Raw genomic sequence first — 57,671 nt, 5'->3', positions numbered from 1 at the left:
ATGAATATTGACGGACCAATCATTGTTATTGAAGATGATTTGGAAGATCAGTTTTTGATTGAGGAAACTTTTAAAAATCTTCCATACAATAATGAGGTTTTGTTTTTTGATGATGGTATAAAAGCGATGGAATATTTGGGTACAACAGATTCCAGGCCATTACTTATTTTATCCGATATCAATATGCCTAAAATGAACGGCTTTGAAATCAGGAACAGCGTGCAAAATCATGAACAGGAAAGTGTAAAATGTATTCCATATTTATTTTTTACAACGGGTGCCAACCATGAACTGGTAATGGATGCGTACTCAAATTCGATTCAGGGCTTTTTCAAAAAACCTGCGTCATTTGATGACTTTAAAAGAACAATCCAGACGATTGTGGACTATTGGAGAGAATGCATTTCACCTGCTGAATTTTTATAATCACAACTTTGATAAAATCGAAATTTTAACAGGATATAACTTTTTTTGGAAATGGCTATGAATAAATCTACATCCAGAATTGAACTTATTAAAGGTGATATAACGAAACTTTCTGTGGACGCGATAGTTAATGCGGCAAATTCTTCCTTACTGGGTGGCGGAGGTGTGGATGGAGCAATTCATCGGGCTGGCGGGCCTGAAATTTTGGAAGAATGCAGGGAAATTATTGCCCGCCAAGGTGGCTGTAAAACTGGTGAGGCCGTAATTACCACAGCGGGAAAACTACCATCAAAGTTCGTAATCCATACCGTTGGACCGGTTTGGAATGGCGGCGGGGAAGATAAAACTGAAAAGCTTTCTAATTGTTACATCAATTCCATGCAACTGGCAGTAATGAATGGTTGTCAATCCATTGCTTTTCCAAATATCAGTACAGGCGTTTATGGTTACCCAAAATTTGACGCTGCACAAGTAGCTGTTCAAACGGTTTCGAAGTTTCTTTCTAAAAATGATAAAATTGAAAAAGTGATTTTCGTGTGTTTTGATGAAGAGAATTATTTGTTTATGGAGAAGGAACTGGCGGGAGTCGGGGTTTAGTTTTGAATGATAGAATGATAGAATGATAGAATGATAGAATGGGCAATAGTACAATTTGGTCTAGAATTAAAATTTAATGAATATAGATATTGGGAGCAATATTTTTTTGAAAAGTTATATTAAAACCTAGAACTCAGATTGTGATTTATTGTTAATTAAGTAAGAGCCTAACCAATCTTATTCAGGGTTGGTTTTCTTTAACTAATTATTACAATAAGTTGAATACACCAGTCAAACACGACGCTTACTCCGCACTTCGCTACTCCGAATTTCGCTATTTTCTCGCCAACAGCTTTTTGTATCGATGCGCGCTTCTGATTCAGGAAGTGATCATTGGCTATGAACTTTATAGGCTCACGCATGACCCTCTGGCTTTGGGAATGATCGGCCTGGCCGAAGTGGTTCCGTTCATTGCCGTTTCTCTTTTCGGCGGACACGTCGCAGACCGTAACGATAGAAGGATTATTCTTCGCGTTAGTTTGTCGGTGATCATTGCCGGATCTGCGATTTTGTATTTTCTTTTTCAGCCGCAATGGATTGCTGCTTTAACTACAAATCAGCATTTGTGGTCTGTTTATGCAGTTTTCTTCCTGATAGGACTTGCAAAAGGATTTTATTCTCCAGCGTCCTCTTCGCTGAAACCATTTCTTGTTCCCAGAGAAATTTATTCTAATTCCTCCACATGGAGCAGTACCTTTTCACAAGCGGGTGCGGTGATCGGGCCCGGGATTGCGGGTTTTCTTTATGTATATATGGGGCTGACGCATACCTTGCTTGCGATTATGATCACGATGGTGGTTTGTCTGGTTTTGATCACGTTGATTAAAACAAATCCGGTGAATAACCGGTTGTCGACCATTTCAATCTGGCAAAGTCTCCGGGATGGTTTGCGGTTTGTGTTCAGTACTAAAATTATTTTATACGCACTTTCACTGGATATGTTTTCAGTTTTGTTCGGAGGTGTAATTGCTATTTTACCTGTTTTTGCAGAAGATATTTTGCACGTTGGGCCGGAAGGTTTGGGATTGTTAAGAGCGGCACCATCCGTTGGTGCGTTGATCACGATGTTTGCGATGGCGCATTTTCCACCGACACATCAGGCCTGGAGAAATATGTTAATTTCCGTAGCTGGTTTCGGAGTTTTTACAATCATATTTTCGCTTTCAACCAATTTCTGGCTCTCTTGCGCAGCTTTATTTGTGACCGGAATTTGTGATAGTATCAGCGTCGTAATCCGCCAGACCATTATGCAGATTTTTCCTCCCGATGAAATGCGTGGCCGTGTCGCCTCCGTGAGCGGTATTTTTGTAAGTTCTTCCAATGAACTCGGCGCTTTTGAATCCGGATTGGCAACCCGTTTAGCCGGACCAATTCCAACGGTTTTGGTAGGTGGCGCCATTACACTTTTGGTCGTTACCTATGTATACAGCAAGTCAAAAGATCTTTTTGATATGAGACTGACTTAATTGTGTAATACATAAAAAAGCGGTGTACGTTTTCTGACAGACAGAAAACGTACACCGCTTTTTTGTTACCAATTATGCTGCGGTTTTGAAAAATTTAGAGAAAAACAAAACCTGATAACTTATTGCATTCGACCAGTATTCCCAATTATGTGCACCTTTTCGGGTAATGAAATCGTGTGGAATATTATTGTCCAGCAGTTTCTGATGCAGTTTTACATTGACAGGAAAAAAGAAATCTTCCGTTCCGCAATCGATGATCAGTGGAAGTGTTTTTGATGTTAAAAGATGAGTCATGTTAATAACGCTATGACTATCCCATCTTTCCGGAAATTCGGCATAAGACCCAAGCCTTTTCGCCATATCCCAGTTTAAAGGAAATGGCCGTAAATCCACTCCACCGCTCATACTGCCAGCTGCTCCGAAAACATCCTGATGTTTGAGCGCCAGGAATAAAGCACCGTGTCCACCCATACTCAAACCTGTAATGGCTCTTCCGGATTTGTTGTTGATAGTTTTGTAATGCGTATCAATCCAGGATACCAGCTCGGAACTTACATAAGTTTCGTATTTAAATGTAGTATCAACCGGGCTGTCGAAATACCAGCTTGAAAAATTTCCGTCCGGACATACGATAATTAATTTATACTGATCGGCATACTCTGACACCGATTTCACCTTACTGATCCAGTCGGCCTGGTTACCGCTATAACCGTGTAGTAAATATAAAACAGGCAGCTTTTCGCTTGATTTAATAGCATCGGGAGTAATGACGACAGCCTTAATATTTTTCCGCATCGATGGACTATATGTCGAAACGGTATCAACTTTTGATGCTTTAAGTGCTGTATGGCAAAGCAGAAAAACCAGTGGAATTAATAGATATTTCATTTTCAGTTTTACAGAGTTTTTAGTTAAAAGATTTAAAGCACCGCGGGTTACTGGTTTTTTCTAATCAGGATTTGGATTTCATGACAACACCAATTTTAACATTAGTAAAAACAGATTTTATATTATTTATCTTATATTTAGCACCTCATACTCTCAATTTTAAAAATGGAAGAAAAAGATCAACACCAGGTTACTTTTCATGGAGAAGGCAGCAAACTTTTTGGTATTTACATCGTCAATTTATTGCTTACCCTTGTTACGCTGGGCATGTATTATCCGTGGGCAAAGGCCGCGGTCCTGCAATATATTTATCAGGAAACAGAATTTGAAGGTAGCCGTTTCACTTTTCACGGAACTGGTAAAGAAATGTTTATTGGCTTTATCAAAGCGATCGGAATTTTTGTTGTCATTTATGCATTTTTGATACTTTGTGTTTTGTCAAAAAAGCCATTGATCATGAGCATTGGCTTCTTTGTTACTTATGCTTCTTTTATTTTACTGATTCCAATCGCTATTCATGGTTCTACCAAGTACAGAGCGTCACGTTCATCCTGGCGCGGAATTCATTTTGGCTATCGCGGCGACCAGAAAGAATTTTTGCAGGAATTTATTATCGGGGCGTTGCTAACGATTTCGACAATAGGGATTTACTATTTCTGGTTCATTATTAAAATCAGGAAGTACATATTTAGTCATCTGCGTTTCGGAAGCATTTCATTTTCGTATCACGGTAACGGTACGGATTATTTCAAACTTCATTTAAAAGGTTACTTTCTGACTTTAATCACGCTCGGCGTTTATTCTTTCTGGTATGTAAAAGACCTTTTCCGTTATTTTGTTGATAATATCCAAATGGAGCAGGACGGAGAAATCATTCAATTTCGCTCCACGGCAACAGCTGGCGGCTATTTCAAACTCATTATTGGCAATCTTTTCATCATTATATTAACCCTTGGTTTCGGAACTCCGTGGGCGACAGTTCGCACACTCAATTTTATTTTCTCAAACATTCTGATTGAAGGAAATCTGGACGTCAATGCAATTCAGCAAACGGAAATGGATTATCGGGATGCAACCGGTGAAGATATTTCCGACATGATCGATATTGGACTGGTATAAATAAAAGCTATTTTATGTACCGTTTTGATATTTTATATTTTGATGGAAAATTTTCAGTAACACATCAGGCAACGTTAGATTTAGAACAAGATCACTGGCTTATTCAATATGTTGATCAGGATAAAAATCAACAAATCGTTCGTTGGGAAATCAATGTAATTGAGCGGGATTTAGGTTTTAATTCACTGTATATTTTTAGATATGGTGATTTTCCCAAACAAACGATCGAAAGTAAAGATGAAAATCTTCTTGTTTCGTTAAAAAAACAATATCCTGAAAAGCCATTTTTTACCAAAAGGATTGATCTTTTAGTAAATCAAAATGGCATTGTCATAGCCGGACTTGCCTCGGCGTTACTAGGATTTCTGGTCGTAGCTTATTTTTATATTCTTCCTTGGTTCGCTGAAACGGTTGCGGATAAAATTCCGATAAGTATGGAAACGCAACTGGGAGAAACCATGTATGAAAGTATGATTTCCCAGTACAAAAAGGATGATAGCCTGACACGTAATGTTAATGATTTTGTAAAGGAAATCGATTTCGAAACGGATTATCCTGTTAAGGTTACCGTTGTCAAAGAAGATCAAATGAATGCATTTCCCTTGCCTGGCGGACATATCATTGTTTTTGACAAGATAATTTCAAAGATGAAAACCAAAGAAGAACTTGCGGCGCTTCTGGCACATGAAGTTGCACATGTGCATTACCGGCATTCTCTGAAAAGTATTTTCCGCAGTTTGTCCGGTTATTTACTGATTTCCCTAATCTTCAATGATATCAACGGAATCACAGCCGTTCTGGCTGATAATTCCAATATGTTGTTGAATTTAAATTATTCCCGAAATCTTGAAAAAGATGCTGATGAAAAGGCAGTTGGAATTTTGCAGTCAAATGGTTTGGATTTAAAGGGTTTGACTGACCTGTTTACTCTGTTGAAATCAGGATCAAATGATTCCGGAACTTTGAAGCTGCTAAGTACGCATCCGCTTACCGACGAAAGAATTGAGTATGCAAAAGATGCTTCCCTTCATCAGAAAGGAATTCGGGATAATGAAAAACTGGAAAAAAGATGGAGGTTAATTGTAGAACAGTCCAAATGAAAAAGCAGCGTATGGCACCATTTTTGTTATATTGAGTTGAAATATAATGTCTTGGTACAAAAAAGAAGTCATATGAAAACGCTCACGAAAGAAGGTCAGAAAAAAATTGAAGATATAGCATCACGATATGAATTAAGTAAAGACAGTGTTTTGGCTATGCTGAAAGCTGTTATTAATGGAAATGCCACGATGGCGCAATTTAACATTCCTGAACTTGGTGGCAGTGGTCAGTGGATGAAAGGCGGAATGACGATGGTTGGTGACATGTTCAACCGGACTATTAAAATTACTGTCGACCAGCTTTGTAACGAACTTGCTCAGCTTGTTTCAACAGAAATTATTTTTGAAGAGCATGCAGAACAGACCATTGAGAATAAAAATGGGGTCTCCGATACACCCTGGCCAGCCGTTTTTGGTAATCCAACGGCAAGTGGTTCTCAAAATAATTTCAAGTATGCTTATTTTGCTCCTGTGCATCGTTTAGTAATCGAACAAAATGGAAACCGTACCATTTACGATACCAAACACCACCACATTTCGGGAGTTTCGCAGCAGCAAGGCTCGGGCCAGTCTTATTTACTAACAAGTCAGGATGGTCCGGTTGATATTTCTTCGTTACCATTGATTTCAGAACCTGGAAATCTGACTCAGGAAACGCCCGGACTAGCTTATGATGTGGTAAAATCCAAGGGATGGAACGAGAATGAAAACTCTTCGAAACCAACATTGGCACCCATGTCTGAGGATGCAGTTTTTTCAACGATTGAAAAACTTTCTGGTTTGTTTGAAAAAGGACATATTACCGAGGAGGAGTATAAAGCGAAAAAGGCAGAGCTATTGGCAAGACTTTAATAATGGTTAATTGTTAATGATTAAGGGTTAATTATGGTTCTGGATATAGTAGATTATTTTTCGGTATTGAAGAGCAATCATCGCGTGAGGATCAGCAATTAATAGGGTTGGAATTATTAAACGTGATATAATTTTTACTTTCATACAATAAAAAAGACCTGATTGAGAATTTTCTCAACCAGGTCTTTTTTTATTAAACTTGATGATTATTACAAGCTATTTACAGCTTGATGTGCATCACGATATTTTTTGATCAAATCGTGTGATGTTTTCAAAGAAGATTTTTGATCTGTGATCAATTGTCTTACATCAGCAGGGATTTCAGCGTCAGATGCTAATGCATCTGCATATGCTTCTTGTGCTGCATCCTCTCCACCTTCACAGCTTTCAAGCGCTGCTTGTCTGCTATGGCCTGTGAATGTTGATTTTACATCCATCCAGATACGGTATATTTTACCAGAATTTGTAGTGCCTGTTTCTACCTCACCACCAAGAGAAATAACTTGTGATGATAATTCAGATACGTAACCTCTGCTATCATCTGCCATTTTCTGAAACAAAGCTTGCAGGTCTACATCAATATCGTCTGTTTCCTTAATCGCTTTTTCGTATCCTTCAATACGGTCGTTATTAATTTGGATCAGATCATTTAATACTTCTATAAGATTTTCGTTCGTTGACATATCAGTGTAATTTTAAATGGATAATGTTGGAACATTTAAAAACTTTGTGCCATTATAAGATTTGTACGTGAAGGCGTTTTTATATTGTAAAACAGGGGTTAAGTGTTGCCGTTTTTGCCCGGGAGTGCGTAATTTAAGTACTTTTACGTATGGTGATATAGGTAAATTTTATATTTAAATACTTGATAATGTGATTGTTGTTTATAATTAAAACGCAAATCCAATTTTGAGGCCTCCCCATTTATGCGTTCTGCCTGTTTCAAATTCCTTACTCAGATATGTCCGGTAATATTCAACATAAAGATTCCTTAAACTTAATATCACGCCATATGAATTCTGGAAAGTGAAACGGTTAATTTGTCCCGAAGTCAATGTATAAGGACTGCTTCTGTTGATAATTCCGCCCTGCATGGTAGCGTCATATCCAACCAGACTAACCAACGGTTGTGTGTAGAAATAAAGCTGATAATTGTTTTTGATTCTTTTTTCGCGGCTTTGAAATGGGGAATCAAATCTACCGATTGTTAGCGTAGCGCCGCCCTGGATTTTATCCGAGAGTGTTCCCAGCCGAATACCTGAATTTGTATTTAGAGAAACAATATTGGGAACATTGAAAATCTCCTTTTCGTAGCTCAATTCATAATTAACAACTACCTCATTCCTAATCTGATATTGCCAGCCCATAGGTTCCTGATCACCCGTCCAGCTGTGAATTTTCTTCTGCATTTTGCCCGCAAAAGCCGCCGGGCCAAGCATACCGGTACTTAGTGTCGATGACAATCGTGATTTGTGTAAAGTATCAACTGAAACCGCAAAACTTTTAAGCATAATCACCCCAGCGAACGGACGGTCGTTTCTCAGAATTTCATTGCTTTTGATACTGGTAGGAGTGAAGCCGTAATGTTCGAAGGAAATACCGTATTTGGTACGACTGTTTTTTAACCGGAGTAATGTGTGGGACAACGGATTTTTTTTCAGTCCTGGATTTACAAATTCAAGATTATAACCCTGAGTGTAATAATAATCTGTTTTGCCGTAAAAATCATTGTCGTAATGAATCCTGAAATATTTTTCGCCTGTCACATTTCTGAACGAAGCAAGATTATCAATCCTCTGGCCGTAAGAAACCAGAGGGATTAAGAATATCGATATTAAAAGTAGTTTTCGCATAGTATGAGATATACGATCTCAAACTTGCGACGGATTATGCCGGGTGCGCCAAGAGTGCTTTTACATGCAATTCGTTATCCGTAAGATATTTGGCGTGCGCTACTTCTTTATGCAATATGCGCTGGATTTTACCTTTTTCATAAGCCAGAAAAACAGCAGGGTGCACATAATATTTTCTGCAAACGGTACGCGTATTTCCCAAATGCGCAGCCACAGCATCCAGGCACGTATTTACAGTTTTTGTAAATTCCCTTTTGGTTTTATATTCAGATTGTCCACTCAAAAACTCAAATGCCGTAACAGTTCCCATCCATGTGCGGAAATCTTTTGCAGAAAAACTTGCACCGGTATGAATCCTTATATATTCATTCACATGGCTCGCTGACAAAGCACATTTTTCCCCTTTTTCATTGATATATTGAAAAAGTCTGCGTCCTGGCATTTCTTTGCACTGTTTTACCAATCTGGCCAATTGTATATCCCTCAATGTGATATCCTGTTTCACCCCTTTTTTACCTTTAAACATAAAACGGATGGTTTTTCCTTTCACAGTAGCATGTCTGGCGTCCAGTGTGGTAATGCCGGAAGAGCCGTGTTTTATTTTATAACGCTGATTTCCAACACGGATACAGGTTTTATCCATGAGTTTTATTACCAATGCGATAGCTTTGTCGAGATCAAAGGTTCGTCTGCGTAAATCACTTTCTACCTTTTCGCGCAGGAGGGGCAACGAGTCAGAAAATGTGAGCAGACGGTAATATTTTGTCTGGTTCCGGATAAGATTCCAGTGCGGGTGATAGCGGTATTGTTTGCGTCCGGCTTCGTCAATACCGGTCGCCTGAAGATGGCCTTCGGGATCTTTACTAATCCATACTTCCTGCCAGGCAGGTGGTAAAACCAGGGATTTTATTCTCGATATAGCCTCTTTATCTTTACATCTTTCACCAGATTTTTCCACGTAATAGAACCGTGGAGATTTACCCTTTCGAATATATCCCGGCGCTTCACTTCCTGAAATGTAATGAAGCCCCGCAGCAGCGGCTGTTAATGCAGGATCCTTTTTAAGTTTCTTTATTTGTTTAGCGGAAATTACAGGCAATTCTGTAAGTGTACCAACGGCTACGGCTACCGACATAATTTTGTACTGTTAAATGAATTATTCGCGATTATTTAATAATTCAGTACCAGTACAAAAAAATACGGTTTTATAGTATTGTAAATTGGTATAAGTATTTGATTTATAGAAGATTAATTACAAGTAAGCTTATGAGATTACATTCGGGCTAAATTATAATTGCGGAAGTATCTACTCAGTTTATAAAGTTGGGGAGATCCGAAATTAATAAATAATTCAGAGAAAATTAATTGTTGTTAACAACAAGAAAATCATTTATATCCGGCTGAGAAGCAAGATCACTTTTCGAAAATAAACATTTTTCAAGGATTCGGATCAGGCTTGAAAAACTTGTAGGTTTTTGAACATATAAATTAGCTCCTGCATTGTAAGCCGATTCCAGAAGATAACCCGCTACGGAAGTTGAAAGAATAATAACTGGTGTTTTCCGAAAATGAACAGTTGACCTCAGCTCTGAAAGGCATTCAAGCCCGTTTTTAACCGGCATGTTCATATCCAGAAATATCATGTCAGGAATGACTTCGCTTGAATTTAATTTTTTCATCAATTCTAAGCCATTTTCTGCTGTAATCAGGCTTGATGATACGGAAAGTTGTTCTAATGCTTCCTGAAAAAGGAAGGTGTCATCTTCGTCATCATCTGCTAAAAAAATAGTGTAGAATTTTTCCGGATTCATATTGTATTATTCAAAAGTTGCGTTGCGTCCTGATGTCTGTAATTTACATCTGATAAAGTCTGATTTACAACATCTTACAAAACAAGCATTTTGTATTGGTTAATTAAAACATGAAATTAATACAAGTTTACTCAAAAAACATTTTTGTCGTAGTACTTTACCAAGAGTTGATCAAATTTTTTTGATCAGATACTCCATGTTGAATATAATCGCCAGTCTGAGATATGGGATTTTGAGATATATTTCGCTGAAATGGTTTTTAAGGTGAATTGCCAAACAAAATTTTGATGGCATAATTTTTTGTTTTCAGCTGCCAATATCACATAAAATGTAAGAAATTATGAAAAAGATCACATTGAGCGCGCTGTTTCTGGCCAGTATATTAACATTCTCGGCTTGTAACTCTTCAAAAAAAGAAGATAGCAAAGAAATGGCTGAGGATGCCAACGAGAAAAAATTCGAAGACACTAAAATTGAAGACGACACAGAATTTGCGGTTGCAGCAGCGGATGGTGGAATGTTGGAAGTACAATTGGGCGAGCTGGCTGAAAAAAATGCAGCGTCTCCGGGTGTAAAAGATTTTGGTAAAATGATGGTAAAAGATCATTCAAAAGCGAACGATGAATTGAAAGCTTTGGCTGAAAAAAAGAACATTACACTGCCAACTGCACTCAGCGAAAAATGCCAGAAAATGTACAATGATCTTTCTGAAAAAACCGGAAAAGATTTTGACAAAGCGTATGTTTCGGCCATGGTTGACGACCATAAGGAGGACGTAAAGAAATTTGAAGAGGCTTCCAAAGATGGTAAAGATGCTGATATAAAAACATGGGCGGCAGAAAAACTGCCAACTTTAAATCATCATCTTGAGACAGTGCAAGCTTTGAAGGAGACGCTAAAATAATTAGCAAGACCCTTTTTTTTAAGCGGAATAACCTTGGTTGTTCCGCTTTTTTTGTGAGTATTATTGTCACGAAAATCGCTTATTTTAATTAATTCTTGTTTTTTGGAGGTATATAAAGTTATTTTGTCTATCAGTTTTATAGAGTAATTGAAAAGTTTAGGGGTCGGTGCTGTAGGAATCTAACGGCCTGGATAAAAAAGTGGAATTAAAATCGCTTGAAATGCGGAGCAAGTATACTTGTGCACTGGAAATTTTAAGCTGGCTAAATAAAAGTGATTGTGCAAAAAACAGAATATGATGCCGTTGTTGTAGGTTCAGGTCCTAATGGATTTGCTGCGGCCATTACGTTACAGCAGCAGGGACTTTCTGTTTTATTGGTAGAAGGCAAAAAGGAAATCGGTGGAGGAATGAGAACGCAGGCCTTAACATTGCCGGGTTTTCTACATGATGTTTGTTCAGCAGTTCACCCAATGGCAGTCATTTCCCCATTTTTTCAAAATTTGTCTCTTGGTGATTATGGACTGGAATTAATCCAACCCCAACATGCCGCTGCTCACCCTTTTGATGATGGAACTGCTGGAGTTTTGGACCGTTCTGTGGAAGATACTGCCAATGGTTTGGGAAAAGATAAAGAAGCTTATCTGAAATTTATGAGTCCTGTTGTAAGGGATTTACCAAAATTATTGCCCGATTTGTTAGGCCCGTTTCCGAAACCAAAATATCCTCTGGCATTGGCGGAATTTGGATTAAAGGCAATTCCATCCGCTGTTTTTATGGCGAATAAATTTAAGACCAAACAGGCACGCGGGCTTTGGGCAGGTATGGCTGCTCACGCAATTCAGCCACTCGAAAACCTGACAACTTCTGCAATCGGATTAATGTTAATGGCGGCAGGGCATGTAGCAGGCTGGCCCATTCCAAAAGGTGGTTCTCAGTCCATTGCCAATGCTTTGGCTACAAAATTTCTGGCTTTGGGAGGAGAAATTCAAACTGATTTTCAAATAAAATCATTGAATCAGCTTCCACCTGCAAAAGTTGTTTTGTTTGATGTAACACCAAGACAATTGGTAGAAATTGCTGGTGCTAAACTTAGCGTATCTTACAAAAATCGATTGGCAAAATATCGTTATGGTATGGGCGTTTTTAAAATTGATTGGGCATTAAGCGAACCAATTCCTTTTAAAGCGGCGGCATGCCGAAGTGCCGGGACAGTACATTTGGGCAATACACTGGAAGAAATTGCAGAGGGTGAAAAAATGACTTCGGAAGGGAAACAATCACAAAAGCCTTATGTGCTTTTATCTCAGCCAAGTGTATTTGATACCACCCGCGCCCCGGCGGGAAAACATACTGCCTGGGCTTATTGCCACGTTCCAAACGGCTCAAAAGAAGATATGACGCAAGCAATTGAAAATCAGGTGGAACGTTTTGCACCAGGTTTTAAGGATTTGATCATTGCCCGCAGTACAATGAATACGGAACAAATGGAAGCCTATAATCCGAATTATATCGGTGGCGATATTAACGGCGGAGTCCAGGATGTTTTTCAATTGTATACACGCCCGGTTCTGAGTTTATCGCCTTACCGGACTTCTAATGAAGGAATATACCTTTGTTCTTCGTCTACGCCACCCGGCGGAGGTGTTCATGGAATGTGTGGATACCATGCAGCAAAAACTGCTTTAAAAGATATTTTCAGAATTTCAATTGGTTGATTGAGAGTGGTTTATATAAGGTGTTTATAGTGAATAAATAGGTTTTGAGATGAAATTTTTTGGAAAATTATTTTTATTGATGTCGCTGGCAGTCATCGGTTTAAGCTGCCAGACGAAACAAACGGCGGAAGAAAAAACAAAGGATAGTCTGGCTAAATGTATCGCAGACGGAATGCCGACGCGTGCCTCCGCAATTTTGGCAAGTCAGGAAAAAATCGTGGAAAGTAAAGGAAGCAAAGATGGAATGGTGCTGATCAAGGGAGGAGAATTTTTGATGGGTGCTGACGAATTTCCTGATTCCAGACCGATGCATAAAGTAAGAGTCGATCCTTTTTATATGGATGAACATGAGGTTACGAACGGAGAATTTGCCCGTTTTGTAAAAGCTACAAATTATAAAACTGTTGCTGAACGTCCATTAAATCCAGCTGATTATCCGGGAGTACCAGCAGATAAACTTGTTCCTGGATCGGCAGTTTTTACGCCCACAGCACAAAAAGTTTCTTTGGAAAATCCTCTGCAATGGTGGAATTATATACCCGGAGCCAGTTGGTCAGAGCCAGAGGGGAAAGGTAGCTCGATCAAGGGCCGCGAAAATTTTCCGGTCGTTCATGTTTCCTATGAAGATGCAACAGCTTATGCCAAATGGGCTGGAAAACGTTTGCCGACAGAAGCGGAGTGGGAATTTGCCGCGCAGGGAGGAAAAGGAAACCATACCTATTACTGGGGCGATCAGCTGAAACCTGCCAACAAATGGGTTGCCAACATATATCAGGGAAGTTTTCCTGACAATAATTTAAAAGAAGACGGTTATGCAGGCGCCGCACCTGTAAAAACATTTCCTGCCAATCCTTACGGTTTGTTTGATATGGATGGCAATGTATGGGAATGGTGCGAAGATTTATACCGTCCGGATTATTATCAGAAAAGTCCGTCTGGTAATCCACAAGGGCCAAAAGACAGCTACGATCCCGATGAACCGGGTGCTGTAAAACGAGTTCAGCGTGGTGGGTCATTTTTGTGCAGTGACGAATATTGTATTCGCTACAAGGCTGGAAGTCGTGGAAAAGGCGAAGTTACAAGTGGAAGTAATAATTTAGGCTTTCGTTGTGTAATGGCTGCAAAATAATTTAGCAGTTATAATTTACTCGTTAATAAGTAGTTATATTAATAAAAATTTAAAGAAGTATTTCTTTTGAAAATAATTTGCTATATAAAAACAATAGACTAAATATTCTATTGTTTTTATATAGAATAAGACATTACTTTGTAATATAAAATTTAATTTCGGGATCGAAAATTAAATCATGGCAAACGGATTGGCTTAGCATATGAGTACTCGTTTTTTGACAGTTCCAGGCCTGGCAGGTTCAGGACCGCAGCATTGGCAAACCCTTTGGGAAGTTCAGCAACCCGATGTTTTCAACAGGATCGAACAGGACAACTGGGATTGGCCGAACCGTGAAGATTGGGTAGAAAGATTGCAGGAGTATATCAGTAAATTGACATCTCCGACGGTTTTGGTTGCACATAGTCTGGGATGTATAACGGTAGTTCACTGGGCTGCAAAATATTCATCACCCTGGATTGAAGGTGCTTTGCTGGTTGCGCCGGCGGATGCTGAACTATCAAAAAGACTAAATTTTGTGGAAGGTTTTGTTCCAATTCCTTTTCGACCATTACCTTTTAAGAGTATCGTTGTAGCAAGTACGAATGACATTTACGCTTCTATCAAACGTTCGCAATTTTTTGCCGATGCCTGGGGAAGTACGTTTATAAATCTTGGGAAAAAAGGGCATATCAATGCCGTTTCAAAACTGGAAGACTGGCCGGAGGGAAAGGAAATTCTGAAACAACTGGCAAGTTCCGGGTTTGTTGACATAAAATAAAATTACTTTAAATCTTTAATCCATTTAATTTCAAGAAAACGATGAAAAAAATCTTTGTATTTGCTTTGGTAGGTCTTATGGTAAATGCGGCTGCGATAGCAGGTGGTCCGGCTAAGTCAAAAGCTGCGGACAAAACTTTGACTATTGATCCAAAGGCCAGCAAAGTGGTTTGGGTTGGCAAAAAAGTGACAGGAGAGCACACAGGCATAGTACCGATCAGCAGCGGAACGTTGATTCTGGATAAGGATAAATTGAAAGGCGGAAGTTTTGTTTTGGATACAAAATCGTTAACAGTAACCGATTTGACTGATAATGATTCCAACGGAAAATTAACCGGACACTTGAAAGGAAATGACTTTTTTGCGGTTGAAAAATTTCCTCAGTCCAAACTTGATATTACCTCGGTAACTGCAAAAGGGGCGAACGTATATGACGTAACAGGTAAGTTGACAATTAAAGGAATTACAAACGATATCACTTTTCCTGCCACTTTAAAAGCAGACGGTAAATCAGTAGCAGCAACTGCAAAATTAACTGTTGACCGTACAAAATACGACATCAAATTCCGCTCGACCAACTTCTTCGAGAATCTTGGTGACAAAGCGATTTCAAATGATTTTGTTCTTGATGTAAATCTAATAGCTAAATAGCTGTTGGCTATTAGCCGTTAGCTATTAGCATTTAGTAATTAGCTTTTTGCTCTAACATGATTTATTGAAACTACCTGCTGATTTATTTCGGCGGGTAGTTTTTTTGTTTTTAGGTAAAATTAAATGGGAAAATTAAATTTCTTATTAAGCTTAAATCCTACTTCGAGCCATCCTAACCGCAAAAAGCTAATAGCTAACCGCTAAAAAGAAGTAGGCGAAAGGCCTTTTCCTCTTTCCTAATTAATTCGTCATCATAAACTATCCTAAATGAGAAGATTTACGAAAGGGTTACTTCCTGCAATTTTATTGATTTCTATGCAGGTTCATGCGCAAACAAAAAATAATCTTCCTGATTGGGCTTTTGGTGGTTTTGTAAGACCTGCAAATGTCAATCCGGTCATCTCACCCGATACGAGTACGCGCTTTTTAGATCCGATGACCGGCAAAAAAGTTGCCTGGGAGTCGAATGATACTTTCAATCCGGCAGCAACAATGAAAGACGGGAAAATTGTGGTAATCTACCGTGCTGAGGATAAATTAGGTCGGGAAATCGGGATGAGGACTTCGCGGCTGGGTTATGCGGAAAGTACGGATGGAATTACATTTAAAAGAAAAAAGACACCGGTTTTTTTTCCTGGTGATGATAGCCAGAAAGCAATGGAATGGCCGGGAGGCTGTGAAGATCCCCGAATTGCGGTTACAGAGGATGGAACTTATGTTTTGATTTATACCCAGTGGAATCGTGATAAAGCCAGACTGGGAATTGCAACATCAAAAGATCTGGTCAAATGGGAAAAACATGGTCCTGCTTTTGTAAAAGCCTATAATGGAAAATTCAATAATATCTGGTCGAAATCCGGTTCTATTGTTACAAAACTTGTAAATGACAAACAGGTTATTGCCAAAATAAACGGGAAATACTGGCTTTATTTTGGAGAAGCAAATGTGAATGTCGCCACTTCAACGGATCTGATAAACTGGACGCCATTGGTAGACGATAAAGAAAATCTGATCAATCTTATATCACCAAGAAAAGGCTTTTTTGACAGTAACCTGACGGAATGCGGCCCGCCGGCAATTGTTACGGATAAAGGAATCGTGTTGTTATATAACGGAAAAAACGATGCCGGAGCGAATGGTGATTTAAGATTTACGCCAAATAGCTATTGCGCCGGGCAGGTTTTATTTGACAAAAATGATCCTTCCAAATTAATAAGCCGAATGGATGTTCCCTTTTTCAGACCTATGGAACCATTTGAAAAAAGCGGACAATATGTTGCCGGGACCGTATTCATTGAAGGTATGGTTTACTTTAAGAAAAAGTGGCTTTTATATTATGGCTGCGCAGATTCGCGGGTAGGCGTTGCTATTTTTGATCCAAAAATTAAAGGGCCGGGAGATCCTGTACCAACAAAATAGCAGTTAGTTTTTTATAAAAAAAACGCTTCTAACTTTCAGTAAATCAGGATTTTTATTCTGAAAACTGATAGTCAGAAGCGTTTTTGATTTGTTAGTTAATATTAAATCTTTCTATAAATCAATCGAAAATAATTTTGTTGCCGTATATACCATCAAACAAATAAACTAAATCGAATTTATGAAAACGCTTAAACTAAAATTTGCAGGATTATTGGCAGTCGCTTTGTTATCAACATTCGGCGCATTTGCACAAAAAGAAAAAACAGTAATGGTAGGTGGTGCAGAAATGTACCCTTCTAAAAACATTATTGAAAATGCTGTTAATTCAAAAGAACATACTACACTTGTAGCAGCTGTAAAAGCGGCAGGTTTGGTAGAAACATTATCAGGAACGGGTCCATTCACCGTTTTTGCGCCTGTAAATTCAGCTTTCGCAGCTTTGCCAGCTGGTACGGTTGACAACTTATTGAAACCGGAAAACAAAGATATGCTAACTTCTATCCTTACATATCACGTAATTCCTGGCAAAGTGGATTCTAAAGCTGTGGCGATGATGATCAAAGATGGCGGTGGAAAAGCAATGGCTAAAACTGTTCAGGGTGAAGAATTGACTTTCACAATGAAAGGAAAAAATCTGATGATCACTGATTCAAAAGGTAATATGGCAAAAGTTACAACGGCTGACGTGTATCAGTCCAACGGTGTAATTCATGTAATTGATAAGGTTTTGATGCCTTAAAATCGTGTTGTTGAAAAGTGAAGTTGGTAGTGGTTGATGAGTCCTTTCTTTTTCCCGGATTCAGATTTATTTCTGTCCGGGAAAAACGAGAGGATTGAAGTTTAAGGAGGAAAATAGTTACGAACATCTGGAAGTAATTCCAGGTGTTTTTTGTTTTAAAAGAAGTATTTAAAAATTAAATTGAAGGTTAGGTTTTATTGAAATAGTGAATCAGATTTAACAGTTTTAAAAAGTATAAATTAATTTATCCTTTGATATATTAAATTGAGAGAATTTTAAGTTAAATAGCTATCTGTATGCAAGATTTAAACCTTTCCGTCAAAACGGTGTCAGATATATCGTAAACTAAAATAAATCCAACTGTATGAAAAGGATAGTGAAAGTGACAAAATCCATCGCAATGATGGTTGTGGCGGGTACCTTAATGCTTGCTTGTAGTCAGGCACTTCAAACGAGTTATGACTATGATTCGTCTGTAAATCTTAAACAATTCAAGACTTTCAACGTAGCGCCGGAGCGTAATAATGACCAGGATCCGTTGCTGGGAAGCGAGCTGAATAAAAGAAGATTGAGAGATGCTGTGATTGAAGTAATGCAGGGCAAAGGATATAAACTGGATCCGAATCCGGAAATTCTGGTTCGTTTTATGACGGACGTTAAGGAGCGCCAGCAGGTACGTTCCAACAATTCATATTCACCTTACATGTGGTGGTATGGTGGTGGAAATAACATTTCAACGTATAATTATCAGGAAAGCCGTTTTATCCTGAATATTTATCAGAAGAATAGTGATAAGATGATCTGGCAGGGTTGGGCATCCGGAAAAGTGAAACCACCAACTAAAAAAGATGATCGTGAAATGATGGTGAAAAATACTATGGCTGATATTTTGAGAACATTTCCTCAGGCAACTTCTGATACTTATAGTTCAAAATAAAGGTTTTTGACTAAATAAAAAGGGAGGCAACGTTTTAGGTTGTCTCCCTTTTTATTTAATTTATAATTTGGCCTAATTCACATGTTTGGAAAATGGATTTTGGAATAATACATCAAAGGATAGGTATGAAACCGGGTCTGTGAACTCGCCTGATTTAAACTGTTCCATTAGTCCCAGATCAAGAATGATATCAGATTTTTTAAAAATGTGCCGAAAGTAAATTGAAAACCTGTCTTCTGTGAAATGATAATTGGACCAGGTATGGTGGTGATCAGCCGGTATAGTAGACTGATATTCATCCACCGCTGTCAGGAATTCATTACCACTGACAATAATGTTGGTCTTATCCTCATTAATGGGCAGGCTGGCAGTTGCCTTTAACCGGAAACGAAGTTCAAGTGGGCGTGCTGATGCCCTCCAATCCGGGGAGTAAAATGTGCGTGCCTCAGGCCTGAATGCATAATTGACAGAAACCTTATTAAACTGCTGACGGTAATAAAGTCGACCGTAATATCTCAGTTCATAGCGATAGGAGGGATCTTCTGATTCGTAAGGGTTTTCTTCTGAATACAGGTTTTGCACCCTAAAGCTATTTGCTAGTGAGGCTTGCCATCTCGGACTAAATTTGTATAAAAACTCGTGATTGTAAACAGCAATACCCTGCTTGTGTAATAATCCCCAGCTTTTAGGATCGCTCATTCTGGAAGCACCTCCATACACTGTCAAAGTCAGTCGCTTATTTAGTGCCTGACTAAAACCAACAACGCCCCAGGAAACCGTTTTGGTGCCGTCCAGTCCGGGCGGTGATATCTGAGCAGAAATGGGCTGAATTGTCAGTATAAAGAAAAAAAATGTAATAAATGTTGAAAATTTCATTTGTTAGTATTTAACAATGTATTAAACCGGATGATTTTCGTTTTAATGTTTAATGAGGTCCTATGGCTCGTTTTGATTACCTTATTGATTAAATAATTTGCCGGAACAAATAAAAAAAATAATAGTAGCCAGGAATTTTTAACGAAGCTAATTGGCAATTCTGGAAATAATTGGGAATTGCAAAGAAGTAATCTATCAGTTGTGCAGCAAAAACTATTTCCTAAATATTTCCAAAATCAGGTTATAGTTTTGTCTGATAATCACTAAATTCTTACATGAAAATACTAGTTGTCGAAGACGAAAAAGGTTTGGCGGAAAGCATTGTGGATTATCTGACAAAAGAAGGATTTATCTGCGAGGTTGCTAATACTTTCTGGCAGGCAGATGAAAAGGTCAGTTTATATCAATATGACTGTACGATTGTGGACCTGACACTTCCTGACGGTGATGGCTTTGGTATTATTCAAACTCTAAAAAAGATTGCGTCCACAACAGGAATTATTATAATTTCGGCCAGAAATACACTTGAAGATAAGATTAAAGGACTGGAAATTGGTTCGGATGACTATATGACCAAACCTTTTCACCTTTCCGAGCTGAACGCCCGGGTTAAATCCCTGATTCGCCGCCGGAATTTTGGAGGAAATAATGATATGATATGGCGGGAAATCCGCGTCCAGTTACAAGCAAGAAATGTTTTTGTTTCAGAAAAGGAAACACTTTTATCGAGAAAAGAATACGATCTGCTTTTATATTTCCTTTCCAATATTGATGTCGTATTGACCAAAGAATCAATAGCAGAACATCTTTGGGGTGATCATATGGATTCGGCGGATTCTCTGGATATGGTTTATTCACACATAAAGAATCTGCGCCGTAAAATTCTTGAAAAGGGCGGAAAAGACTACATTCAGTCTATCTATGGTATTGGCTATAAATTCACAGCTGCTTGAAACTACTTGAAAAAACAAGCCGTATCTACCTGATGGCTTCGCTGGTCATATATCTGGCTGTTGGGATTGCCTTTTACTGGATTATTAAATATATGATTTATGACGAGATAGAAACCCGTTTAAAAGTAGAAATGCAGGATTTCGAATCCTTTATCCGTTCACATGATACCTGGAATAATAATTCCTATTTTGTAGAGAATAAAATTGAAGTCATGCCAGTTAGCGGGGAGTACAATCATGCCGTTGTATTTAAAGATACATTGCTTCAAAATCGTTATGATGAGGGAATAGGGCCATTTCGCCAGCTTACTTTTTACACAATTATAGGAGGCGTTCCGCACCGGGTTTCGATACGGAAATCGATGATTGAATCCTATAAACTGATCGAGGCGATATCTGCGGCAATGGTTACTTTTCTATGTCTGCTCATGATCAGTATGTTTATGTTTCAGCGACGGCTTTCCGGGAAATTATGGAAACCTTTTTACGATACCCTGAGCATAATTAAAGAGTTTGATTTGACAAAAAAAGAGAAATTGCAGCTTCCGCAAAGTGAAGTAACGGAGTTCAGCGAACTGGATGATGTATTGAAAAAAATGGCTGACAAAATGCAGCATGATTATAAAAGTCTGAAAGAATTCACTGAAAACGCTTCCCACGAAATCCAGACGCCGCTTGCATTAATAAATGCCCGTGTAGAACAATTTATTCAATCCAGAGATTTGAGTGAAAGTCATACCTACTGGATTGAGGAGATTTATCATGCTTCCAGAAGAATGTCACGGTTAAACCAGGGATTGTTACTTCTGGCTAAGATTGAAAATCAGCAGTTTACGGATACCGAAGATCTGGATCTTGTTGATTTATTGAAAAACAAACTTTCCGATTTTGAAGATATTTTAACGCATAAGCAAATTGATGTCAAGATGGATTTGAGAAGCAGTTTTCAGATCGATATGTCGCCTTCACTTGCCGATATTTTGCTAAATAATATTTTGAGTAATGCCATTCGCCATAATTATGCAAACGGTCAGCTTTTTCTGGAATCAGATGAAAACTTTTTGAAGATCGGTAATACCGGAAATGAATTAAAAGCTGATCCGGAAAGATTATTCGAGCGGTTTAAAAAAGAATCCGCCGGTGCAGAATCCGTTGGGTTAGGACTGGCCATTGTGAAGCAGATTTGTGATAATTACGCATTGGAAATTGAGTATACTTATCACGAGACGATTCACTCGATTGGTATTCGACAAGAAGTTAAAGGGTTGACTGGTTGATATTTGCAAACCTAAGTAACTGAAATTTCTTCGATTTAAATTTCAATATATTCTATCGGATCCGGTTCGTCGATAGGATAATTTTTATTCTTCATATTTAGGTTTGCCTCGGAAAATCTGCGCATTCCAACTTGGTACCATCTGGTAAAATAGCCAGGACTAGCAGTCTAGCCGCAACGATGCTATTATAACTGAAAAGACCATCTACAAAGGATTATTTTTTTGTGAAACAAGGCTGTTTTGAATTCGTGATAATCATAGCGGAGAGAATTTTGATCAACAGCTATTGCTGTTTTTGTGATCAAGTAAAATCCTCCACCCACCTGGTAGGATTTCAATAAGATCAATATTGCAAAGATTTGCAATACGATCATAAAAGTCAACTGGAATTTTATTTTTTCCACTAAGCCAGTTGTGGACGCTGGTTTGGCTTACTTCCAGCGCGAGTGCTATTTCTGGTTGGGAGATTTCCCTTTGTTTGTAATAGGTTTGTAATGCTTCCTCGGCTGTCATGCTACAACAATTTTGATTACTGAATATCATTTCTACAAATAGCTTTGTAATAAATTCCTATTTCAAAATTGAAGCTTTTAATATCGTTGTGTCATAAAGATAGTGTTAACGGAGATGTTCGCAAAATCTTTTCATAAATCTATTCAATTCGGTTTTAAATTACTTATTATATAATAAATTGATTATTAGATACTTATGTTTTTTATTGGAACTTTAAACTATTACCTCGGTAATAATATCAGCTGTTCTCATTGATTTATTATTAAAGTAATAGTTGAAATAAATATCGTTTTACAGTTTTGTAGCACAATCCGAAACAATATCTGGCCAGAAGGTGGGGAGGTTGGTTTTTACTTATTATAAAATTCTATTCAAAATGAAAAGACTATCATTAGAAGAGTTGAAGGCTCAGAAGGCAGAGCAGGTTAAGGAAAATTTGGAGGCTATAAACGGTGGGAGCGCAGCAGATTGTCATTGTCAAATATGTTATGACGTGATAAATTTTTTTATGAGTTTCAACGCAAGTACTTGGTAACTAATAATTAAGTATAATGGTGTTTGACAATACCAGCAAGTGGAGAAAGTTAGGCACCATTATACATTTCGATTGAAAATGTGAAAAGACAATTTCGGGAGATTTATCTTATTATAAGACGTGGCATTTTGCCTAAGCATCAGGACGAATTGCGCCTATTTAGTAGCATAGCTACTTCGTTTATTTTATTGACTATTATGTCTTTTCTCTGTGTTGTCTCTTCATATATTATATTTAAATGTATTCACACTGAATTGCCAAAAAATTTGACTCAGGAATATTTGAGACGAAGAGGATTTCTGTACGCAATGGTTATTGTCAATATTATCGCACCAATTTTTGAAGAAATTGGATTTAGGTTATGTCTAAAATACACTCCATTTAATTTTTCCATTATGGCCGGTTATTTTGGAATGGCTATAGTGAAAATTTATTTTTCAATAAACTGGTTTGATATAGGGAAATCCCAATTTGTTTTCCTCGCGTCAATCTTTCTACTCTTTTCGATTTTCACATACAATATGTTGAGTTTGATATTTTCATTAAATATTTTTTTTTCCTTTGTCTGGCGAGAATATTACAATGTTGTTTTTATTTCTTCGGCAACTCTTTTTGGGTTTTGCCACATATTGAACTTTGATATTAAATCGGATCTGCATCTGTACTTTCTTGTTTTGCTACTTGTTTTTCCACAAATAATATGTGGAGTATGGTTTGGTTATGTCAGGTTAAAACATGGGATTGAATATGCAATTCTGCTACATTCTCTCTATAACTTGATACCTAATTTGATATATTTCATTACCTATTATATCGTTTAATTGAGAATGATAAATTTTAAAAATTCTGCAATTAACATAGCGCAGACATCGATTTCCGACACTATTCGTATGGCATTCTTTCAAGAGGATTCTGCACTTTTTTATTTATTGGATTACGAAGATGATTTTATATTTTTAGAGCCTTCATTATTTTGTTATTTCCTATCGGATATCAACAAAACGAATAAAATTCCCTTGCTTCAGTCGGTAGTGGGTTATATTCGTGCTGAAAAAAGGCTAGCCATGATTTCTCTTACAGCTGATCGATTCGGAATAGTCAACTTGCCAAATCTGGGATATATCCGTACTGAGCCATATAATATCGTTCCGGTAGATTTAATTACACTGACTGGACTGATACCTGATAAGTTTGTTAAAAACAGTAAAATTCGTTTGTGCTTGCATCCTACTGATTTATTGGCTTATGGCCAAGGATGTAAGTTTTCATGAACCTGTGGAAGACACACTCTATAAAAATGAAGATGCTTTATCCGTAGCAACAACTTTCTTGCAGGAACAATTACCCGATTTTTGGAGTTTGATAACATCCGTTACAAGAGAATTTGTAGTATTCAGCAGTCCTAATCACAATTCTTTTGCGGGAATAATGCATCACGGTACGGCATATTTTAATACAGAAAACAAGATACAAACGCCGGTCTTTTTTATTGATGATATCTCTCACCAATGTGGCCATGTTATCTTTAATGTACTTACGCTGGATACTCCTAAATATCTGAAAGTCCCAAAAGATCATCCGTTAAAAAATTATTCAACCAATCCGGGTGAAATGAGAGGAGCTTACGGAGCGTTTCATGGCTTGTTTACGTATACATGCATATTACATGCGTTAGACGAAGTTCTTCAAAGCCAATATTTTACTGATGAGAATTTGCGTTTTGAGGCATTAGGTAGAATTGGCTTCTATTTGCACAAGTTTTATTTAGACCTTAAACTCATGAACAATCCAGAGATACTTACGGATGCGGGCCTTGATTTTCATCGCCAATTCAATGAAGGTTTTCAGGAAATCTTGATTAGGTATAAGAAAGAAATACAAGGCTTTGATTATAGCAACCAGCCTTATACCTTTCAATATGATCGTTTTAAGGAATCAAATCTATTGTCAAAAAATATGTGAACGGGAAATTAAATCTCTTAATGAATGAAAGCTAAAATATACACACTCATCATTTTTTTCATACCCTTTATTTCTTTTGCCCAAACTACGGCTAATTATCAAAGGGCATTACAAATATTGGAAAAATCAATAAGCGCTACCAGTACACATATTCCTGACAGCCTGTTCATAAAATCCAAGGGCGTCATACATAATCTGGGACATTATGAAGTGCCAGGGAAAACAAAAGACATTCCTTATGAGGAAACAGATGTATTTTTTGCAAAACAACAATCCGGCTACATGCGCAGTACGATAGTAAACAACGGGTATACATTTGTTGAATTGGCTGTCAGCAAGCAGGATTCTGTTTACAAAAAGGGATTTTATCAAAACAAATTGTTGAAAGACAAAAATACGGACTTTGCATTTGAACTTGCCCGGAAGGTTCCGGCCAAGTTGCTTCATCTAGCCTGGCTGTCAAGAATTTCGCTGCGCTATTTGGGAGAAGATAAATCATACGCATGGATTTCATTTGGTTCAAAACAAGTCACCTTATTTATCAACAAAAAAACTAAACTTTTGGATAGAACTGAATATTTAGGCTATGACAATACGTATGGAGATGTAGTTTTCGCAACTGAATATAAAGCGTATTCTGATCAAAATGGTATTAAAATGCCAGCTTCCCGCATGGATTATGAATATGGAAAAGCGGAAAGAGAAGTTACTTATGAAGCTTTCCGTTCCAATATAAAACCGGATACTGCTGACTTGAAAATGACTCTGGTCCCCGAGTATTTCAAAAGAAAGATGGCTGAACGTATAGAGACAAGAGACAGCCTGGTTTTTGAAAAGGTTGCTGTTAATATCAATCTTATAAAAATAGTGTCACAAAACAATAAGATGCTTGTGGCAGAATTTCCCGATAATATTGCTTTGTTTGAGACTCCTTCCGGGATTGAGCTCAATGAAAATATTATCGCGCAATTGAAAAAGAGATTTCCTGGTAAACCTCTAAAGTATTTATTTGTGACGCACCATCATCCTGATCACGCTGGCGGTCTCAGGGCTTATGCTGCTCTGCCCCTAACTGTTGTTACCACTGCCGGGAATCAGGCGTATTTTGAGGCTAATATGAAAAAGTCCCATACGATGAGCAATGGTCTTATCAACAACAATGCACAAAATTCCCGGTTCGACTTTGTGCCATTGAATGGAGAGAAAATGTTTATGGGTAAAGTTGTTGCCTATGAAATTGGTAAAAGTACGGAGCATACCTATGAGCATTTGGTTTATTATTTTCCTGACAGCAAAATTTTGTGGACTGGCGATTTACTAAATTTCCGATCGGGGGGAAGGGTTTCATCGGCGGGCCAGAGAGGAAAAGCGGTGTACGATCTGATCACTTCAAAAAACCTAACCATAGACAGAATTTATACCTCCTGGCCCTTGCAGGGACAAAAGGAGTTTGGGACTATGGAAGAGCTACGGAAAATGACAGAAGTTAAATGACAATACTTTGAGTAGAAAATATCCTTTTTACAGACAATATGACAGAATGGACTGCGGCCCGACCTGCATACGAATGATCAGCAAGTTTTATGGCAAATCTTTCGATGGTGCTTATCTGAGAGAGCTTGCCAGTTTGCGAGGGGATGGAGCTACAATGGGAGGTTTGGTAGATGCCGCTGAAAATATTGGGTTCAGTACCTTAGTATTAACTTCGGATTATAAAACACTTGCTGAACAAATTCCATTACCTTGTATTGCGCACTGGCGGCAGCGACATTATGTTGTGGTTTACGAAGCAACAGCTACCAAAGTTGTTGTTGCCGATCCGGGGCATGGACTTATTACGTATTCCCAACAGGATTTTTTGAAAGGTTGGATTCCTGAAAAAAATGTTAATGAGGATTCGGAAGGAATTCTTTTACTGTTTGAAACTACACCTGCTTTCTTTTCTCAGGAGGGTAATCAGGTCTCTCCAAGATCAGTTAAAGGATTTTTAGCGCCGTATTTCAGGCCATACCAGCGACACATCTGGCAATTATTTTTAGGTCTTTTTCTGGCTAGTTTACTTCAGTTGGGATTACCTTTTCTTACGCAGGAGATTGTCGATACAGGTATAAATACCCGGAATCTAAATTTTGTAACACTTGTCCTGGTAGCGCAATTGGTTTTGTTTATATCGCAGTCGGGACTAAGTGTGATCCGGAACTGGATATTATTGCATGTAACAAGCCGGATAAATCTAAGGATGTTGTCTGATTTCCTAATGAAATTGATGAATCTTCCTATTTCATTTTTTGAATCAAAGTCAACCGGTGACATAATGCAGAGGATTCAGGATCATAACCGGGTACAGGCATTTTTGTCTGCAACTACTTTGGATGTTCTCTTTTCAACGGTTACATTAACTATCTTTGGCGCCATTCTTTATTATTTCAATCCTCAACTCTTTCTTGTATTCATTATTGGTTCTGTATTATACATGGGCTGGGTTCTGTTATTTATGAAGAAAAGGGCTAAAATTGATTACCAATATTTTGATCAGTCTTCCGGGAATCAAAGTAGTACGATTCAGTTGATAAACGGTATGCAGGAAATAAAACTGAACGGATCTGAAAAACGCAGACGCTGGGAGTGGGAAGCCATTCAGGCCCGCTTATTCAAGTTAAATATGGCAAGTTTGTCGTTGTCTCAATCGCAGAATGAAGGCGGCAGATTTATCAATGAGGTTAAAAATATTCTGATCAGCTATATCGCTGCCAGATCGGTCATCAATGGAGAGCTAACTTTGGGAGCAATGCTATCTGTACAATATATTATCGGACAAATGAATGTGCCTGTTAACAACTTCATCGCTTTTATCCGTAGCTATCAGGATGCGAAATTAAGTCTGGAACGTCTGGCCGAAATTCATAATAAAACCAATGAAGAAAATGCGGATGAATTGCTGATAAATGAATTGCCAGACGATAAAACAATCAAAGTATCCGGTTTGAATTTTCGTTACGGAAGCAGCACATCTCCACTGGTACTTAGCAATATCAACTTTGAAATTCCCCAGGGAAAGGTTACGGCCATTGTAGGTGCCAGCGGAAGCGGTAAGACTACCCTGCTTAAATTACTTTTGAAATATCACGACCTCGCGGATGGCAAAATTGAAATAGGAAACGGAAATCTTAAAAACCTAAGTTATAATTTCTGGCGGAAGCAGTGTGGCGTTGTGATGCAGGAAGGATATATTTTCGCTGACTCTGTGGGGCGAAACATCAGCGAATCAGACGAAAATGGAGGAATAAATCTTAAAAAACTTACTCATTCTGTTCATGTTGCCAACATTGGAGATTTTGTAGAGGAACTTCCAAACGGATATAATACCAGAATAGGATCCAGTGGAATGGGTATCAGCGGTGGACAGAAACAGCGTATCCTTATTGCAAGAGCCGTTTATAAAGATCCGGAATATATCTTTTTCGACGAGGCTACCAGTGCATTGGATGCTAATAACGAAGCCGTAATTATGCGGAATCTGGAAGAGTTTTTCAAAGGCAAAACGGTTGTAGTTGTTGCTCATAGACTAAGTACTGTAAAAAATGCAGATCAGATCATTGTATTAGATAAAGGAAGTATTATTGAAAAAGGTACGCATGTAGCACTGGTTCAAAGTAAAGGATATTATTATTATTTGGTAAAGAACCAATTAGAATTAGGGAATTAATGGAAGAAATTCAGGATGAAACAGACCTAAGAAGCGAAGCTGTTCGTGATTTTATGGACCGGCCTCCAAAATGGCTTATTCGATGGGGGATACTATCATTATGCCTGGTTCTGATAGTTGCTTTCGCTGTGAGCTGGTCTATTCATTACCCGACGATTGTTCGTGCTGATTTTAGACTTATTTCAAATAACCTGCCAAAGGCAGTAGTACTGAAAACGGATGGTCGTATTGAGGAATTATTTGTAAAAGAAAACCGGAAAGTGCATACAGGTGAAATTCTGGCTTTTGTGGAAAGCACATCCGGACATCATGAAATACTTGATCTCGAACAGGAATTGAATAAAATTAGGGACACGGTGAAAGACCGGAATTTTTCAAATCTTAGCTCCATAAAATTAAACAGGTATGAACATTTGGGAGAAGTTCAAAGTGCTTACCAAAATTTTCAGCAAATTTTCGTGCAGGTCAGGATGCTGTACAGCGACGGATTTTATGGTAAAAAACGCAGGTTGTTATTAAATGATATTCAACGTGCTGAAACAATGGATAAACGTTTGGAAGAGCAGCGTGATATTTATATACGGGATTCAGAATTGGCAGAAAAGGAGTATAAGGTCAATGAAAAACTCTATAAAAGCAAAGTAATAGCGGATCTTGATATATATAAAGAAGAAAGTAAAGCATTAGGCAAACGGCTTCCCATTAAAAATGTAGAGACTTCACGTATCAATAATGATAGTCAAAAGAGTGCCAAACTATCCGAGTTGCTGGAACTTGATCGCACAGTTCAAGAGCAGACTGAGAATTTTGGACAGGCGCTGAACACACTTCGCAGCGCTATTGAGTTGTGGAAATCCCGGTATTTACTGATAGCAGCTGAGGAGGGAAATGTCTTTTTCTCCACCATTTTACAGGAGAAACAATCTCTTAAAACAGGTGTGGAAGTTATGTATATTAGTAGCGGAATAAATCATTACCTTGGAGAAATTCGTATTCCGCAAATTAATTCTGGCAGGGTAAGTATTGGGCAACGCGTACTCATAAAATTCCAGGGTTACCCGTTTGAAGAATATGGTGCGGTGGAGGGAAATGTGACTTCCATAGCAAAGGTTCCGTCTCAGGATAACACCTATTTTTTAGCAACAGTCTCTTTACCTGATGGGCTTAAAACAAACTTTAATAAAACGTTGATTTACAAAACGGGTATGGCTGCGTCCGCAGAAATTGTTACAGAAGATCTACGGCTTAGTGAACGTTTATTTTACCAAATAAGAAAAATACTATTAACACATTAAATCACGGTTCATGAAAATAGTTTTTCTAATTTGTTTAATGCTGTTTGCCGGTAATATTTTGGGGCAGAATTTTATTACTCCCAAAGGAGAATATATGGACACAACACGAACTGTAAGCTCAAACTGTGCTCCGCCTTACGTTATATTTTATTATAATCTAAAAGGAAAATATCCGGTTTCATCTTCTGCCATACTGCGTGAATCCAGAGAATATTTGAAACAGAAAGGCCATACATATTCTGGTGATGGCTATATAACTTTTCGGTTTTTTATTGACTGCGAAGGTATTATGAGTCGTATTCAGGTACTTCAAACGGATGATAATTATAAGTCAACTCATTTTCAAAAAGAATTTGCGGATGATTTATATAGTTATTTGAAAACCATGAAGGAATGGAAGAAAAACCTGGAAATACAAACGCTGAAAAATGCCAATTACATTGCTTTTATCTCTTTCAAAATAAAAAATGGAGAAGTCGTTAATATTATTCCTTAGTATGTTGTTTGTTCCTGATTTAGGCTTTTCTCAATCAAAAATCGATTGCAGCTCAAAAGTTGCTCAGGATAGTTTATTGGAAGTATATTCTAAAAAGGCCTGGAAATTTGGGTATAATCATCCAGATTGGGAAGCAAGTTGGGACAGTCTCATTGCTATTTGTCCGAATATTGCAGAGGCCTATCAGGAAAAGGCCATTCCTTATTTGAAAAGTGGAGATTACGCCAAAACTTTCGAATTGGAAGATAAAGCAGTAGAGCTGGATCCAAAAAGATGGATTGCATACCGCGGCTTTCTTCACTGCATTTTTACAAAAAATTATTCAAAGGCATTAGCCGACTTTCAGCTTGCAGAGCAACTTGTCCCTAATGCAAGTGTGATGGACCATACCTATTCATTTTTTTGCGGTTTGTCTTTTCTGGAAACAGGAGAATTGGAGCAGGCGGAGAAAATGTTTCAGAAAGATATTGAACAACAAAAGAGTAGGGGAAAAGACAACGATATACATTTTAACTCTTTGCTCTATCTAGGTATTGTGCATCTGGAAATGAATGAATATATCGAGGCAGAACGGAATTTCAGGGATTGTTTGAATTATTATTCCCAAATGCCAGAGGCAAATTATTACCTGGCCCGCGTATTAAAGGCTACGGGAAATACAGATTCAGTTTTATATTTTGCTAAGGCAAAAGAATATTATGATCAGGGATATAGAATAAATGAGGATAATGAGGCTTATGTAAACTATCCAAGACAAATTTCCCTGATCGAAATAGAGCAGAAATAAATTCAGTGTCGGTTCAGTTGTTAAGATAAATTTCAGCCCATCTCAAATCCTCCGGTGTTGTGATCTTGATATTTTCATAAGATCCTTCTGTTAAATGAATTGGATAACCTTCAAATTCCAGAACGCTGGCGCAATCAGTAAATAAGGATTGATAAGGATTATTAAATGCTTTTTTCATCCAGTCAATCCGAAAAGTTTGAGGCGTTTGAATTAGCCGGAAAACGGAACGATCCATAGCGGAATTTTTTTCGGAATTTTCCACAATCCTGATGGAATCTTTTAGCGCTACACTTACTACCGCAGTACCAAATTGAGCCGCTTTTTGAAAGCTTTCTAAAATAATTTCTTTGCTGATTACCGGACGTACGCCATCATGAACCGCTACAATAGCATCTTCATTATCCATAATACTATCCAGACCATTTTTAACTGAATGAAATCTTGTTTCTCCACCTGCGATCAGCGAATAGGATTCAGTAAATAAAAACTCGGTACAAAGTTGGTTCCAATACGTAAAATGAGCTTCCGGTAGTACCAAAATTATCTTCAACTTATCAGAATAATTCCTAAATGCTTTCAGTGTATGCATAAGGACCGGTAATCCATTAACAGGAATAAACTGTTTCGGTCTATCACTTTTCATCCGGCTTCCTGAGCCACCCGCTACAATGATTACATATTCCTGCATAACAAAAAAGCTTTGGTATATTCAAAAAAATGTCATTTATCAACACAAAGCTGAGCTCAGATGTTAATAAATGACAAAACTATTTTTATTCATGCAAAGATCAGATGATCAGCATGGCATCTCCGTATGTGAAGAATTTATATTTTTCCTTGATCGCCATTTCATAAGCTTTCATTACCAGATCAAAACCTCCGAAAGCGCAAGCTGACATCAAAAGGATTGATTCAGGAAGCTGGAAGTTCGACAACATTGCGTTAGCAATCTTGAAATCATAAGGAGGAAAAACGAATTTATCCGTCCATCCTTCTACTGCTTTCAAATGTCCGCTTGCAGAAACTGACGATTCAATTGCTTTCAAAGATGTTGTTCCAATTGCGCAAACACGTTTTTTTCCATCCAAAGCAGCATTTACTATATCTGCACTAGATTGTGGAATACGGTAATTTTCAGAATCCGTTTTATGTTTTGTCAAATCCTCAACATCAACAGTACGGAATGTTCCAAGGCCAACGTGCAAAGTAACAGGAGCAAAGTTAATGCCTTTAATTTCAAGACGTTTCATCATTGCTTTTGTAAAGTGCAAACCAGCTGTTGGTGCCGCTACTGCACCGATATGTTCAGCGAAAATAGTTTGAAAACGTTCACGGTCAGCACTTTCTACTTTACGACGGGAAATGATTTCCGGAGGAAGCGGAGTTTCACCCAGCTGATCTACCAGTTTCATGAATTCGTCATTATCGCCGTCATATAAAAAACGGATTGTACGGCCGCGCGATGTAGTATTATCAATAACCTCAGCAACAAGATCACTGTCGCCAAAATATAATTTATTACCAACACGGATTTTACGTGCGGGATCAACCAAAACGTCCCAAAGACGCATTTCACGGTTTAATTCACGTAATAAAAATACTTCGATTTTAGCTCCTGTTTTTTCCTTTTGGCCATACAAACGGGCAGGAAAAACCTTTGTATCATTAATAGCCATTACATCTCCGTCACCAAAATAATTGATTAGATCAGGAAACATTTTGTGCTCTATTTCTCCTGTGGCACGGTTTACAACCATAAGGCGGGATTCGCCGCGGTCGGAAGGGTGAAGTGCAATCAGGCTTTGAGGGAGATCAAATTTAAATTCGGATAACTTCATAGCTTGTTAAATCGGTGAAAGTCGATAAGTCGTGAGACAAAAAGGGGCGGTCGAAAATTTTATTTTATACTGTATGACAATTACTGAGTTAACAATTACGCTGTATATATCTGGTCAATAATGATTTATCGTATAAAGAATAAAATTTTCAGTTGATACTTAAATTTTTTGGTAAAGTATTGGCGAAAATTCTTAATTTTTTATATACTCAAAAATTAAGAGTGCAAAAGTAATAATTTTTTTGCATGAATCCCAATAAAAATCTATTTTTTGCGATCACCCAAGTCGCTGTGTCTTCCATCTGGATTTTATGTTTGGTTTAGAATTGTCCTGAATGGATTCTTTTGGTTTTTCATTTTGAGTTAGATAAGCACTTAGTAAAGCGGCCAATTGTTTGAGATCCTGATTTTGTGGCGCCTGCAGCATTTCCGGACTGAAGTGCAGATTTACAAAATTGGTATCAAAACTGCCCGACCGGAAAACATCGTGGTTCATCACAAAGCGACAGAATGATAAAGTAGTCTGAACACCGGAAATATGATATTCGTCTATAGCGCGTATCATTTTTTCAATCGCCTCTTCACGATTTTGACCATAGGTGATCAATTTTGACAACATCGGATCGTAATAAATAGGAATTTCCATGCCCTGTTCAAAACCATCATCCACACGGACGCCGTTTCCTTGTGGCCGTACATAGGTTGTCAGTGTTCCAACATCAGGAAGAAAATTATTTGCAGGATCTTCCGCATAAACCCGAACCTCAATAGAATGACCTTTTATATGTAAATCTTCCTGATTAATCTTCAGTGCTTTTCCTTCTGCGATATAAATCATTTGTTTTACCAGATCAATTCCTGTTATCAGTTCAGTCACCGGATGTTCTACCTGAAGCCTGGTATTCATTTCCAGAAAATAAAAGTTTTTATTTTCATCCATAATAAATTCCACAGTCCCGGCTCCATAGTAACCGCACGATCTGGCTGCATCCACTGCACAGCGGCCCATTTCTTCCCGTATAGAAGGTGTGATAGAAATTGATGGCGCTTCTTCAATTACTTTCTGATGGCGGCGTTGAATCGAACATTCTCGCTCAAATAAATGAATGATGTTTCCATGCTGATCGCCCAGTACCTGAATTTCAATATGTTTAGGTGAAGTAATGTATTTTTCAATGAATACAGCCCCGTCACCAAAAGAAGAAATCGCTTCACTGACGGCACGGTCCATTTGTTCGTCAAATTCTGCTTCGTTTTCAACTACACGCATACCTTTCCCGCCTCCGCCTGCACTGGCTTTGATTAATACCGGATAGCCAATTTCGGCAGAAATGCGTTTTGCTTCTTCACGGTCCTCTATAGCGGATGCCGTACCCGGAACCATAGGTATATTATAATTTCCGGCGGCCTGTTTCGCTGCAAGTTTACTACCCATCACTTCAATGGATTCGGGAGAAGGTCCAATGAAAATTAGTCCTGCCTCACGGACTTTCTTTGCAAAAACAGCATTTTCGGATAGGAATCCATAACCGGGATGAATGGCGTCAACATTTAATTGGTGGCAAACTTCCAAAATTTTATCAACATTTAAATAAGATTCGGAAGAAGGTGCAGGGCCAATGCAAATTGCCTCATCTGCATAGCGTACATGTGGTGCTTTTCGGTCAGCTTCGCTAAAAACGGCGACGGTTTCAATATTCATTTCCCGCGCCGTACGTAGGATTCTCAGGGCAATTTCTCCCCTGTTGGCGACCAGTATTTTTTTGATTTCAGGCATGTAAACAGATCACAATGAGGACACAAGATATGTGAAATTATTTCAAAATTTAAAAGTACTATTTTTATATTTTGGGTAACTTACAATTCCTTGAATATTAGGTTTGTACTTAATGTATTGTATTTTTTTTTATTTTTGCATTTATCTAACATAAATTACAAGGTTGTTACCCACATAAATTACAAGAGAGTGGACATTTTTGAGAAACTGCACAATAATTCAGGCCCGATCGGAACGCCGGCTAAAATGCTGAATAGCCATCATTATTTTTCATTTCCAATGCTGGAAGGGGATCTGGGACCGAAGATGCGGTTTATGGGACGTGAGGTATTGAACTGGAGTCTGAACAATTATTTGGGACTGGCAAATCATCCGGAAGTACGTAAAGTTGACGCTGAAGCGGCGGCAAAGTGGGGATTGGCCTATCCGATGGGTGCGCGTATGATGTCGGGAAACTCGACGTTACACGAAGTATTTGAAAAAGAACTAGCCGAATTTGTAGGTAAAAAAGATGCTTTTTTATTGAATTACGGATATCAGGGTGTTATGTCAGCTATCGAATGTATCTGCGATCACCGCGATGTAATTGTTTATGATGCTGAATCACATGCCTGCCTGATTGACGGAATTCGTTTGCATAAAGCTAAAATGGGCCAGTATTACAAGTTTAACCATAATGATATGGCTAGTCTTGAAAAAAACCTGGTTCGTGCTACGAAAGCTGCCAATGAAAAAGGTGGTGGTGTTTTGGTGATTACCGAGGGAGTTTTCGGTATGTCCGGTAAGGTTGGAGATTTGAAGTCAATCGTTGCTTTAAAGAAAAAATATGAATTCCGTTTGCTTGTGGATGACGCACACGGATTTGGTACCATGGGTGAAACCGGTGCAGGCGTTGGCGAAATGATGGGCGTGCAGAAAGATGTGGATCTTTACTTCTCTACATTTGCAAAGTCTATGGCAGCTATTGGTGCGTTTATTGCGTCGGATGATCCGGAGATCATTATGTATCTGAAATATAACATGCGTTCCCAGACTTACGCCAAAGCTTTACCAATGCCTTATGTGGAAGGTTGCCGCAAGCGTCTTGAAATGATTAAGACAATGCCGGAGCTTCGTTCCAAATTGTGGGAAAATGTGGAAGCGATGCAAAATGGTTTGAGAAGCCGCGGATTTAATATTGGAGAAACAGAATCTCCTGTCACCCCGATTTTCTTACATAGTGAAGGCGGAGTTCCGGAAGTAACGCGTATGGTTCGTGACCTTCGTGAAAATATGGGTGTGTTTTGCTCGATCGTGGTATACCCGGTTGTACCAAAAGGACAAATTATGCTTCGTATCATTCCGACTGCTGCACATACGTTGGAAGATGTGGAATATACGCTTGATGCATTTACAACTTTGGCAGATAAATTGAAGAACAGAGTTTATCAGATTGAAGATGTTCAGGAGGTTACTGAATAGTTAAAATCGTGTCTCATCGTAGTAAAAGGACGTTTTTTTATTAAAACGTCCTTTTATTTTTAATATGTAACCGAAAAAAGTTATTAAGCGTAAGTAATTGAATTTCAATTGTTTGTATTCATTTTGAAAGTTAAATTGTATTATAGTGTTGTTTTTTTTTGTTTTTTGGGTTGCGGTAATGCTTTTAATTGTTAAATTTCGGGCAAAACATGCGTTTTTAGCGTGTTAGAGGCATTTTAACTAAAAACAACTAAAAAAATGGCAAGATTTGATGAAGTTAAGGATTTGATTATGTCGCTTGAAGGCGATTTTGATAAGTTTTACAATAAAGCAAACCAGGCAGCTGGTACTCGTGTACGTAAAGGTATGCAGGAGCTAAAGACTTTGGCGCAAGAAATTCGTTCAGAAGTACAGAACAAAAAGAACGAAGAAGGAGAATAAGATTTCAAGATAAATAGTAAAAAGAGCCGGGTTTGCAGAAATCCGGCTCTTTTGTGTTAAAATTTTTCCTGGTTAATCATCGTAGCAATTCCTCGGGTCACCACTTTTTTTGTATTGATGTCAACAATTTCGGTAGATATTTCCGCGATGTGTTTAACAGGATCAATTGATTTTATGGTAAACACCGCTTTATAGTCTGTTTCCACAAACATAGGCCTTAAATATTCCACAGTCTGTTTTAGGTAGATCGATCCGAATCCGGGAAATTCAGTTCCTAAAACTTTTGTAAAAACGGTAGTGCCTAACATTCCATGGATGATCGGCCGTTTAAAACTGGTTGTGGCTGCGTAATCTGCGTCCAGATGCAGCGGATTGTTATCGCCGGTCAGTTCTGCAAATTGTATAACCTGCTCCTGAGTGAAACGGAAAGCGTGATCAAAAGCGGAGCCAACAACAGGTTCTATATTCATAAGTTAACATTTAAAGTTTTTCGCAAAAATCGGTTAATTCAACGATTACTACAAATCGGGTCTTAGTAATAATGACGGATAATCACAAAATAAAGAAAGCTACCCTTTTGGAGTAGCTTTCTTTACAAACATATATAATTTTTAATCTTCGATATCTTCCGTTATGACAGCAACTTCGTCTGTCTCTAAAACTCCATCAACCGGTTTTGGAGCCCTTGCCTTGTTCCGCTTGTCTTTAAATTTCTTAACCTGCATTTTCAATGTATCAATCGCTAAATCAGTAGCCTCCTCAAATGTTGTCCCTTGCTCCCTTACGAACATTGTCCCGCCTGGTACATAAATTTTAACTTCAAGAAGTTTGGTATGTAATTTGGCGTTATCACTTTTATCCAATTTAAGAAACACTTCACCACTCGTAATCTTATCGTAAAACGTGTCGAGTTTATCCATTTTTTGTTGAATGAATGTCAACAGTTTAGGGTCAGCGTCGAAGTGAATTGCTTGCATTTGCAGTCTCATAAGCACTTAAAGTTTTATGGTAAAACATTACTTTCCAACCGGCCTTCAAATCATATTATTTATAAAAAACAGTCCGTATGCTATGTAAAATAAATGCGAACCGTTTTTTATTCTTCGTGATTTTGAAGACATACGGTATATTAAATAAAGGGAAAGATTACCGTAATGTCAAGCGAATGTTAAGGTTTTATTTAAAAACTTTTACAGGTACGAAATTAGCTGCTGAGCGTCAGGCTTCCTCCAGAAGTGACCGAAACGACACATATTGACCATTAAATTTTGCATGGTGCTTTTCAATAATTTCAGACTGATATTCCGTTTGGTAAGCAACGAAATCTTCCATAGTCCGGAAAATATACTGGTTCGTGTAGGTTGAACCTTCGTTCTCAATTTCTGTTAAAAGACGCAGTAATTTATTTTCAACAGGCAATCCGCTCGCCATAACGGCAGGGATGTAGTGTTCTTTCATATATTTAAGCCATTCTTTTTCGGCTTGGTGGCTAATATTTACAGTGATGTTAAACAGAATCATTAGGTGATATTTAATTTGAAATTTAAACCTGAACAAATATTATGCATTAAAAATTTACTGTGGACCATAAAGTATATCGATTTCGGTGCTCCTAATTGTTGTGATATGCTTGCCTGGCGACTACCTTTGCAGACTTACGATTTCACCATAACTTGTTTTATAACATATGAACGCTCTTATACGTGCCCATTCTGGCTTACGTTATGTTGTGCTTGGGCTATTAATTGCCGCAGTTGCCATTGCATATTCCAATTGGCAAAATAATAAACAAGGCGACAGCAAAATTTATTTGTTCGCATTAATCGCTACACATACCCAGCTTTTGATTGGGTTGGTACTTTATACTATGAGTCCATATGTGAATTTCGGACAGATCAGCGATAAAGTAATTCGCTTTTATTCTATTGAACACGTTTTCATGATGGTAATCGCGATTATCCTGATAACAGTAGGACGCGTTCGCTCGAAGAAACTTGTTGGGGCAGCTAAACACCGTACCGTTTTGTATTTCTACGGAATGGCGTTGATTATCATTCTGGCCGCTATTCCATGGCCTTTCCGAAATCTGGGTGCAGGCTGGTTCTGATTTGGCTTTTGGCTATTAGCGTTTAGCTGTTGGCTTTTTGGCCCGCAGATAATTGCTAATAGCCAAATTTTTTTGTGGTAATTTCTGGTAGTAAAAAAAGACTCACAAATAGTGAACTCCTATTAAGCAAAAGCGTACTGATGGGCCGCAGCTAAAAGCCAACACCTAATAGCTACTCACCCTCCAAACAAATCGCTTGAAAGATATCTGTCTCCGCGGTCGCAGATTATAGATACAATAATACCTGAATCCAGTGTCTTGGCAAGTTCCACAGCAGCCCAGGCAGCGCCGCCGCTACTCATTCCTGCAAAAACAGCTTCTTCATTGGCAAGACGGCGCGTCATAAGTACGGCATCATGCTGAGTCACTTCAATAACCTGATCAACGCGGTCTTTTTCGAAAATTTTTGGAAGATATTCTACCGGCCATTTTCTGATTCCAGGGATGCTGGATCCATCGGTTGGCTGGCAGCCTACAATTTGTATATTTTTATTTTGTTCCTTCAAATAACGGGAAACACCCATAATAGTACCTGTTGTGCCCATTGAAGAAACAAAATGTGTTATTTGCTGATCTGTATCGCGGAATATTTCTGGCCCGGTTGTGTTATAATGCGCTTTCCAGTTATCAGGATTAGCGAATTGATTGAGCATCAAATATTCCCCTGTTTCGGCTTTTTCCTCGGCATAATCCCTGGAAATTTCCATGGTATCTAGCAGCGTAACTTTTGCACCAAAAGCTTCCATGGTCAAAACGCGCTCACGGGTAGAATTCTGAGGCATTACCAGTTCAATTTCAATATCAAATAATCTGGCAATCATGGCAAGCGCAATACCTGTGTTACCGCTGGTAGCTTCAATTAATTTGGTACCTGGTTTTATTTCGCGCCGGTCCATTGCACCCTTAATCATGCTGTAAGCTGCGCGATCTTTTACGCTCCCTCCGGGATTATTTCCTTCAAGCTTACCGTAAAGTTTTACGTTTGGATTTGGATTAATGCGGTTTAATTCAACTAATGGGGTATTTCCTACTAAATCAAGAAGTGTAGACATGGGAAAATAAAAAAATATGATGTTAAATTACGGTGTCATTTTTTTTAAGAACAACATCGTACATCACTAATCCGGTTCATTAGAGACCGGTTATTAGAAACGAAGGAAAAATAATTATTATCAACAACCATATTTGTCTTATAGACTTGATTGACTGCAAATATAGTATTTTATTGGTATGTAGGGTTTGTAAAAAATCCCAAAGTAGTAATAAGATATTGTGGTATAGAAGAAGAATGTGTACCGCCAGGTACTGGAACAAGTACCACATCTGCGGCACCGAGCTTATTCATTGCAGTTACAGCATTTACTGAATTAAAATAGAAAACTAACGGATCTGCGGTACCATGAATTAATCGGGTTGGAGTTTTAGGTTTCCAGTTATACACATCATTGTCGCCAATAGCTGTAATAAAGCCTGTATCCCTTCCTGTGTTTACCGCTGTTTTGAAAGAATCATTTAGTATCGTGTTGAAGCTGACATTAATCGGATTTGCAATTCCTAGTTGCTCAATTTGTGCTGCATATGGATCTTTAAAATAATATGTTTTTGGCTTGTTAAGTTTATAAATCCTGTCATAGGTAAGCATTACCCATAAGTACAGAGAATTATAGGAAGCAACCGTATTTACGGAACTGTTAATCACATATTTCATAAAAGCAGTTTTGTCATAGGCACCGGCGCCGCAGCTTGATGCTTTCAGATTAAATTCGGAAGAGGCTTCTTCCTCGATTTTTTTCTGCAAACACATCGTCGCATAACCGCCTTCTGAATATCCTGCTATATATAGTTTTTCATTCCATTTTACTTCAGTCTGTTGTTTCAGTAATTCTTTGGCTGCACGTAACATATCTAGTGCCGAAGAGGCCAGGCTGGCGCGATGTTCGTATGGATGAGGTAAATCTTTTGAAGCTCCGTAGCCAATATAATCCGGATAGACTATGATATAACCTATTGATGCGAATAGTGATCCAAATGAATCAGCCTCTGAGCCGGGTTGAAAATTGGAAGGCGCAGCTGCATCAGAAGTTATAGTCCCGTGCTGAACGCTAATCATGGATAGTGATTCAGAAGTAACTGGTATTATTACCGCACCTGATGCAGTAATTTCAGCTCCATCAGTATTTTTTGTTTTGTAAGTTATTTTATATGCTTTGACAGCATTTTTAGCCAATGCACCAACATATAATGATACAGACGCATCTATCGCTGAGGCGGATTTTACAATATCCTCTTTTGAAACGTCCCTAATAAAAGTACTTGATACCAGATATTGGTTTGCTTCAGGCGTAACGTCCTTATCATCATCATTGCTACAAGCAGTGAAAAATAATAAAATCCAAATGAGAAGTAACCAGCTTTTATGGAAATGGATAGTAGAAGTGTTCTTTTGCATATCGTTGAAAGGAATAAGTCAGTGTTTCGTAAGAGATAACGAACACTGACTTATTTTTGATAAATATAATCCGATTTTCTGATAATTATATTTTTGTCATGTACCAACTTATCATACGGGCAGAGGCATCCGGGCGTTCAATCATGCCCATGTGCCCAGCTTCCGCAAGGATAAAGGGATAACTTTGTTTCGGATAATCCGATAAACTGATACAGCTTTCGAATGGGATAAGTTTGTCCTGCATACCTATAATAAACAAAACCGGAAATGGCATGGCAGCCAAAACAGCTGTTCTGTCCTTCCTGTCGCGCATCGCGTTGATTCCGGTAATGAGAGCTTCGGTAGGTATTTTTCCAAAACGGGCGATATGTTCTTTGAGCTTATCCGGATAGAGTTCTTTAAAACGATCACCGTACAAATTGCCAGCCGTATTTTTAACAAACATTTCAGTGCCGTAATTACGGAGTAATTCTATTGTTTGGTTGCGCTGATGTTTTTTTGATTCATCATCCTCGTAAGCAGTAGAATGAAACAGACCAAAACCTTCCAGCATATCCGGATATTTCTCAGCAAAAGCAAGTGCTATATATCCCCCCATAGAATGCCCGATTAAGGTGCATTTTTCTATTACAGCATTGGTTAGGAAGCGGTGAAGCTCGTCAGCGTATTCTTCGACGGTTTTACAAAAAGTGAAGAGAGAAAGATTTGGTCTGACAACGGTGTAATATTCGTTTAATAATGCATCAACACTATCCCAAATGGAGTCGTCTACCCCGTGACCATGCAATAATACCAGTGTTTTTCTGTGTAGATTCATAGTTACTTATATTCAACGTTTGAGTTATTCTTTTGTTAAATATAAGTAATCCATTTCCAAAATTCAGTTTTTGGTGTGAATTGATTGTTAAATGTGAGGGGATAGGGGAGATTAATGAGAATCAGTTACAACGTTTTTTTTATAAAATGAACGCATTTATTCAAGTAAAAATCTTGTTTTACAAAGATTACAATCTGATCAATGCAATTATCTCTTGAACAACCTCTTGATATTTTGTTGTTGAAATTCTACCAACTGAATAGAGAATTAATTTTTTATCTGCTGTAAAAAGTCGATTAGGTCGAACATTTGAAGAAACCTCAAGTGATCCACTTAGCATATCTGAACTTTCCAGAGATTTGGCGTAATCATCCTTAAGAGTTTTACTTGTGATTTGGCAAAGGATAATGTCATCTCCGCGGAGATTAGCTAAAACCAGAGCCGGACGACGTTTTGAGGATGTTAAATCAGAAAATGGGAATGGTATTACGACAATTTCTCCTTTTACAAATGTTGCCATGCTTGATCTTCTTCTTGATTAAGCCAGTCTTGTTCTAGAATCTTTTGACTGGCTAAGTGTGTGTGTGTTGAATCGCAGTCTAGTTCATCTTTGTTTAAAATATCAACTAATATTTTTTTTTCTGACTTTGGTAGTTGTTTCACAATGTTAGCAACCTGTTGAAAAGTCAGGGGTAAATTGAAATTTTGCGCTTCCATGATTTCTGTCAATTAATCCTAATAGTATGATCTTTAATCAATAAAACCAAATGCTAGCCTCATTTGTTCAACTTCGCAATTTCTTCTTCCCTCAAAACTCTTCTCAAAATTTTACCAACATTTGTCTTTGGTAATTCTGTTCTGAATTCAATTTTTTTCGGGCATTTGTAGGCTGTCAGATTTTCTTTACAAAATGCTCTTATCTTTTCTTCTGTAAGTTCGGTGTCTTTTTTTACAACAAATAGTTTTACAAGTTCACCTGATTTTTCATCCGGAATTCCGACACAGGCCACTTCCAAAACTCCCGGACATTGTGAGACTACATCTTCTACTTCATTAGGATAAACGTTAAATCCTGAAACCAGGATCATATCTTTTTTCCGGTCAACAATTTTAAAATATCCGTCGGCATCCTCATAGCCAAGATCACCCGTTCTAAACCACCGTTTTCCATCCTTTTCAAAAATCACCTGAACAGTTTCGTCGGGCCGGTTAAAATACCCCAGCATTACCTGTGGGCCAAAAGCGCAAATTTCACCAACTTCACCCGTATCGGCCCACTCGTCATTTTCCCTGATTATGGCCATGGCTGTACTTGGCCAGGGAATTCCAATTGTGCCGATTCTGTTTTCACCAATTAATAAATTCGATGACAAAACGGGTGATGTTTCCGAAAGGCCGTAACCCTCACATGCCAGACAACCTGTCGCAGCCAGCCATCTTTCTGCAACAATTTTTTGCAAAGCCATTCCACCGGCCGTGGTTGCCTTTAACTGGCTAAAATCAATTTCCGCAAAACGTGGGTTATTCATAAGTCCGTTGAACATGGTATTAACGCCTGTAAATACATTAATTCTGTATTTTTTCAAGTCGTCAATAAAAGCATTCATATCCCGGGGATTGGTGATCAAGATATTTAATGCACCAATTTTAATTCCGGTCAGCGCATTTACGGTCAATGCATAAACGTGGTAAAGTGGGAGTGCTGCAACAAAAATTGGAATTTCCATTTCACCCATCACGGGTGTAAGCCAGGCATTGTTTGCTTCAACATTCGCAATTAAATTCCGGTGTGTCAACATTGCACCCTTTGAAACCCCTGTTGTTCCACCCGTATATTGAATGAAAGCTACATCGATATTTGAAACGGATGGTTTTGTATAAGTAAGTCCGGAACCTAGCGAAAGCGCTTCACTAAAAGAAACGGCACCTTGAATCTTATATGCAGGAACCATTTTCTTTACATATTTCACAACTGCGTTCACGATCAGCTTTTTAGGGAAACCCAGCATATCGCCTATTTCAGTAATGATTACATGTTTGATGTCGGTATTAGCAACAATTTTTTCAAGATGGGCTGCAAAGTTCGCCAGGATAACAATCGCCTTAACACCTGAGTCCTTAAACTGATGCTGCATTTCACGAGGTGTGTACAGAGGATTGGTATTTACGATTATCAAACCTGCCCGTAAGGCACCAAACATCGCCACCGGATATTGTAGCAGATTCGGCATTTGGATTGCAATTCGGTCACCCTTTCTTAATCCCAGATTTTCCAGATATGCCGCGAAATTTCTTGAAAGTTCGTCCAGTTTGCCAAAGGTTAACTCTTTGCCCATATTAGCAAAAGCGGACCTGTCTTTATATAACCGGAAACCAGTATCCATTAATTCGATAAGTGACGAATAGGCATCAGGATTTATCTCGTAAGGAACGCCTTCGGTATAGTATTTCAGCCAGGGATAAGTTTCTTTTGACACGGCAATCATAAGTTCAAATCAAATATGAATTTAATTTCTTTCAGGATTTAAGTTAATCAATTGAGACAAATAATTATTGAAGTAGTCCAATTTAATTTGCCGCATACTTATAACTTCAATTAAGGGATGAAATACTATTCTGAGAATGAATTATTTATCTTTTGGAAAGTTCCCAGCGCCAAAGCAGGCCTTCTTCCGGATCGGTCACATTGTCGTCGGTTCTTTGGAAACCAAGTTTTTCAAGAATATGTACCGATGCATTTTCTTCTGCTATGGTATGTGCCAAAACTTTCAGTACACCACTTTGTTTAAAAGCGTGTTCTACCAGTGCTTTTGCAGTTTCATATCCAAGTCCCATGGATCGGTGTGTGGTCGCTATCTCATAACCGATTTCTACTACCCCGTTTGAATCCGGTTCGCCTTTGTAGCCGCAGGATCCGATCAGCATATTCCCGGGTTTGTAAACTATAAGATAAACCCACCATTCGCGAAGCGGAGGGTGGGCTTTCCAACGATGATAAGACGGTGTAAAAGTGTCACGGAATTCCGTCCACTTTTTTGGTACGTTGACACCCATCACGCGGCCAAGGACATTGTTGCCCATACGGATCGCGTCAAAAAGTGTATCATCACAAACAATAATATCTAAACGGGGACTTTGAAGAATCATCTTTAAGTTAAATAGTCAATCAAAATCCCAATTTACGAAAATCACTCTGAATTGTTTTCATCGAATCGATCCGTGATTGCTTTACGAATAGCCTGATGAGGGCGCATACCAGAATTTTTGGATCGGGTCACAGCGCGGTCGGAGGCATTGGACCGGGCACGTAAGGCCAGATTTGATACGGTCATATGGCCTGTTCGCCAATGTTCATATTCTTCCTCGCTCATGATATCACGCGTAACTTGTCCATGTGCATAACCGTCTCCAAACGACTGGATGCGACTATCGGTTAATGCAAGCTTACGTTCTTCTTCAAGATTTTCAATTTCAATACGGATTGTAGCTTCTTCCTGTTTCAATTCTTCCCAGGTTGGGAGCACCGCAATATCATTTTCAAGAATACTTTTCTGGGCGAGTTGTTCTGAAATTGTGCCTTGCAATTCGTCCAGCTGATTCGCAATTTTTTTCTTACGTCGTCTTAATTTCCACAATTTTGGATCAATTTGAAGCCACCGCATCCAAAATCCTTGTAAAACGGGCAGAGCCATTCCCAGCGAAACCGCACCGGCAATTGCGAACAAAACGCCACTCAAAACAAAAGACATTAATGCCCACGGACTGTTAACCAGATCAAGATTCAGCTGATCAGAATTTTTTAAAGCCTGCTCAATTTTGTTTGTTAACTCCGGACTGTTAATCGGTGCGCCAGTCAAAGGATCAACCGCATTTAACTGCAAACCTTTAACTGATTTATTAATCGCTTCTTTTAATTTATCGGTACGGTAAGCTTCATACCGAAACCAGCCCAAAACGATCAAGGTCACAATGGCGAAAATGGATAAGATCAGTTTGAAACGAGCGTAATTTGATTTTGCTTTTGGCGAATCATCTTTCTGATAAGGTTCTTCCACCAAACGATCATATGCCGGTTTTAGTAAAACGGATAACATCGCTAGACCAATTGCAAAAGCCCATGCTTCATTCGGGTTACGAATGTTCAGTGCGTAGGCAACAATTTCGTGGGAAATAATAAGGTCACCTGCGATGAAAGAAATACCAGCGGCCAGAAATATCAAACCTGCAATCAGAGAATAATACGGAGCGGAACTAACTCTTTTTTCTTTAAGGTTTTCGGATTGGGTATCAATGTCAGAAATAGAGGAATCCAGATCTTTCATCTTTTTGGCAGTCTGGTTTACACCCATTAACTGCTCCTGAAGTTTGTCAAAAGATTGCTTATGTGTTTGAACTGTTTCTTGCCTTTTATTTTTAACAGAATGCAGTTCTGATCTTTTTTGATTCAGACGATCCAGAACCCAGTCGTGACTGACGTTGCTCGACAAGTAGGCTTCATAAACCTGGCGGTCCAATCCTTCAAGGCCACTGCTGTAACCATGCTGGTAATCGCTGTTTTGATTAGGCTGTTGCTCATCCATAACTTTGAATATTTAGTAAGAATTAGAGATTGGTGCGAAAATATCATTCCGCGCCTTTTCTGATGTCTTGTAATTGCTTGTTGGTCAATTGATTTTTCATACGTCGGGCCAAAGAAAACTCACTTTCAAAAAGTTTGATCAGCATGTCACGTTTGGCGTAAATCCGGTCGCGTTCGGTCTCTGACTGACCTTGTTCGCGTAAAATCTGCCATTTTTTTACACGCAATTCATCCACTTCCTGTTGTAAAGACTGGATTTCACTTTCCCAGTTTTGGGTGTTATTTAAAGTTTCCAGGTGGTCACGCCGAATACCGGACAAAGCGTGCAAATCATTTCTCAAAATGGTTACGTTACTAAGAAAAAGTTTTCCGGCAAAAAGGAAAAGAAAGAAGACAAAAACGAAAAGTGCAATACCCTGGAAGATTCCCTGATAAGGTAAAACATTAGCAAAAACGAATAATGCTGCTGCGAACGGTAATCCTGTTTCTTCCAAAAGCGAACGCCATGAAACTTTTGATTCCGTATCGTGAAACATAGAGATACGACCAAAAAGACTAAACATTCCAGCCAGAAAAACGCCAAGTGCAATCCATGAACTTTCTGCAAAAGCAGGTTTCAAAGATTCCTTGATCAGGAAAAAATTCCCGATACACATCGCTACCGAAAGTGTTAAACCTATTAAGGTTCTTGGCAAATGATGCTCGCCTCCGGATTTTGTCACGACCAGATTCTTTAACTTGTTTTCAAGTTCTTCAATCCGGTTGCTCTTCTGTCCGATAAACAGATTTTGCTCCTGAATACGCTCATTATGCTGCTCAATACTGCTCAAATGTGAGGCAGCAAGGTGCGAAAAGTATTTATGGATTATATCCGTTTTTTCGGTTGGATCCGATTCTGACAAGCCGAACAAAATACCTTCATCGCGCAGCGTATCTTCGTCTTCCAGCCAATAGGGAATTACGACTTCTGTTCTGACGGGTGTTACCGGATTTTGTTCAGGTTGAGGAGAATTATTATTTGCTGTCACCTTACTGACAGAAGTATTCAAAGGATTTTGAGGCATGGTATCTTTGAGGCTCAATGGAGCTTCGGTAGGTGATTCGGGTTCGTTATCATAAAAATATTCTTCGTCATCCTTCGAAGAACGGAACCAGTTTGAAATACGCTCAGTGAATTTAGCCATCGTTAGTCATGGTTTAGCTCGCAAGTATCCATCAAAACTGAGAAATCGGCAATATTATTGTGATGACCGGTTGTTTTTATAAGTAAATAGCTCAGAATTAAGTCTTTGGAAACATCTGTTTCAGGGCAGTCCAGAGTTTCTTTTTCAAAGCGACATCCGCTTCAATAACGGCCAGCGGATCGGTCAGGAGAAACCAGATTCCTTCAACCTGTTTGGGCGTATAAGGTGGAAGAAGCAGATCGAGCCGAAGTTTAATGAGCGGAACGCCAAAAGTAATGAAGTAATTAACGCGCTTTTCGGCAAACACATTTCGGGCATCCTGGCCTGGTAAAAAACTGAAATTAAGAATGTCGGCATTTTCGGAAGATTGCCCTACGGCTTTTAAAATATTGTCCAGAAACAGAGCTTCTGAAACCAGCATGTCTTTTTGTTTTGGCTCGTCAATTAATATTAAAACTTTGTGGTTAAGCACTGGAAACTGAACCGTTGGAACAATTGGTCTAACAGGTTCAATAACGGTTTTTACAACAGGTTGAGGTATAACTTCCGGAGCAGGTGGAGCTACCGGCGTTTCAATTTTAGCGGGAATTATTTCGGAGATTATTTCTTTTTCTTGCACTGGAACGATCAACTCTTCCTGTAACTGGAATAGTGTTTCGTTTTGATATAAAATTTGAAAAAGTGCTGCTGAACTCATTTCCTGCTATAATTATTGGATACTCCAGATACCCAGTTTTTTCTTTTGTGCATCTATTTCAAGGTTGGCATATTCAACGCTGTTTGAATATTTTTTGAAGTGAATCGCCAATCCTTTTTTAACTAATTCTTTATTTAATACCGATCCGTTTGGTAAAACAACCTCACCTAAAAGACGGCCGTACCGGTCAAATTCTCCGGTATGTTTTATCGTTACAATCTTACGAAAACAACGTTCGGAAGTATATTGTTTTGCTATTTTATAAAATGGTTTTCCTCTTTCAGGAGAATTGATATGCAAAAAACGAATTCTTATTGGTTTGCCCTGGCGAAAACCTGCTTTCTTTCCATCAAAGATAAATTTCAGTTCAATCGTGTCACCGTCCTGAATTCCTATAACTTCGGCTTTTAATGGATTTGGTAAACTACTGGATTTTGGAATATCCTGTTTTTCTCTTTCTGTCAGATATTCTTTTTTTTGAAAAGATAATAAGCCAGGTAATAAAAGGATGGCAATCAGGTAATGTATTAGTACTCGGGATGTTGTTACTTTAAGGAAGCGCACGCGTAAAAAATAGAATAAGTTGAAAGGTTAAAGGTAAGCAATACTTTGTGATCGGGGAGCTTATGTTATTTGTTTTATATTTGAATAAATCAATTGAAACCTAAACCACACACTTTTATGACAATAGATGATTTGGATCCTGCTGGCACTTATACCTATGAAGATTATCTTCAATGGACTTTTGAGGAGCGTTTGGAAATTATAAAAGGAAAGATTTTTAAAATGTCTACTGCACCGGCGAGACGGCATCAGGATATTTCTTTCAAAATCGGTAACAGACTTTACAACTATTTACAAAATAATAGTTGTAAAGTTTATATGGCACCTTTCGATGTACGTTTAACTCCTTTAAAACGAAACGCAAAACCTAATCAGGTTTATACCGTCGTTCAGCCAGATATTTCGGTAATCTGTGATCTTGAAAAACTGGATGATCAGGGCTGTAATGGTGCGCCCGATTTAATTATTGAAATTCTTTCTCCGGGAAATTCCAAAAAAGAAATGAAAGATAAATTCGAAGTTTATCAGGAAAACGGCGTAAAAGAATACTGGCTGGTTGACCCAACGGAAAAGGCGATTTTTATTTATGTGCTTAATGAAGCAGGTGTTTTTATTGGTTTAAAACCTTTAATCGAAGAAGAAATTCTGACTTCCTCGGTTTTGCCTGGGTTTGAAATGTTGGTAGGTGATATTTTCGCTGATTAATTATTTTAATTTTAAATCATACCACTGAATATCTTTCAGCGGGGCACGGCGGGAAACCATTTGAACCGGCGCATAATTCTTTTCAAGATAATCCAGTACCTGTTTTTCAGTATCACCCAGTTCCCACAAATTATGATTCGCCTGCATCCAGCGGATCTTTTGTTTCCATCCGTCTCTTGTAAAATGATTCGCCATAATCAATTTTGTAGAATGACAACCTGTACACTGCGCTTTCACCATATACAAGTTTTCATCAACGATCAGTCCTGTTTCAGGATCTTTTTTTGTGGTATCTGATAATGAGATGCGGGAAAGCTGAGAAATATTCTTCTTCGGAATTTCACTATCAGCGTCTCTGCGAAAAGAGCTTAATGTGATTCCTAAGACGAGAAAAATGATAAATATTATTTTTATTTGATTGGATGAATTTTTCATAATTTGATTCTTAACCAACTTTCACAGCAATTCTTTCACACGCATTATTAAGATATCCTCCCGGATTCCAGGATGGAATCACCATCGGTTGAGAAACGCCTGCGTCGTCAGTTGCTTTCACCCAAACTTCATAATAACCTTTAACGGGGAAATTGATACTTGCATTCCAATGCTGCCAGGCGAAACGGTTGACGGGTGCTTCGAGTTTGCAATTTTGCCAGGTAGCTCCAAAATCAATGGACACTTCTACTAGCTTAACGGATTTATCACCAGCCCAGGCATGTCCGCGCACGGGTAAAATTTCTCCGGAAGTAATGACGGCTCCGGTTTTTGGAAAAGTGATCATTGACTTAACTGGCATGGATTCGATGATCCGGAAAAATTCATCGGTAGTAGGAATTTCAGTGCCGGGCGGAACCGGATTTTTAGGCATTTTGTAACTATGGCCTTCCATTTTTGCACCGTCGTGTACTTTATTACGAACAGAAATCCGGCTTAGCCATTTTCCCGAAACGGACGCTGGCCACCCGCCAATAACCAAACGTAAAGGGTAGCCGTGAAATTCCGGAATATCTTGTCCGTTTAACTGCCAGGCAATTAAAGTTTCATCTTCCATGGCTTTGGCAATAGGCACACCTCTTGAAATAGCTTCCTTTTTCGGATCTCTGCTGAGATGCAGGTCTTTACCGTGATAGCCAATATAAACGGCATCACTTTTTATCCCAACATCTTTTAGAATATCTTTTAGCTTTACACCAGTCCATTCTGCACAATGCACGGCGCCTTGTCCCCACTGATTTCCGGATGTCGCAGGATAATAGCCCGAACGTCCGTTTCCACCACATTCCAGGGTTAGCTGATAAGTATGATGCTTGAATTTCTTTTTTAATTCTTCAAGAGAATAAGTTTTTGGTGCTGTAACGGATTCTCCGTCAATGGTTAAAGTCCAGTTTTTGACATCAATAGTTTCCGGGATCAGTCCATTATTGCGGATGAACATTTTGTCAACAGGCGTAATACGGTCATCCAGAAGATTAAGCGGAGATTCTACATTCCAGGGTTTGTCGCCCTGAACGATCATATCAATATTTTTGCCTTTTAAAGCATCTTTTTCTCCAAATCCAATGGGCAGGTACTTCCTTGGTAATTTGTCTGCAAAAACAATTTCACTACCCAAAGTGGTTGCTATGGCAGCAAGACTGGTTTTTTTTAAGAAACCGCGTCTGTTAAAATATGACTTCATAGAATCCGATACTTACTGTAAAAATAACAGGGTCAATTTAGCACAAACCTCGTAAGTAAAAGTAATTAAACCTTAAAAATTACTCAAAAAAAGGCCATCCTACCTAAGGACGGCCTTCTATTGATTAAAGAAAAATAGCGTGTTTCACTGATTTTGAACTTTCACTCTCACTAGTCGTGCATGTATATGTTCAACAGGGAAGGGATGTACTAATTCAAATTTTATTTTATAGGAAAAGTCCTGCAATAGCAAGAACCTGATCTTTTGTAAGTGGTTCGTCAAATGCTTCGGTGATTGCAGCATCTGATTTTCCAGCAAGTCCCGTAAGATTAACACCACCTTGGGTTTTGTTGTCATCACCTGCATATACTGCTGCCGGTGATCCTTCTGCATTGGTGATCCATGATTTTATTGCTGCGTTACCCGTAGCAGCACTAAGCAATTTACGCACAATCGATGCATGTCTTGCTTCAACTGAATGAACCTGCAATGCATATTGTAACAGATCAGGGTCGCCCATCAGTCCGCCAGCTTGTCCTTTGTATGCTCTTACCCCTGTATCTTCCAAAGCGTGGGAAACGGTAAGGAATGTTTTATAGTCTGAGAAAACGGTTGCAAAAGCACCTTTACCAGTAAAGTCAAAAGTTGGTTTTGCAACAGCTTTTGCTCCTAACGCCCCTTTTAGGAAAGCAACGTGTTGTGTTTCGTGTTTACCAATTTGAGCAAAAATTGCTTTGTCAGTGTCAGGAATAAGTCCTGCTGTACCGTTTGCCATTTGGTAAAAACCATCTTCCAGGTATTCCAGCGTTAAAGCAAAATTTAATATATCAATTGCACCGGCAGATTGCGCATATGCTTTGTTAACGATTGAAGCAAAAGCAGTAGGAACAGCTACTGCGGCAAGTTTGCTACCAATTTTGCTCATAAAATGACGGCGTGTAGCATGTTCCAAACGGCCCACTGAATCACCATCTATTTTTTGAATTTCATCTAATATTTTGAAAATGTCCATATCGGTCAAAAGTTGAAGTCTGTTGGGAAATTATTTAGGTAAGTTAGCTCCGCTAAGCTTGGTTTTTACGTAAGGCTGAACCGCAGCAAGGATTGTTGCCGAAGCAGTCGCTTTGTCCAAACCATTGGCATCGATTTGCGTATCGCTTGCGAAATCAGCTGTTTTTGGTGTTATTAAGTCGCTTATCGCAGCTGCATGACGGGCTTCTACAGAAACGATCTTTCCTGCCAAAAGCAAATAATCTGCTGATTTAATAAACTTACCAGCGCCGTTATAAGCTGCAACTCCTGTATCTTCAAAAAGTTTTGCTGCGCCAAGTACTGCTGCACGGCTTGTGAAATCGATTTTTGAAAAATCTACTTCAAGTCCCGGAATGATCTGTGTAGGTGCGGCAGCTGTAAGAGCGGCTTTGAAGAATTCTCTGTGAATAACTTCGTGATCGCGGATATCAGTTAAAATTGTTGTTTCAGCAGCAGTGATTCCTGTGTATGGTGTTTTTACAACTTGTTCGTAAAATGCAGCTTCCAATTGTTCAAGAGCATAAGCGTAGTTAAGAATACCAACATCACCTGAACCAAGATCTACTGTACCAGTGGCAGGAGTAGTTGGGGTTACAGTATCATCATCATCTTTACAAGCTCCAAGCGCAAGGGTTCCTACTGCCGTTGCAACACCTGCTGAGCGCAAGAATAGTCGTCTGTTAAGAACTGATTTCTGGCCGTCCTTTTCAGAATCGTTTGTTGAAATTTTATTTTTGATCATAGCAATTAAAGGTTACGATTTCCTTTCGCCCGTCGAAAAGATTATTTGAAAAACCTACGCCATTAATTTGTCTTTAGATCAATCGATATTAAAAAAGGTATGATTTATTTACTATTTATCATGTTTCTATTTTGTGATCATCAGTTACTACCGCAGATAAAAAAGCCCCTGAACGAAATTCAGAGGCTTTTTGTATTAAATTATGTGTTTTTACGTAGTCTATTGTTTGATTACTTTGTGAGAAATCACAGCTCCGCTTTTACTTACCATTTGTACCACATACAGACCTGCTGAAAGGTTCTGGACATTGATTTCATTGCTAGGCGTCGCAGAAGATTGATAAACAGTTCTTCCATTCGCATCGAAGATTTTTACGTTTTTTACCAAACTAAAATCATCCGTTTTAATGATCAGTTTTTCTGCAACCGGATTCGGATAAAATGATGTTATAAGATCCGAAGAGAATGTCAGAGACTGAATTCTGCTGTATGCAAAAGTAGCATCTCTATCGATCATTTTCAGACGGTACAGGTTTTCTCCATTCAGGGGCTTGGCATCTGAAAAAGTATAATTTTTCAGAGAAGTACTTTCGCCATTGGATTTTTGTGTTCCGATCAAATCCCAGTTTTTTCCATTTAGGCTCCTTTCGATCTCAAAACGGTCGCTATTGGTCTCCGCAGTCGTTGACCATTTCAATTGGGCTACCTGGCCTTCTTTTGTGGCGGTAAAGGAGGTTAGGGTTACCGGGAGGGCTCCGTTTGTGCTTCCATACAATGCTTGGTTATTACTTTCTTGCGAATTGTCTATATCAAATCCAGCAGATGGAATAACGTTTGCATTAAAGCCATCACCATTGTTTGCAGATGCTTGTGCGGGAGTTGACGCGGCGTTAATAGTTCCTGGAATACTTATCGGCCCTCCAATTGTAGTAAATGGATCTGGTTTTCCTGGAATTACCTTATTTTGAGTTCCTAAAATTGTCCATGTGTTATTTGCTTCCAAGGTTGCGGTCCAACTGAAAAAGTCAGCTCCTGCGCCAGTCACTGTTGGAACATTACCTGTCAAGTTAGGTGTAATTTTTACCAAAGTAAAAGAAATATACGTTGGATTACCTGCATCAAAAGGAATTGGAGTAGTTGAATTATTCTGAAATCCAATTGCTACCGTAACCGGACCACCCACCAGGCCCGGACTTGGAGAAACACTCGGTGAAGTTATTTTGGGATCTTGTGCATATGCTAGTGTTACCAAAAGTAGATAAATGCAAGTTATTAAAAACGCTTTCATAATGTTTGAATGTTTAGCTTGTTATAAACCAGAATTTAAGTTTACGGTTTCTCCGTCTCTGTTGTTGGATGTATTAATCTCTCCACCGGAACCATCAAATATGGTTACACTAATATTTTCTTTACCAGAAACTCCATTTGAATTGTAAATTATCTCAAAGCCAAAAGCGGAAGAAGAATTATTTAAAGGAGGCGTTCCAGTATATTGGAATACATAATCGGATCCAGTTTCAGAAATAAATGTCCAATTACCATTTTGCACTGGTAAGCCTCCCGATGTTGTCTGGCTAGCATTATATGTGCTAAGTGAATAGTTAGCACTTTTAGGTACTGTTACATAAATCGGAATAGAGGTAGTTGAAACTGAATTTATCTCTCTCACAAATACTCTACCTGAAATTGATACCCCATTTCCTATTATAACTGAGGGGGTAATTCTGAAGGTTACCGTTAGATCCGGGAATTGGGGATTCACCAAAACATGCAGCGTAGCCATCGCACAAGCAGAAGGCGTACCGTTATCACAAGTTGTGTAAATGAAGTCGACCGGTCCGGTTATACCTGATGCAGGAACAAAAGTAAAGCTTCCGTCGGCCAGCAAAGTAAAGACACCTTTTGCATTGGTAATGCTTTGGGCCGTTACTGTATTAGTATTTCCTTCGGGATCCGTATCGTTTGTAGAAACGTTACCCGTTGCGGTGATACCTGCAGCTGTGCTTACGTAGTCATCAGCTGCATGCGTGGTATTGGTAGCACCCGGTTGTTTTACCGTTAAGTACACCGTCGCCGTAGCACAAAGGTTTGTTCCAGGAGTTTCGCATACGGTGTAAGTGAACATATCCTCTCCATAATAACCAGCAGTAGGTGTATAAACCACATTTCCTCCAACCACAGAAACAGTTCCGTGTTCAGGCGTAGTAGGTGTAGGGTCACCAAGTGTTCCGCCCGTATTGCCAGGACCGTCATTTGCTTTCACATTGATCGTTACGGATCCAGGATTTGTCGGAGCACCGGTTACTACAGCGATGTCAGTGTTAGCGACTGGTTTATTTGTAGTTTTTGTGGGATCGGTTACGGTGATAACAAGAGGAACTGAGGTACAGCCAAGATCCGGAACACAAACAGGAACGAGATAAGTGTAAACGCCAACCGTAGTTGCGGTAAATGTATAAGTTCCATCCGTATTCAACGTAAAAGTTGCTCCGGTAGGGTTACCTGCATCAGCCGTTGCTGTGGGCCCATAAGTTGTACCTGTTGGTACCTTATCGTTTGTACTGACATTACCCGGAACCGGCACGTTGATCTGAGTTACGTTGAAATCAGGATTATAAACAACATTGCAACTTAGTGCGCCACCGCTTACCGCACCTCTTGTATCAACAAAAGCTCCATAAACATTCGCAACATTCACGACACTAGCCAGTGCAGCAAAGCTTATTCTGATTTCATCAAATGGTTTTGTTGTTACAAAGCTTGGGTTGATTACAGTACCTGTTCCAACCGTTACAATATTTAGCAGGTTAAGGTTAAGCAGGGCGGCACCAGACTTAGTTTCCTGCAAAGTCCCGTTGTTGTAGGTTTGAATCGTAATAGAGTTAAGGAGATCCAGCTCAACAAGGTTGTTTACATTTCTGATTGTAAAACCAGCCGTAGTTCCGCTGGGATAAGTAGAAATCGGATCTAAAACGGAAATTGAAGCACTTGCACCAACGTTGGCAACAACGGAAACTTGTGCAAAGTCAGTTTTTGAAGCAGTGATCACGTTCCATGCATCTTTTACATTACATAATGCACAAACTGCACCTGAAACTCCTGTTCTGGCAGTATTAATTACCACCGGGAAATCGGGTTGGGTAAGCAGGTAGCTGTTGTTACAAGCAATGGTACCCTGGCATAACTTATCGAAAATGGCACCGTAGATTTTTATATTACCAAGATCAGCACCTGCCAGCTGGTTAAAAGTGATTTTAACCTCGTCATAAGATACTGTTGAAACAAGTCCTACAATCTGGCGGCTTGTTCCGGTCAGCAAAGAAGAAGCTGCGCCAACAATCAGGGCATCGCCGGTTCCTGTCTGTACCAATGCACCATCGTTATATAGTGAAATCGTGGCATTGCTTAAAGCTCCTGCGGACAAGAGCGTTGTCGTCTCAACGTCAAAACCTGCAAAAGAAGTAGCAGCGTAAGTATCAATAGCATTAGCTACGGCAAATGTACCTGAGCTCGCAACACCCGTGGTTAAAACAATTGTAGCTGCGCTTTCAGGATCACCATCTATTGCATTTCCTGAATTATTAACTGTACATGCTACACAGGCAATGGAATTAATACCTGTATTTTTTGCGTCTATAAAAACAGGAGAGCCCGGATTCGTCAGGCTTGTCAAGGTGTTACAAATAAGTGGATCTCCGGCACAGAATCTTGTAAAAACAGCGCCAAAAACTTGTGTTGTACCAACGTTTACACCAACGGTCTGGCTGACAGTTAATTTAACTTCATTAAAAGGAAGCTTAGTCAAAAATCCAACCACTTGCCTGCCAGTTCCACTTAATAAGGGAACAGAAGCTCCTGCCGTCGTACCATTTTCAAAGAAGTCACCCGTTGGTATACCGTTAAAATAAGTTTCAATACGCAACCCTCCTAATACGGAAAGACCTGCTAATGCGGGGCTATTGATATCAAATCCAGCAAATGTTCCGGCAGGATACGTGGTAATAGCGTCTCTTACAGAAATGCTGCCCGAGCCACCTACACCAGCCAATAAGGCAATTTCTGCATATGTGGCTGGATCAGAATCAATTGCATTCTCTGTATTATTTACAGATCCAACCGAAATTCCTGTTACACCGGTATTTGATCCGCTAATAAAAACAGGATATTTGCCAAGTCCGCTTGTCAGTGATGTTGGTGTATTACAAACCAGGGCCGGTCCTGCGCAGAATGTTTCAAATACAGCGCCATAAATTCTCGTTGTTCCAAGATTTGTACCAGTAAGATTCAGGGTGATTTTTACTTCGTCAAATTCTTTTGTGGTTATGAACCCTATTTTTTTGCGCGTATTTCCTGAAAGAAGTGAAGTCGAAAGTGAAAGTAGACCGTTTCCTGAGAAGCTTTCTTCCGCGGTGGTATTTCCATCCTTGTAAGTAGAGATGGTTAGGCCTCCCAGTAAATTTGCCTGTAGCGCAGAAGTATTCTGAATATCAAAACCGGCATAGGTACCGGCTGGATAATTTGTTAATTTATCCTGGACAGAAAGGCTTGCATTTCCGCCAACACTGAGCAGAAATGCAATTTCTGCGTAAGAAGCAGGATCACTGTCAACAACATTGATTGGATTATTTACAGAGCCTATGGATATTCCGGATACGCCTGTATTGGCGGTATTAATTATGGCAGGAAAAGTTGGCGCAGCCAATGAAGTGGGTGTGTTGCATGCTAGTGCATTAGCTGGAGCTGCGCACAATTTTTCAATAATTGGATAGTAAACGTCTACTGATCCTATTATCGCACCAGTATATGTAAAACGTATCCGGTCAAAGTTTTTGGTAGT

General features: G+C 38.8%; 58 protein-coding genes (1 of these 58 cut by a window edge). 28 read left to right on the top strand and 30 right to left on the bottom strand.

All coding sequences use genetic code 11. The features are described from left to right. From FZF08_RS20960 to FZF08_RS20950, 3 genes are all read left to right on the top strand, one after another. Positions 1–426: a response regulator gene (locus FZF08_RS20960; RefSeq protein WP_159472752.1), complete on the top strand. Its 426-nt coding sequence runs from the start codon at positions 1–3 to the stop codon at positions 424–426. Between the two features lie 51 nt (positions 427–477). Further along, positions 478–1,023, top strand: a complete 546-nt coding sequence (locus FZF08_RS20955) for an O-acetyl-ADP-ribose deacetylase (protein WP_229216624.1) — start codon at positions 478–480, stop codon at positions 1,021–1,023. A 218-nt stretch (positions 1,024–1,241) separates the two neighbouring features. Beyond that, positions 1,242–2,489 (top strand): MFS transporter, encoded by a 1,248-nt coding sequence (locus tag FZF08_RS20950; RefSeq protein WP_159472749.1) that lies wholly within the window; start codon positions 1,242–1,244, stop codon positions 2,487–2,489. Positions 2,490–2,561: 72 nt separating this feature from the next. On the opposite strand, the gene FZF08_RS20945 is transcribed toward FZF08_RS20950, so the two are convergent. Then, a complete protein-coding gene (locus tag FZF08_RS20945; protein WP_159472746.1) occupies positions 2,562–3,377 on the bottom strand; it encodes an alpha/beta hydrolase family protein in 816 nt (271 codons plus the stop codon). Between the two features lie 165 nt (positions 3,378–3,542). Here FZF08_RS20945 and FZF08_RS20940 point away from each other — a divergent pair, with 165 nt between their 5' ends. The 3 genes from FZF08_RS20940 to FZF08_RS20930 all read left to right on the top strand — a co-directional run bounded on the left by FZF08_RS20940 (position 3,543) and on the right by FZF08_RS20930 (position 6,448). Continuing rightward, positions 3,543–4,496, top strand: coding sequence for a YjgN family protein (locus tag FZF08_RS20940; RefSeq protein ID WP_159472743.1), 954 nt, complete (start codon positions 3,543–3,545; stop codon positions 4,494–4,496). Between the two features lie 14 nt (positions 4,497–4,510). Further along, positions 4,511–5,596, top strand: coding sequence for a M48 family metallopeptidase (locus FZF08_RS20935; RefSeq protein ID WP_159472740.1), 1,086 nt, complete (start codon positions 4,511–4,513; stop codon positions 5,594–5,596). A gap of 72 nt (positions 5,597–5,668) precedes the next feature. Further along, positions 5,669–6,448: an SHOCT domain-containing protein gene (locus tag FZF08_RS20930; RefSeq protein ID WP_159472737.1), complete on the top strand. Its 780-nt coding sequence runs from the start codon at positions 5,669–5,671 to the stop codon at positions 6,446–6,448. 209 nt (positions 6,449–6,657) lie between these two features. Here FZF08_RS20930 and FZF08_RS20925 read toward each other — a convergent pair whose 3' ends face one another. The 4 genes from FZF08_RS20925 to FZF08_RS20910 all read right to left on the bottom strand — a co-directional run bounded on the left by FZF08_RS20925 (position 6,658) and on the right by FZF08_RS20910 (position 10,112). Then, on the bottom strand, positions 6,658–7,131 hold the full coding sequence (locus tag FZF08_RS20925; RefSeq protein ID WP_159472735.1) for a PA2169 family four-helix-bundle protein: 474 nt from the start codon (positions 7,129–7,131) through the stop codon (positions 6,658–6,660). A 207-nt stretch (positions 7,132–7,338) separates the two neighbouring features. Beyond that, positions 7,339–8,301, bottom strand: a complete 963-nt coding sequence (locus FZF08_RS20920; protein ID WP_159472732.1) for a lipid A deacylase LpxR family protein — start codon at positions 8,299–8,301, stop codon at positions 7,339–7,341. A 34-nt stretch (positions 8,302–8,335) separates the two neighbouring features. Continuing rightward, entirely contained in the window at positions 8,336–9,436 is a 1,101-nt protein-coding gene (locus tag FZF08_RS20915) for a DNA topoisomerase IB (protein WP_159472729.1), read from the bottom strand. 226 nt (positions 9,437–9,662) lie between these two features. After that, on the bottom strand, positions 9,663–10,112 hold the full coding sequence (locus FZF08_RS20910; RefSeq protein WP_159472726.1) for a response regulator: 450 nt from the start codon (positions 10,110–10,112) through the stop codon (positions 9,663–9,665). Between the two features lie 340 nt (positions 10,113–10,452). On the opposite strand from FZF08_RS20910, the gene FZF08_RS20905 reads away from it, so the two are divergent. The 8 genes from FZF08_RS20905 (at position 10,453) to FZF08_RS20870 (ending at position 18,365) form a co-directional block, all read left to right on the top strand. Next, positions 10,453–11,016 carry a DUF4142 domain-containing protein gene (locus tag FZF08_RS20905; protein WP_159472723.1) on the top strand — a complete coding sequence of 188 codons (564 nt, stop codon included), beginning with the start codon at positions 10,453–10,455 and terminating at the stop codon, positions 11,014–11,016. A gap of 278 nt (positions 11,017–11,294) precedes the next feature. Further along, on the top strand, positions 11,295–12,731 hold the full coding sequence (locus tag FZF08_RS20900; protein ID WP_159472720.1) for an NAD(P)/FAD-dependent oxidoreductase: 1,437 nt from the start codon (positions 11,295–11,297) through the stop codon (positions 12,729–12,731). Between the two features lie 49 nt (positions 12,732–12,780). Continuing rightward, positions 12,781–13,860: a formylglycine-generating enzyme family protein gene (locus tag FZF08_RS20895; RefSeq protein WP_159472717.1), complete on the top strand. Its 1,080-nt coding sequence runs from the start codon at positions 12,781–12,783 to the stop codon at positions 13,858–13,860. A gap of 202 nt (positions 13,861–14,062) precedes the next feature. Beyond that, positions 14,063–14,620 (top strand): alpha/beta hydrolase, encoded by a 558-nt coding sequence (locus tag FZF08_RS20890; RefSeq protein WP_159472696.1) that lies wholly within the window; start codon positions 14,063–14,065, stop codon positions 14,618–14,620. Between the two features lie 41 nt (positions 14,621–14,661). Beyond that, the gene (locus tag FZF08_RS20885) at positions 14,662–15,270 is read left to right on the top strand and encodes a YceI family protein (RefSeq protein ID WP_229216623.1); all 609 of its coding nucleotides are present in this window, start codon (positions 14,662–14,664) and stop codon (positions 15,268–15,270) included. A gap of 267 nt (positions 15,271–15,537) precedes the next feature. Beyond that, positions 15,538–16,689, top strand: coding sequence for a glycoside hydrolase family 130 protein (locus tag FZF08_RS20880; protein ID WP_159472693.1), 1,152 nt, complete (start codon positions 15,538–15,540; stop codon positions 16,687–16,689). A 178-nt stretch (positions 16,690–16,867) separates the two neighbouring features. After that, complete coding sequence (locus tag FZF08_RS20875; protein WP_159472690.1) at positions 16,868–17,428, top strand: fasciclin domain-containing protein; 561 nt, start codon at positions 16,868–16,870, stop codon at positions 17,426–17,428. Between the two features lie 364 nt (positions 17,429–17,792). Beyond that, positions 17,793–18,365: a DUF4136 domain-containing protein gene (locus FZF08_RS20870; protein WP_159472687.1), complete on the top strand. Its 573-nt coding sequence runs from the start codon at positions 17,793–17,795 to the stop codon at positions 18,363–18,365. A gap of 72 nt (positions 18,366–18,437) precedes the next feature. Here FZF08_RS20870 and FZF08_RS20865 read toward each other — a convergent pair whose 3' ends face one another. Continuing rightward, positions 18,438–19,241, bottom strand: a complete 804-nt coding sequence (locus FZF08_RS20865; RefSeq protein ID WP_159472684.1) for a DUF2490 domain-containing protein — start codon at positions 19,239–19,241, stop codon at positions 18,438–18,440. 275 nt (positions 19,242–19,516) lie between these two features. Here FZF08_RS20865 and FZF08_RS20860 point away from each other — a divergent pair, with 275 nt between their 5' ends. Together FZF08_RS20860 and FZF08_RS20855 are read left to right on the top strand one after the other, a co-directional pair. Then, entirely contained in the window at positions 19,517–20,194 is a 678-nt protein-coding gene (locus tag FZF08_RS20860) for a response regulator transcription factor (RefSeq protein WP_159472681.1), read from the top strand. After that, positions 20,191–21,471 (top strand): HAMP domain-containing sensor histidine kinase, encoded by a 1,281-nt coding sequence (locus FZF08_RS20855; protein ID WP_200837138.1) that lies wholly within the window; start codon positions 20,191–20,193, stop codon positions 21,469–21,471. Before FZF08_RS20860 ends, FZF08_RS20855 begins: the two co-directional genes overlap by 4 nt. 276 nt (positions 21,472–21,747) lie before the next feature. On the opposite strand, the gene FZF08_RS20850 is transcribed toward FZF08_RS20855, so the two are convergent. Beyond that, complete coding sequence (locus FZF08_RS20850; protein ID WP_159472678.1) at positions 21,748–21,984, bottom strand: helix-turn-helix transcriptional regulator; 237 nt, start codon at positions 21,982–21,984, stop codon at positions 21,748–21,750. 732 nt (positions 21,985–22,716) lie between these two features. Here FZF08_RS20850 and FZF08_RS32345 point away from each other — a divergent pair. The 8 genes from FZF08_RS32345 to FZF08_RS20810 are packed head-to-tail and all read left to right on the top strand — an operon-like array spanning position 22,717 to position 30,765. Then, a complete protein-coding gene (locus FZF08_RS32345; RefSeq protein ID WP_409012669.1) occupies positions 22,717–23,340 on the top strand; it encodes a type II CAAX prenyl endopeptidase Rce1 family protein in 624 nt (207 codons plus the stop codon). A 6-nt stretch (positions 23,341–23,346) separates the two neighbouring features. Beyond that, entirely contained in the window at positions 23,347–23,790 is a 444-nt protein-coding gene (locus FZF08_RS20840; RefSeq protein ID WP_159472672.1) for a hypothetical protein, read from the top strand. Next, the gene (locus FZF08_RS20835; RefSeq protein WP_159472669.1) at positions 23,765–24,481 is read left to right on the top strand and encodes a hypothetical protein; all 717 of its coding nucleotides are present in this window, start codon (positions 23,765–23,767) and stop codon (positions 24,479–24,481) included. The genes FZF08_RS20840 and FZF08_RS20835 overlap by 26 nt, the downstream gene beginning before the upstream one ends. 24 nt (positions 24,482–24,505) lie before the next feature. Further along, positions 24,506–25,975 carry an MBL fold metallo-hydrolase gene (locus FZF08_RS20830; protein ID WP_159472667.1) on the top strand — a complete coding sequence of 490 codons (1,470 nt, stop codon included), beginning with the start codon at positions 24,506–24,508 and terminating at the stop codon, positions 25,973–25,975. Positions 25,976–25,982: 7 nt separating this feature from the next. After that, positions 25,983–28,187 (top strand): peptidase domain-containing ABC transporter, encoded by a 2,205-nt coding sequence (locus tag FZF08_RS20825; RefSeq protein ID WP_159472664.1) that lies wholly within the window; start codon positions 25,983–25,985, stop codon positions 28,185–28,187. Then, on the top strand, positions 28,187–29,482 hold the full coding sequence (locus tag FZF08_RS20820; protein ID WP_159472661.1) for an HlyD family efflux transporter periplasmic adaptor subunit: 1,296 nt from the start codon (positions 28,187–28,189) through the stop codon (positions 29,480–29,482). The genes FZF08_RS20825 and FZF08_RS20820 overlap by 1 nt, the downstream gene beginning before the upstream one ends. 10 nt (positions 29,483–29,492) lie before the next feature. Then, on the top strand, positions 29,493–29,978 hold the full coding sequence (locus tag FZF08_RS20815; protein ID WP_159472658.1) for a hypothetical protein: 486 nt from the start codon (positions 29,493–29,495) through the stop codon (positions 29,976–29,978). Further along, the gene (locus FZF08_RS20810) at positions 29,950–30,765 is read left to right on the top strand and encodes a tetratricopeptide repeat protein (protein ID WP_159472655.1); all 816 of its coding nucleotides are present in this window, start codon (positions 29,950–29,952) and stop codon (positions 30,763–30,765) included. Before FZF08_RS20815 ends, FZF08_RS20810 begins: the two co-directional genes overlap by 29 nt. A gap of 13 nt (positions 30,766–30,778) precedes the next feature. Here FZF08_RS20810 and FZF08_RS20805 read toward each other — a convergent pair whose 3' ends face one another. From FZF08_RS20805 to accC, 3 genes are all read right to left on the bottom strand, one after another. Continuing rightward, positions 30,779–31,453, bottom strand: a complete 675-nt coding sequence (locus FZF08_RS20805) for a 2-C-methyl-D-erythritol 4-phosphate cytidylyltransferase (RefSeq protein ID WP_159472652.1) — start codon at positions 31,451–31,453, stop codon at positions 30,779–30,781. Between the two features lie 100 nt (positions 31,454–31,553). Further along, positions 31,554–32,603, bottom strand: a complete 1,050-nt coding sequence (gene queA, locus FZF08_RS20800; protein ID WP_159472649.1) for a tRNA preQ1(34) S-adenosylmethionine ribosyltransferase-isomerase QueA — start codon at positions 32,601–32,603, stop codon at positions 31,554–31,556. 276 nt (positions 32,604–32,879) lie between these two features. Continuing rightward, positions 32,880–34,379, bottom strand: coding sequence for an acetyl-CoA carboxylase biotin carboxylase subunit (gene accC, locus FZF08_RS20795; protein ID WP_159472646.1), 1,500 nt, complete (start codon positions 34,377–34,379; stop codon positions 32,880–32,882). A gap of 189 nt (positions 34,380–34,568) precedes the next feature. Here accC and FZF08_RS20790 point away from each other — a divergent pair, with 189 nt between their 5' ends. Both FZF08_RS20790 and FZF08_RS20785 read left to right on the top strand, forming a co-directional pair. After that, positions 34,569–35,840, top strand: coding sequence for an aminotransferase class I/II-fold pyridoxal phosphate-dependent enzyme (locus FZF08_RS20790; RefSeq protein WP_159472643.1), 1,272 nt, complete (start codon positions 34,569–34,571; stop codon positions 35,838–35,840). A gap of 258 nt (positions 35,841–36,098) precedes the next feature. Then, a complete protein-coding gene (locus FZF08_RS20785; RefSeq protein ID WP_159472640.1) occupies positions 36,099–36,281 on the top strand; it encodes a histone H1 in 183 nt (60 codons plus the stop codon). Positions 36,282–36,337: 56 nt separating this feature from the next. On the opposite strand, the gene FZF08_RS20780 is transcribed toward FZF08_RS20785, so the two are convergent. The 3 genes from FZF08_RS20780 to FZF08_RS20770 all read right to left on the bottom strand — a co-directional run bounded on the left by FZF08_RS20780 (position 36,338) and on the right by FZF08_RS20770 (position 37,802). Beyond that, a complete protein-coding gene (locus FZF08_RS20780; RefSeq protein ID WP_159472637.1) occupies positions 36,338–36,751 on the bottom strand; it encodes a MaoC family dehydratase in 414 nt (137 codons plus the stop codon). Between the two features lie 141 nt (positions 36,752–36,892). Further along, on the bottom strand, positions 36,893–37,258 hold the full coding sequence (locus tag FZF08_RS20775; RefSeq protein ID WP_255463659.1) for an HPF/RaiA family ribosome-associated protein: 366 nt from the start codon (positions 37,256–37,258) through the stop codon (positions 36,893–36,895). A 241-nt stretch (positions 37,259–37,499) separates the two neighbouring features. Then, positions 37,500–37,802, bottom strand: coding sequence for a DUF4286 family protein (locus tag FZF08_RS20770; RefSeq protein WP_159472632.1), 303 nt, complete (start codon positions 37,800–37,802; stop codon positions 37,500–37,502). 166 nt (positions 37,803–37,968) lie between these two features. Here FZF08_RS20770 and FZF08_RS20765 point away from each other — a divergent pair, with 166 nt between their 5' ends. Beyond that, complete coding sequence (locus FZF08_RS20765; protein WP_159472629.1) at positions 37,969–38,388, top strand: cytochrome B; 420 nt, start codon at positions 37,969–37,971, stop codon at positions 38,386–38,388. A 176-nt stretch (positions 38,389–38,564) separates the two neighbouring features. Here the strand turns inward: FZF08_RS20765 and cysM are convergent, their stop codons facing one another. The 11 genes from cysM to FZF08_RS20710 form a co-directional block, all read right to left on the bottom strand. Then, positions 38,565–39,440, bottom strand: a complete 876-nt coding sequence (gene cysM / locus FZF08_RS20760; RefSeq protein ID WP_159472626.1) for a cysteine synthase CysM — start codon at positions 39,438–39,440, stop codon at positions 38,565–38,567. 170 nt (positions 39,441–39,610) lie between these two features. Further along, a complete protein-coding gene (locus tag FZF08_RS20755; RefSeq protein ID WP_159472623.1) occupies positions 39,611–40,837 on the bottom strand; it encodes a S9 family peptidase in 1,227 nt (408 codons plus the stop codon). Between the two features lie 85 nt (positions 40,838–40,922). After that, complete coding sequence (locus FZF08_RS20750) at positions 40,923–41,654, bottom strand: alpha/beta fold hydrolase (RefSeq protein WP_229216620.1); 732 nt, start codon at positions 41,652–41,654, stop codon at positions 40,923–40,925. Positions 41,655–41,841: 187 nt separating this feature from the next. Continuing rightward, complete coding sequence (locus FZF08_RS20745; RefSeq protein WP_159472620.1) at positions 41,842–42,174, bottom strand: type II toxin-antitoxin system PemK/MazF family toxin; 333 nt, start codon at positions 42,172–42,174, stop codon at positions 41,842–41,844. Then, positions 42,159–42,371 carry a hypothetical protein gene (locus tag FZF08_RS20740; protein ID WP_159472616.1) on the bottom strand — a complete coding sequence of 71 codons (213 nt, stop codon included), beginning with the start codon at positions 42,369–42,371 and terminating at the stop codon, positions 42,159–42,161. Before FZF08_RS20740 ends, FZF08_RS20745 begins: the two co-directional genes overlap by 16 nt. Positions 42,372–42,430: 59 nt before the next feature. Further along, positions 42,431–44,140 carry an AMP-binding protein gene (locus tag FZF08_RS20735; RefSeq protein WP_159472613.1) on the bottom strand — a complete coding sequence of 570 codons (1,710 nt, stop codon included), beginning with the start codon at positions 44,138–44,140 and terminating at the stop codon, positions 42,431–42,433. 145 nt (positions 44,141–44,285) lie between these two features. Then, a complete protein-coding gene (locus FZF08_RS20730; protein ID WP_159472610.1) occupies positions 44,286–44,801 on the bottom strand; it encodes a GNAT family N-acetyltransferase in 516 nt (171 codons plus the stop codon). A 41-nt stretch (positions 44,802–44,842) separates the two neighbouring features. Beyond that, positions 44,843–46,234 (bottom strand): hypothetical protein, encoded by a 1,392-nt coding sequence (locus FZF08_RS20725; RefSeq protein WP_159472607.1) that lies wholly within the window; start codon positions 46,232–46,234, stop codon positions 44,843–44,845. Positions 46,235–46,277: 43 nt separating this feature from the next. Beyond that, a complete protein-coding gene (locus tag FZF08_RS20720) occupies positions 46,278–47,417 on the bottom strand; it encodes a hypothetical protein (RefSeq protein ID WP_159472604.1) in 1,140 nt (379 codons plus the stop codon). A 97-nt stretch (positions 47,418–47,514) separates the two neighbouring features. Further along, positions 47,515–48,114 (bottom strand): hypothetical protein, encoded by a 600-nt coding sequence (locus tag FZF08_RS20715; protein ID WP_159472601.1) that lies wholly within the window; start codon positions 48,112–48,114, stop codon positions 47,515–47,517. A gap of 12 nt (positions 48,115–48,126) precedes the next feature. Continuing rightward, positions 48,127–48,678 carry a thermonuclease family protein gene (locus FZF08_RS20710; protein ID WP_229216619.1) on the bottom strand — a complete coding sequence of 184 codons (552 nt, stop codon included), beginning with the start codon at positions 48,676–48,678 and terminating at the stop codon, positions 48,127–48,129. 117 nt (positions 48,679–48,795) lie between these two features. On the opposite strand from FZF08_RS20710, the gene FZF08_RS20705 reads away from it, so the two are divergent. Then, on the top strand, positions 48,796–49,383 hold the full coding sequence (locus tag FZF08_RS20705; protein ID WP_159472598.1) for a Uma2 family endonuclease: 588 nt from the start codon (positions 48,796–48,798) through the stop codon (positions 49,381–49,383). Here the strand turns inward: FZF08_RS20705 and FZF08_RS20700 are convergent, their stop codons facing one another. From FZF08_RS20700 to FZF08_RS20675, 6 genes are all read right to left on the bottom strand, one after another. Beyond that, complete coding sequence (locus FZF08_RS20700) at positions 49,384–49,818, bottom strand: hypothetical protein (RefSeq protein ID WP_159472595.1); 435 nt, start codon at positions 49,816–49,818, stop codon at positions 49,384–49,386. It abuts the gene before it with no gap. Positions 49,819–49,828: 10 nt separating this feature from the next. Next, positions 49,829–51,061: a sulfite oxidase gene (locus FZF08_RS20695; protein ID WP_159472592.1), complete on the bottom strand. Its 1,233-nt coding sequence runs from the start codon at positions 51,059–51,061 to the stop codon at positions 49,829–49,831. 226 nt (positions 51,062–51,287) lie between these two features. Beyond that, on the bottom strand, positions 51,288–52,073 hold the full coding sequence (locus FZF08_RS20690) for a ferritin-like domain-containing protein (RefSeq protein ID WP_159472589.1): 786 nt from the start codon (positions 52,071–52,073) through the stop codon (positions 51,288–51,290). A gap of 30 nt (positions 52,074–52,103) precedes the next feature. After that, the gene (locus FZF08_RS20685; protein WP_159472586.1) at positions 52,104–52,835 is read right to left on the bottom strand and encodes a ferritin-like domain-containing protein; all 732 of its coding nucleotides are present in this window, start codon (positions 52,833–52,835) and stop codon (positions 52,104–52,106) included. A 219-nt stretch (positions 52,836–53,054) separates the two neighbouring features. Continuing rightward, positions 53,055–54,122 (bottom strand): T9SS type A sorting domain-containing protein, encoded by a 1,068-nt coding sequence (locus FZF08_RS20680; protein WP_159472583.1) that lies wholly within the window; start codon positions 54,120–54,122, stop codon positions 53,055–53,057. A 21-nt stretch (positions 54,123–54,143) separates the two neighbouring features. After that, positions 54,144–57,671, bottom strand: partial view of an S-layer family protein gene (locus tag FZF08_RS20675; protein WP_159472580.1) — the 3' portion only. 504 nt of this gene lie beyond the right edge of the window; 3,528 of the gene's 4,032 nt are visible here — the last part of the coding sequence; its start codon lies off the right edge, out of view — the gene reads right to left on this strand; it ends in the stop codon at positions 54,144–54,146.

Source organism: Dyadobacter sp. 3J3 (assembly GCF_009801115.1).
Taxonomy (GTDB): Bacteria; Bacteroidota; Bacteroidia; order Cytophagales; family Spirosomataceae; genus Dyadobacter.
The sequence above is the reverse complement of the archived record's forward strand: the minus strand, read 5'-3'. Positions and strand labels throughout refer to the sequence as shown.

Excerpts from the sequence above, each read along its gene's own strand:
- FZF08_RS20960 (WP_159472752.1), top strand. The coding sequence starts at position 1 with ATGAATATTGACGGACCAATCATTGTTATTGAAGATGATTTGGAAGAT.
- FZF08_RS20955 (WP_229216624.1), top strand. The coding sequence starts at position 478 with ATGGCTATGAATAAATCTACATCCAGAATTGAACTTATTAAAGGTGAT.
- FZF08_RS20945 (WP_159472746.1), bottom strand. The coding sequence starts at position 3,377 with ATGAAATATCTATTAATTCCACTGGTTTTTCTGCTTTGCCATACAGCA.
- FZF08_RS20940 (WP_159472743.1), top strand. The coding sequence starts at position 3,543 with ATGGAAGAAAAAGATCAACACCAGGTTACTTTTCATGGAGAAGGCAGC.
- FZF08_RS20935 (WP_159472740.1), top strand. The coding sequence starts at position 4,511 with ATGTACCGTTTTGATATTTTATATTTTGATGGAAAATTTTCAGTAACA.
- FZF08_RS20930 (WP_159472737.1), top strand. The coding sequence starts at position 5,669 with ATGAAAACGCTCACGAAAGAAGGTCAGAAAAAAATTGAAGATATAGCA.
- FZF08_RS20925 (WP_159472735.1), bottom strand. The coding sequence starts at position 7,131 with ATGTCAACGAACGAAAATCTTATAGAAGTATTAAATGATCTGATCCAA.
- FZF08_RS20920 (WP_159472732.1), bottom strand. The coding sequence starts at position 8,301 with ATGCGAAAACTACTTTTAATATCGATATTCTTAATCCCTCTGGTTTCT.
- FZF08_RS20915 (WP_159472729.1), bottom strand. The coding sequence starts at position 9,436 with ATGTCGGTAGCCGTAGCCGTTGGTACACTTACAGAATTGCCTGTAATT.
- FZF08_RS20910 (WP_159472726.1), bottom strand. The coding sequence starts at position 10,112 with ATGAATCCGGAAAAATTCTACACTATTTTTTTAGCAGATGATGACGAA.
- FZF08_RS20905 (WP_159472723.1), top strand. The coding sequence starts at position 10,453 with ATGAAAAAGATCACATTGAGCGCGCTGTTTCTGGCCAGTATATTAACA.
- FZF08_RS20895 (WP_159472717.1), top strand. The coding sequence starts at position 12,781 with ATGAAATTTTTTGGAAAATTATTTTTATTGATGTCGCTGGCAGTCATC.
- FZF08_RS20890 (WP_159472696.1), top strand. The coding sequence starts at position 14,063 with ATGAGTACTCGTTTTTTGACAGTTCCAGGCCTGGCAGGTTCAGGACCG.
- FZF08_RS20885 (WP_229216623.1), top strand. The coding sequence starts at position 14,662 with ATGAAAAAAATCTTTGTATTTGCTTTGGTAGGTCTTATGGTAAATGCG.
- FZF08_RS20880 (WP_159472693.1), top strand. The coding sequence starts at position 15,538 with ATGAGAAGATTTACGAAAGGGTTACTTCCTGCAATTTTATTGATTTCT.
- FZF08_RS20875 (WP_159472690.1), top strand. The coding sequence starts at position 16,868 with ATGAAAACGCTTAAACTAAAATTTGCAGGATTATTGGCAGTCGCTTTG.
- FZF08_RS20870 (WP_159472687.1), top strand. The coding sequence starts at position 17,793 with ATGAAAAGGATAGTGAAAGTGACAAAATCCATCGCAATGATGGTTGTG.
- FZF08_RS20865 (WP_159472684.1), bottom strand. The coding sequence starts at position 19,241 with ATGAAATTTTCAACATTTATTACATTTTTTTTCTTTATACTGACAATT.
- FZF08_RS20860 (WP_159472681.1), top strand. The coding sequence starts at position 19,517 with ATGAAAATACTAGTTGTCGAAGACGAAAAAGGTTTGGCGGAAAGCATT.
- FZF08_RS20850 (WP_159472678.1), bottom strand. The coding sequence starts at position 21,984 with ATGACAGCCGAGGAAGCATTACAAACCTATTACAAACAAAGGGAAATC.
- FZF08_RS32345 (WP_409012669.1), top strand. The coding sequence starts at position 22,717 with ATGTCTTTTCTCTGTGTTGTCTCTTCATATATTATATTTAAATGTATT.
- FZF08_RS20840 (WP_159472672.1), top strand. The coding sequence starts at position 23,347 with ATGATAAATTTTAAAAATTCTGCAATTAACATAGCGCAGACATCGATT.
- FZF08_RS20835 (WP_159472669.1), top strand. The coding sequence starts at position 23,765 with ATGGCCAAGGATGTAAGTTTTCATGAACCTGTGGAAGACACACTCTAT.
- FZF08_RS20830 (WP_159472667.1), top strand. The coding sequence starts at position 24,506 with ATGAAAGCTAAAATATACACACTCATCATTTTTTTCATACCCTTTATT.
- FZF08_RS20820 (WP_159472661.1), top strand. The coding sequence starts at position 28,187 with ATGGAAGAAATTCAGGATGAAACAGACCTAAGAAGCGAAGCTGTTCGT.
- FZF08_RS20815 (WP_159472658.1), top strand. The coding sequence starts at position 29,493 with ATGAAAATAGTTTTTCTAATTTGTTTAATGCTGTTTGCCGGTAATATT.
- FZF08_RS20810 (WP_159472655.1), top strand. The coding sequence starts at position 29,950 with ATGGAGAAGTCGTTAATATTATTCCTTAGTATGTTGTTTGTTCCTGAT.
- FZF08_RS20805 (WP_159472652.1), bottom strand. The coding sequence starts at position 31,453 with ATGCAGGAATATGTAATCATTGTAGCGGGTGGCTCAGGAAGCCGGATG.
- queA (WP_159472649.1), bottom strand. The coding sequence starts at position 32,603 with ATGAAGTTATCCGAATTTAAATTTGATCTCCCTCAAAGCCTGATTGCA.
- accC (WP_159472646.1), bottom strand. The coding sequence starts at position 34,379 with ATGCCTGAAATCAAAAAAATACTGGTCGCCAACAGGGGAGAAATTGCC.
- FZF08_RS20785 (WP_159472640.1), top strand. The coding sequence starts at position 36,099 with ATGGCAAGATTTGATGAAGTTAAGGATTTGATTATGTCGCTTGAAGGC.
- FZF08_RS20780 (WP_159472637.1), bottom strand. The coding sequence starts at position 36,751 with ATGAATATAGAACCTGTTGTTGGCTCCGCTTTTGATCACGCTTTCCGT.
- FZF08_RS20775 (WP_255463659.1), bottom strand. The coding sequence starts at position 37,258 with ATGCAAGCAATTCACTTCGACGCTGACCCTAAACTGTTGACATTCATT.
- FZF08_RS20770 (WP_159472632.1), bottom strand. The coding sequence starts at position 37,802 with ATGATTCTGTTTAACATCACTGTAAATATTAGCCACCAAGCCGAAAAA.
- FZF08_RS20765 (WP_159472629.1), top strand. The coding sequence starts at position 37,969 with ATGAACGCTCTTATACGTGCCCATTCTGGCTTACGTTATGTTGTGCTT.
- cysM (WP_159472626.1), bottom strand. The coding sequence starts at position 39,440 with ATGTCTACACTTCTTGATTTAGTAGGAAATACCCCATTAGTTGAATTA.
- FZF08_RS20755 (WP_159472623.1), bottom strand. The coding sequence starts at position 40,837 with ATGCAAAAGAACACTTCTACTATCCATTTCCATAAAAGCTGGTTACTT.
- FZF08_RS20750 (WP_229216620.1), bottom strand. The coding sequence starts at position 41,654 with ATGAATCTACACAGAAAAACACTGGTATTATTGCATGGTCACGGGGTA.
- FZF08_RS20745 (WP_159472620.1), bottom strand. The coding sequence starts at position 42,174 with ATGGCAACATTTGTAAAAGGAGAAATTGTCGTAATACCATTCCCATTT.
- FZF08_RS20740 (WP_159472616.1), bottom strand. The coding sequence starts at position 42,371 with ATGGAAGCGCAAAATTTCAATTTACCCCTGACTTTTCAACAGGTTGCT.
- FZF08_RS20735 (WP_159472613.1), bottom strand. The coding sequence starts at position 44,140 with ATGATTGCCGTGTCAAAAGAAACTTATCCCTGGCTGAAATACTATACC.
- FZF08_RS20730 (WP_159472610.1), bottom strand. The coding sequence starts at position 44,801 with ATGATTCTTCAAAGTCCCCGTTTAGATATTATTGTTTGTGATGATACA.
- FZF08_RS20725 (WP_159472607.1), bottom strand. The coding sequence starts at position 46,234 with ATGGATGAGCAACAGCCTAATCAAAACAGCGATTACCAGCATGGTTAC.
- FZF08_RS20720 (WP_159472604.1), bottom strand. The coding sequence starts at position 47,417 with ATGGCTAAATTCACTGAGCGTATTTCAAACTGGTTCCGTTCTTCGAAG.
- FZF08_RS20715 (WP_159472601.1), bottom strand. The coding sequence starts at position 48,114 with ATGAGTTCAGCAGCACTTTTTCAAATTTTATATCAAAACGAAACACTA.
- FZF08_RS20705 (WP_159472598.1), top strand. The coding sequence starts at position 48,796 with ATGACAATAGATGATTTGGATCCTGCTGGCACTTATACCTATGAAGAT.
- FZF08_RS20700 (WP_159472595.1), bottom strand. The coding sequence starts at position 49,818 with ATGAAAAATTCATCCAATCAAATAAAAATAATATTTATCATTTTTCTC.
- FZF08_RS20695 (WP_159472592.1), bottom strand. The coding sequence starts at position 51,061 with ATGAAGTCATATTTTAACAGACGCGGTTTCTTAAAAAAAACCAGTCTT.
- FZF08_RS20690 (WP_159472589.1), bottom strand. The coding sequence starts at position 52,073 with ATGGACATTTTCAAAATATTAGATGAAATTCAAAAAATAGATGGTGAT.
- FZF08_RS20685 (WP_159472586.1), bottom strand. The coding sequence starts at position 52,835 with ATGATCAAAAATAAAATTTCAACAAACGATTCTGAAAAGGACGGCCAG.
- FZF08_RS20680 (WP_159472583.1), bottom strand. The coding sequence starts at position 54,122 with ATGAAAGCGTTTTTAATAACTTGCATTTATCTACTTTTGGTAACACTA.